Here is a 46,049-nt window from a genome sequence, read left to right on the forward strand (position 1 = left end):
AATCCGAAAAATTTGTTAGGCCGGACTTAAGTAGAACGGAGACACAGTGCGAAGGCCTTTTTGGATGGAAATGTATATTTCATAAGTATTTAACTATCAAATAATTACAAAATAACGTCAATGGTAGCCTGTCGAAGACCTTTACTGATTAAAAAACATTTGTGCTTCGACAGGCCGCAACATTCTTGCTTCTTTGGATGGAAGAGCCTTCTCCCAACAACGAAACTTTTAACCTACTTATTTACACCAAGTTTTTTACCTGCTATGTCTTCCCATCTGTAAAAATGAAAAGTTCTGTCATCGCTCATCGCCACCAGTAAACCGTGCTTAAAATCGTTATTCAAGGGAACTGAAACCACATCAATACCATCTGTTTGATTAGCTGAATATTTTATGGTAGTTAACAGCGGATGGAGATTAGCCGTATTGGCTTTAGCAACCCGATCGTATACTTTTAATTGTCTGGCACCCTGATCGGATACCAGGATATATCCTTTGTTGCCCGGAGTTTTATAGATAGCGATACCTTCATTGTCAACAGCAAAATCGCCTTGTCCAAATAGCGCCAGTTCCTTATTTCCTTTGGCAGGATCTGCATAATATTTGCGTACACCAACCTGCTCATCGCAATAGTAAACAAAGCCCAGTTCGTTATCAACAGCAATGGCCTCGATTTCTTTTTTGCCACTGTATGATCCAAATTTTCGGACTAAATCGGCTTTAACATTTCCCTTTCCGTCATCTGCCAATAAATATTGCCAAAGGTAACCTCCGTTTTTAGGCCCGGTTTTCCGCCCCACAACGGCGTAGATTTTTCCATTTGGATCGGTATACATTGAAATGCCCATCAAATCACGGTACTCTGCCCCTGTTTCGCCCTCAAAAACAGGAATTCCACCATTGTCTATTGCTTTCATGTCAGGCAGAGAAAAGATCCGCAGTTTATGGGTATAACGTTCAGTTGTTACTGCAATATCTGTCTTCTTCCCTGCCAAAGACAAACCATAAGCAATATCCACATTGTCGGGCCGCTTTAGGCCCTTAATTGTTTTTGACTTAATGATTTTGCCTTTCAGATCGAAAACATACAAACCACCGTTGCTGTCTTTATCGGTACCGATAACTAAAGACTGTGCAGGATCATTCGGGTTTACCCAAATTGCGGGATCATCGGTATCAAAATCAACAGGATCAGAAACATATAAAGGTTTTACTGCTGTATTACTTCCGTTTTGCGCACCTCCTTTACAGGATATGGCCAGGCTTAAAGCCGCAAGAGCGACAAATTTAAATAGATAACTATGCTTCATTTTTATATTTTAGTTCCGTATGCCCCGACAAATGTAGATGGTGCAGGCGATATATAGGTGATTCCGTTTTTCATTACAATACCAGCCTTGTGATGACGGTTAAAGTTAGTGATACCTTTACCTAATGCCGGCGAGTTACCCTGCAGGTGAAAATCCCATGCGGTATTGAAATCGGCGTTGGCAACTGCGGTATTTAATGGATAATTCACAAATTTTGGATCATTTGCACCGGCCACATTGCTGATCACATCATTTTTACCACCCACAATATCACCGGTTGGCTGGAACTGATTTACAGTAGTCTGATCAAAACCATAGTACCAGTTATTGCTGTAAGCAGAACGGCTGTCTTCAGGCTTTTTCGAATCTCTTTTCACCCCAAAACGAGCATTGGCAAAAAGATTATTATACAGATCGGCACGTACATTACTTTCCAGCCAGATCGATCCACCTTTAGCTGTTGGCCTTCTCCAACCTGTGTTTACCATGGTGTTGTTGTACGCAATAATATAGGTTTGCGGCGTTTTATCTCCTGTATTTGACAATTTTAAAGCATTAGTATTAGTGCTATAAACCAGGTTATAGGCGATATCTGCTAAACAGCCTGATTTAAAGTTCATGGCCTCTCCCCCTGTTACGCCTGTGGTATAAAATATATTATTGGCAAAAATAATTTTTCCGCCCTCAATGTAGGTACAATCTTCCTGCAGGTTTCTGAAGATGCTATTTTGAACAACCAATTTGCCGTTGGCATTGGCAAACCAAAGTGCAGGTAAATTTTCTCCGGCTTTGGCTTTATAAAGCCCCATTTTAACCGATGTGGAAGCATCTGAAGTGGTGGATCCGGCGTATTCGAGAATGACATGATCGAGCACCAGTTCCTCGCAGGTGGGTCCGGCCAAAATACCACCCCAAAGCTTTCCGAATTTTTTCGAGGCTGTTTTATAAAATTCATTTACCGTAAACCTGATCGGATTTTCTGCCGTTCCCAGCGCATACAGATTACCTTTTATAACAATCTCTGGCTTGGCAACGGTATCCATCAGCACCGTTACCCCTTCTTCAATAGTCAGCGTTTTCCCCTCCGGGATAACGATATCACCTTTAATTACCTGCGTACTGCCTTTTGCCCAAACTCCCGAAACTTCACCGATTGCCGAACCATCAACAGCGGTTGTATCTACATCTATATTGGCTTTTTTACATCCTGCCAGTGCCAGCACCAAAAGGATTAATAATTTAAAAATCTGATTTGATTTCATGTCGTTGTTTTTTAAAAAGCTATTAATTCAATTTATACCTGAAGCCAATAAGATAATTTTGGCCATAATAATCGCTCCTGATCAGCGTATTTCCGTTTTTAACCAAATCTTCTTTTATATTGTTGTTTGCCGGATTTGTACCTTTTATAAATAGTTTGGTTGGCGTATTCAATATGTTATTGGCTTTAACGAAAACACTTATTCCGCCTTTAAAACGCTTCTCGGCAGATGCATCTACCTGTATAAATCCTTCCTGCCACAAATCGTTATTTAAAAATTGGGAAACCGTGTTAATACGTGGACCAGTGTAAGCGCCGGCAACCTGTGCGTCCCAGCCTTTTTTGGTATCTTTAAACAATATAGACAGGTTGGCAATATGCGCCGACTGACCATAGAGCGGGCGCTCCTGGTTAACATTTGCAGGCTCCGTATCTCCTGTAGTGCTATTGATTACCCTGGTGGTTTTGGTGGTATTAATACGTGAGTGGGTGTAAGTATAATTTGCCTTTACCCCTATTTTACTGAAATACTTGATGTAATCTAACTCGGCACCAAAGTTCCTTGCGGTACCGAAGTTGCCTGGGCTGTAATAAATATCCTGACCGCGGACAGCATCGGCCTGAAAAGTATATTCAATAGGGTTTTTTATTCTTTTGTAAAAAGCACCAACCAATAACTGCTCGGAAGCGCCTGGAAAAAGTTCGTACCTTAAATCGAAGTTATCGGCCAGTGCACGTTGCAAATTAGGATTGCCGCGTTCCTGAAATTCTTCATTTACCACTTTTCCGGGTACAATTTCGTAAAAGCCGGGACGGTTAAGGGCTTTATAATAAGATGCATGTAGCTGTGCTTTTTCTGTTAAAAAGTATTTTGCAGTTAAACTCGGTAATACATCGGTATAAATCTGGTTTCCTTTCGGAAAAGATTCTCCGGCCGCAAAAAGAAGGTTGTAACCCTGATTGGTGTGTTCTACTCTTGCACCGCCGATTACCTCTAGTTTAGCTGATTGATATTTAAACATGCCATAACCGGAAGTGGTCTGCTCTGTAGCATCGTAAGTTAGCGAATTGGCTACCGCACCTGTTGGATTGCTTACTACCAGATTCAGATCGGTATAATTCTGGAAATTTACACCGTAAATATCATTTGCGCGCTCAGCTCCCGGCGCCATATTATAGTTGTTAAAGAAACTGCTTCTCTGTTTATCCCGGTATAAACCTCCAGCCATAACATCCAGTTTATGGTCGCCAGCTAAAACATGGTAGGTTAAATCCAGATATCCAGCTAAATCCTCATCAGTATTTCGCTCCCATCTGCGCGTAACCGGGTTGGTGTTGACTAAACTGGTGCGTTTGCGTTGAAAATTCTGCTCCAGGCCATTAAGGCTGATACTGGTATTTTCAGGCACATCGTTTTTGGCAGATGAATAAACACCCGACCATTGTACCTTAAATTTATCATCAAAAAATTTGTGTTCGCCATGCAGCGTAGCATTATAAATCTGCTGTTCGGTTAAACGGCTACGGGTATCAAAAACCAGCTGTGCATTCCCATCTATAGGATCATAATCCTTGTTATAAGTAGTGGTTACGGCATCCCTAAGTTGCTGGTTTTTCAGGTTGACATAAACATTATAAAAACTGATCTGGTGATCCTTGTTGAAAACATAATCAATCTTTGCATGCAAACCTGTACGCTGTTGCTGTTCTGAGAATTCACGATAGCTTTTACTGGTGATCGTGGCATAGGCATCTGTACCCACAACCGAATTATTGTAAAACGTACTGTTGCTTCCGCGGTAGGTATTCTGGTAACTACCAGCCAGCACAACACCCAGTTTATTATCTAAATAGCGTTTACTTAAAGATAAACTTCCGATTAAATTAGGTGCAGGATTTTTAAACTTATAATCAAGTGTACCTTTAGTAAAATCGTTCTGTGTAGCATTATAATTTTTTCCGTTTATTTCATAAGGTGATTTATAACTGATATCGGAAGCATTGTATCTGGTAAACTTACGATCGAAAAACAACTGGCTATAACCGGTAGAAACATTGGCATTTACCTGCAGTTGGCCTGGTGCATTTTTCATCACCATGTTGATGGCCCCGCCGATTGCATCGCCCTCTAAATTTGGTGTAAGGGTTTTGTATACCTCCAAACGATCGAGCAAATCAGCAGGAAAAAGATCGAGCGGAACATAACGGTATTTATTGTCAGGACTTGGGATTTTAACGCCATTGACCAAAGTATAATTATAGCGTTTATCCATCCCCCTTAATATGGCATACTGCCCATCGCCATTACTATTGCGCTCTATTGACACACCCGAAATGCGTTGCATTACATTTGCTACGGTTAAATCCGGTGAGATTTCAATTGCCCGGCCCGATACGATGTTCATCAGTTGCGGCGCATTTTTTTCTAAGCGCCTGGCGCCCTGATCGGTAGAACCAACTACATTTGATTTAATGGTCACATCATCCAGACTTTTGGAATCACTTTCCATATAAAACTTTAAATGATCATTGTCTTCCTTCAAAATCATGAATGTTTTCTCAATGGTTCTGTAGGTAATGTAGCTTACGCTGATTTTAGCCGTACCCACTTTAACATCCTTAAATTCGAAAGTGCCATCCAATCCGGTATTGGTTATGCGTTTTGGATTTTCTAATACCACTGTGGCACCTACAATGGCCTCGCCAGTTTGCTTATCGTAAACGTGGCCTTTCAGTTTTGTGGCATGAACTGTGCCTGCACAAAACAGAAGCAGAAATAAAATTTGTAATGGTTTATTCATTGCGTTTGGTTTTGTCTTTTTATTATCGACAGCGCAAAGATGTACACAGCACATTACACGATGAAATGTTAAGGGTTACATAAAAGCAACAGCGTTACAAAGAGCATATACCAAAAGGCAACACACAGATACAATAAACTAATAATGAACAAATTAACATTAAACAAAAACGCCGTTATGATTTTATTACCGTTACATTAACGAATTGTTAAGCCCAAAAAAGTGTTCAAAACAGACAAAATACGACGGCTGGTGTAACGGTTACAAAGCTTGGATAAATGCCGATAAATTATCACCTTGAGCCAGGTTTAGCTTTTTTCTTAATCTATATCTTGATACCCTCAAGCTATCAGTTGATATACCAAGTAAGGTGGCAATATCACCAGAATCGAGGTTCATTTTTAATAAGGCAATTAAGCGCATATCTGCTGAAGTAAGCTCATGGCTATATTTTTTAAGGGTTTCCAGAAACTGATGGTGAACCTGTTCGAAGGCTGCCGTGAATTCTTTCCAGTTGCGTTCGTGGTTGAAGCTCTGGTTAATTTCGGTGAGAATCTGGTTCATTTGCTTTTTCTGATCACGCTTGTCCTCTTTTACCATAGCTTGCAGCGTACTTCTCAGGTTTTCCAAGAACTGATTATGCTTGATTAGATTTAATGTATGTGTAGATAGTTCCCTGCTTTTAACCTCCAGCAATTGTTTCAGGTTTTGTTCTTCGAGCTGAAGATTTTTGAGCTCAAGACTGGTCATCTCGTGCGCTATCGTTTTCTGTCTGGCCAGCATCTGCTGATCTTTCAATTTTAAACGTTGCCTGCTAAACATCACAAAACCTAAAACAACCAATAATATTACTACGATGATAGAAGCACAGGCAATAATCCGGTTTACTTTTCGGTCGTTTTTCAACCTGATAATCTCATCCGATTTTTTATTGATATCGTAAAGCACCTGCAAAAATGCCGCCTGCCTGGCGCCATCTACCGAATACAGGTCAATAGTGTGTTTGTAGCCAAGTTTTACATAATGGTAAGCACTGTCCATGTTGTTCAATAGCTCGTAGGCCTTGCCCAAATCTCTACAACAGGCACTTAACTGATAAATATTCTCCATTTTTTCGGCAAGTTTAAGTGCGGTTTTGGTTTGCACAATACTTTCCTTATACCGGCCGGTTTTACGCAAAATATCGCCTAAATTGTTAATTACCTCAATACTCCCAAGCTGATGATGATCTTTCTGATAGAAATCCAGTGACTGTTTAAAGTGTACATAAGCAGAATCGTAACGCTCCAGATCTTCATAGATACTCCCCAGGTTTTCGTGTATTTTTGCAGCAGTACTTTTATCCCCCAGCTTTCCGCTTAGTTTTAATGCCTTATTTTGGTAATAAAATGCACTATCATAAAGCTGCCCTTTTTCGTATAGCTGCCCAATATTGCCTAAAACAGTTACCTGACCCTTCAAATTATTAATTTTTTTATAGATGCCTATGGCTTTCCGATAACTATGCATAGCCTTATCCTTCTGCTTCATATAATAGTAAAGCACGCCGGCATCGTTAAGATTGGCTGCCAATAACAGCGGTTGACTGGCATTTCCAAATATTTTATCTGCTTTTAAAAAGAATTCTAAAGATTGACTGAAATGGCCTTGTGTATAACAGATCTTGCCCATTTGCTGTAAACATTTACCTTCTAATAGCTCGTCGTTATTATCAATAGCTTTGGCATAAATCCTCTTTAATTGAGCCAGGGCTGTAGTCGGATCTTTCTGATCTTGTTCAATAATCGATTCAAATCTGTCATCCCGAGCCTTTACATTAGAGATAAAAAGAAGAAAAAATATAAGCAGACTACCGAGTTTTTTCATTTTAAAGGCAATTGCATCAGGCAATATGGAGCAAAGAAAAGATACCTGTGTTAAGTTAAAGTTAAGTGAAGTATCAGTTGATATCATTAAGGTGCTTTACCGAATCCATTTGGCTTTATGTTCCAAGTGATATTAACTTTTTACGTGTCAGATGGTAACATCATACACCACAATTATTTTAACTTAAACAGGCCTATGTTAATTAAACCCGACCGGCAGCGTTATCCCCGTATTGATCCCGCAGAAAACGCTGATCTACGCAGAGGTCATTCCATCATCCGTTTTACATCTTCCATGTTATCTCCCGGGTTAACTAGCCCTGATGGGAGCGGCATCCCTTTTGGCTGAGAAAAATTGTTTAAAAAATAAGGTTTCCAAAAGGATAGAGCGCACAGCAGGACAGGACCCAACCGACAGGCACAGGAAACTGCGCGCCAAAAAAATAGAATAAACATTTGGTAACTAACTATAAATCAATAGTATTTTTACCTTTATCAGATGGAAACATCTGATAACACAGCAATGGAATCTTTTTTGTTTGAGTTTTATTGCTATTAACTGCCGGATAGAAACATCAGACAGCGCAGGTGAAAAATATTCCACTTTAGTGAACTGACGATCAGTATTTAATTATCTGATGAGGTCAGCAAGCGTAATAAAAGGTTTGATTTCATTTTTTTAAATGTAACTTTGTTGCATTGAATCTTTTAGAGCATAAATACCGCAATGAAATTTTTACCCGCATATGGGCGGTTTTGATATTGGCATTATTTCTTAATGGGGCCTTGATACAAAGTTTGCACCACCATGGCGCAAAAGAAACGACATCTCATCAACCAGATTCAAAACACAGCAGGCAGCTTGACGCTGCAAAGTTAAGCTGTAAACTTTGTGAGGTACTGAAACAGCAAGCGCACTTTTTCGATATCCCTGCATGCTATTCAATTCTTTTACCAATAAGGAAACCAGGCATTAAATCCTGTGTGTACCTCATCAAACAACCTGTTGCTCATATTTTATGTTATAGCAATAAAGGTCCCCCGAGCTTAACGGCCTAGTTACTAACCAGGTTTACTTTATTTACCACGCAATTTTGTTTAATGTGCAGCTTTACCCGGCCTGCACTATATATACTATATTTTTATGCTTCAAGCTATTTCATTATCTAAAAATTACGGAGCTTATCAAGCCCTCAACCAACTAAATTTAACGGTTAACGCTGGCGAGGTATTTTGCCTTTTAGGTCAAAACGGTGCCGGAAAAACGACCACCATTAATTTATTCCTCGGTTTTATCGAACCGAGTGCAGGTCAGATTTTAATCGACGGTAAAGCGCTGGATACTTACGATAACGAGCGCCGTAAACACCTGGCCTACATCCCCGAAGTGGTGATGCTTTATGGTAACCTATCGGCCGTAGAAAACCTTGATTATTTTTCGAAACTGGCAGGTTTTAATTATGAGACTAAAAGTTTGACCAGTTTTCTAAATCAATGTGGTCTGCAAGAATCAGCTCACCACAAACATCTGTCTGGTTTTAGTAAAGGCATGCGCCAAAAAGTGGGTATTGCGATTGCCCTGGCTAAAAACGCGAAAACCATTTTAATGGACGAGCCAACCAGTGGTTTAGATCCAAAAGCGACAGCAGAGTTTACTGCACTGGTTAAACAACTGGCTACTGAGGGTAAATCCATCTTAATGGCTACGCATGATATTTTTAATGCCGTAAATGTAGGCACGCACATCGGTATCATGAAACAGGGCGAATTAATCCATACCCTTAAAGCAAGCGAAATTAACGCAAACGACCTGCAGGAATTATACTTACAGACTATATAACAAATTAAATCTATTTCATGTACCCAAAATACAAGGCACTTTCTGGTGCCGTTACAATTTCTTTGCTCTTTTTGCTCCATCTGGTAAGCGTCCAGGCCATTGCCCAGATTAAAGTAAGTGGAAAAGTAATCAATGCGGAAAGTCAGCGCATTTACAAAGCGACCATTAAATTTAAAAATGGCAGGGATCAATTGAATACCGTTACCGATTCCTCAGGAAATTTTTCCCTTATTTTACCAAAAACAGCCAATTATGCGGTCACCGTTAGTGCCGTTGGTTATAGCAGCTTTAGCCGCATGTATCCTATCAATCAAACAGGTGATTTAAATCTTGGTGCCATTGTATTGCAAGTTTCGAATGAAGAATTACAAACCGTTGAAATAGTGGGCACCAATGGCAAAAAATACTATGGTAATTACTCTTTCTCAGCCACAAAAACGGCGGCTTTGAACAAAGACATTCCACAGGCCATTTCTTCGGTATCGAAAGAATTAATTGCAGACCGGCAGGCGGCTGTGTTAGCTGATGCGATTAAAAACGTGACCAGTGTATCGCAAAGCAGTTATTATAATCAATTCTCTATCAGGGGGATCAACCAAAATGAAGAAGGTGCCATCATTAACGGCATGCGTACACGCCAATTTTATTTTAACCAACCACTAACCAACAACCTGGAGCGAATTGAGGTGATTAAAGGTCCGGCGAGTGCTACTTTTTCGAGTGTAGACCCTGGGGGGAGTATTAACCTGGTAACGAAAAAGCCGCTGGAAGAAGACCGGAAGGAGATCAGTATCTCGGCGGGAAGTTTTAGCACGATACGTGGCGCGTTAGATTTCACCGGTCCATTAAATATGGATAAAACGCTGTTATACCGGCTTAATGTGGGGTATGAAGATAGCAAAAGTTTCAGAGACCTGCAGTACAGAAAGGGTTATATGATTGCACCTTCCTTCTCCTATATCCCGAATGAGCGTACCAGCTTAAATGTAGAGGCTGTGCTGAACAACAGCCATTCGAGATTAGACCGTGGACAGGCGATTTTTGGTGCAATTGCCGGTCAAACCGATTTAAAAAGTACACCGATCAGCTTTAACATGGGCGCCAGCAACGATCGGTTTAACAGTCAGGATTTAATGCTAATGACCAATTTTTCTCATCGCTTTAACCAAGATATTGTGTTTAATGTAGCTTACATGAAGCAAAACTGGAACGAAGATCTTTTGGAACATCGTACCACCAATGCTTTTGGCGTGGACGAAAACAATCAACCGATCCCTACCCTTGCTGCTATGCGGGCAGTTCAACGTCAGCAAAAGTGGAGTACCGATAATTTAAGCACCTATTTTAGTATAAATACCAATACCTTCAGTTTAAACCATAAAATGGTTATTGGCTACGATCGGATCAATACCCGGAAACTGCGTGGCGGCGGCGAAAATGCGGCACAGGGTTACCGGTTAAAGGACGGAACCATAGCCAGCAGGTATGATCCGACCAAAAAAGAACTTTATCTGTTTAAAATGGTAAATGGGGTAAATGCGCCTGTACCTAATGTTGAGCATTTTAACCTGGCCAACCCAAGCTACACGCTTAAAAATTTAAGCGATTATATTTTTACCAAAACAGAAATACCACCGGCCTATAATTTAGTTAATGCAGCTTATTTTCAGGATCAGATTAATTACGGTAAACTCACCTTAACCCTCGGACTTAGACAGGAGTGGTATGAAGATTACAGTAATTACAAACTGCCAACTGAAAAGAGGATCGATCAGCAGAAGCTTTTGCCGAGAATCGGACTAACCTACGCGGTAACTTCGAACATTAACTTCTACGGAACTTATTTACAGGGCTACCAACCACAGGGCAATACCACTTCTCTGGTTATTGTACCTCCCCCTGCGGGCACCAATTTTAAGCCGTTAACCAGTGACTTAAAAGAGATCGGCGCAAAATCAGAATGGTTGAATAAAAGTTTAATGGTTAATGTTTCGGTTTTTGAAATTAACCAGAAAAACCTGTTGATGAATGCAAACGACCCTCTGGACGTGAACCGTTTGATTGAACGTGGCGCACAGCGCAGCCGTGGCTTCGAGTTTGAAGCTTCAGGTTTCATCAGTCACAATTGGCAGTTTAACGCTGGCTACAGTTATATTGATGCCGTTATTATGGATGATTTCAATCCGGCTCTGGTTGGTCAGCGTGTGCAGAACACACCAAAGCACAGTGCCAGTTTATGGACCCGTTACAATTTTGAAACTCAAAAGCTAAAAGGCCTTGGTATTGGTGCAGGTTTACAATATAGCGGCACTAAACTTCCTTTGTACATCAGGGATTTTATACTTCCGGCCTATACCCTTGCTGATGCCGCAATTTATTATTCGCCCGCAGGTTCAAAGGTTCAGTTAGCCTTAAACATGAACAACATCTTAAATAAAACCTATTGGGTAGGTGCGCAAAACTACCTACGCCTTTTCCCGGGCACGCCAAGAAATGTAATGTTTAACGTAACCTATAGAATATAATGTCAGGTAGAATAAGCACTATTGCAAAACAAACATTTAAAGCAGCCTTTAACAACGGCGCCACCATAGCACTAACTCTTTTGCTAGGTTTATCGCTCTGCCTGGCCACTTATATAGGCTGGCAAAATTTTAAAATGCAAAATAATCAACGGCTTCACTATAAGGCTCTGGTAAGGGCGCAATGGTTAGCCAAACCAGATAAACATCCCCACCGGATGGCACACTATGGTTATCTGGCTTTTCGCGAAAAACACGAACTCAGCTTCTTCGATTTTGGTATAGAAAGTTTTGCGGGGGTATCAATTTTTTTAGAGGCACATAAACAAAATACCGTTAATTTCAGTGAAGCTGGCTTCACAAATGGTATGCTAAGTTTCGGCGAAATCAGTGTAGCCATGGTATTACAACTGTTGGTACCCTTACTTATTATATTTTTGGGTTACAACAGTATATCAGCGGAACGTGAATCGGGTACTTTAAAAATCCTGCTGTGTCAGGACGTAAGCTGGAAACAGCTCCTTTGGGGCAAAACGATAGGTATTATCGGCATTTGCCTTTCTATATTTATCCCGCTCATCCTCCTCACCATCTTGTTATGGGCATCATTAAGCAATTGGCAGATTAGCATGGATTCGGCCTTACGCCTTTTGTTACTGGTTTTAAGTTATGCCATTTATTTTTTCGTTATATCAGCCATTACGGTTTTGGTTTCGGCCTTTGCCCGCAGTTCTAAATCGGCTTTGATTACTTTGTTGGCCTGCTGGATATTTTTCATGGTCATCATGCCGCGCATCACCCAAGCTGTTGGCGTAAAAATCTACCCTGCACCATCTAAAATAGAATTTGCCGATGCCATTGCAGCTGACGTTCATCAGCAGGGCGATAGTCATGATCCAAATGACCCACATTATGCGGCCATTAAAGATTCGCTACTAAAAGTTTACGCTGTGGATGATGTTAAAAAGCTCCCTTTTAACTATGGTGGCTATATTATGGCCGAGGGTGAAAAAATTACCTCAAAAATTTACACTAAGCATCAGGATAAACTGAACAACATTTTTGAAAAACAGAACAGTATTACTACCATTACTGGTTTTTTAAATCCTTATTTGTCGCTGAAAAACATCTCGATGGCCTTAACATCCTCTGATTTCAATACCTACGTCGATTTTCAGCAACAGGCAGAAAATTACCGTTATCAACTCGCTCAAAAGATGAATAAGCTTCAGATTGAGAAGATCAGCAACATTAAACCCGGAGATGAAGACAAACCGTTAGCCATCAGCAAGTCTAATTGGGCTGAACAACCCGATTTTAACTACCATTTTAAAAAATTAGATACTGTTTTGTCGAATGAACTATTGGCGCTAAGTGCCTTAACCTTTTGGTTACTGGTTACAGTTATTTCGCTCCATTACTCAACCAAACGGATTAAAACAATATAGCAATGCACATGAAAAAAAATAGATATCACCTCGAATTTAAATTGTTTTTTAGAAACAGTTCTTCCTGGATTGGGATCTTTATACTCCTGATAACGGGTTTTGCCGGCCAATATTTCGGCAAAACCTTCATCGCCAGGCAACAGGCTGTAATTGAAAAAGCAGCAACATTGCAAAAGAAAAATACCCTTAACAATATCGATCATTTTGGCAATGATATTGGCCTGTTATTTTTTCATAATAAGTTTACGCTGGCCAATGTGCCTGACCATTGGGCGGCTTTTGCCAACGGACAGCGCGATATCAACCCTTATTTAATTTCGGTAACCATGTTGGCCCTTGAAGGCCAGCTTTACGATACCGATATCAATAACCCTGTTAGCCTGCTTTTGGGCAATATGGATCTTAGTTTCGTGTTTATTTTTCTGTTCCCGCTGGTTATTATTGCCTTTACTTACAATCTCCTTTCAGAACAAAAGGAAAGCGGCATCTGGTCACTTTTAAAGGCCCAAACCAACCAATCCTTCCAGATTATCTGGCAAAAATTTTTGGTCAGAGTGGTGGTGATTTTTAGTGTTGCGTTGTTGTTATTAGTAATAGCCATGCTCTATCTGGCACTTCCGCCAGATCTTACCTTCCTTTCGGTTACCGTACTTGTTTTACTCTATCTTACTTTCTGGTTTGCCGTATCATTTTTCATCATTTCTTTGGGTAAATCATCTAATTTTAATGCATCGGCCCTCATAGCCGTGTGGGTTCTGCTTTGCATCGTTATTCCGGCATCGTTTAATCTTTTCCTTACACGGAAATATCCGGTACCAGAGGCGTTACAAAATGTAATCAACCAACGCGAAGGCTACCATGAAAAATGGGATATGGCCAAAGATGTGACCATGAAACCCTTTTTTAAACATTATCCCCAATTGAAGAAATATCCTTTTCCGGAGAAGAAAACCTTTAGCTGGTATTGGTATTACGCCATGCAGCAAATGGGCGATGACCAGGCAATGGCAAGTAGGTTGGCAATCGACAAGAAATTAGCCCGAAGGCAACATTTTACTAGTATTTTCGCCCTTTTTTTTCCCACTATACAAACACAGCTTGGGGTAAACAAAATAGCAGGATCAGATCTCGATACACATCTTGAATTTCAGCAGGCGGTTAGAAAATACCACGAGCAGATCCGCCTGCATTTTTATCCGGCAATCTTTCTTAACCAATCCGTTAATGATACGGATATTAAAGATTATAAAATGGAAAAATATACCCGGCAACAGATTCCGAATGTATGGACGAATATGCTTTCAATATCACTGCTCACCATGGTTATGATCGGCGCTACGGTTTTTAATTTGAAAAAGGATAGTATTTAAAGTATTAATAAAACGGTGTTTATAATATCTTCGGATTTTTCATTCATAAAAATTGTCCTTTCGACTGTAACCGGCCATTTTTCTCGGCGGCGAAATGCCCGCCTGTGCGGGCGGGGAGAAATCTATTCATTATGATTTTAGGCTGCTTTGCACCCGATTATCATTGATAGACTTCGATAGAAAATGTCGTCGTACCAACGGCCAAAGCGCAGTATAACGCTGGGCAGAGAAATCTCTTTTGATAGATTTTGCTTCGCAGAGCCTTAGGGCTCTCGACTGCGTTACACTGCGCTCGAAAGGACGATAGCTTTAAGAAGAAAACAAAGTCTATGAACTAATGACTAATGACTAATGACTAATGACTAATGAACCAACACTACAGCGGATAAGCAGTTTCACTCTTCGGTTCAGAAAGCACGAAATAACTCTGGACAGTGGTTATATTAGGCAGTGTAGCCAGTTTATTCCGTAAAAACTCGTGATAGGCATCCATATCTTTTGTAGCAATACGGAGAATAAAATCATGTGCACCAGTCATTTGCAGGCATTCCATCACTTCCACAAACTTAGAAACCTCGGTTTCAAATTCGATCAGGGTTTTAGCCGTATGCTCTTTCAACAGTACATGGGAGAAAGCGATTAAATTTCTATTGATCTTTTTCCTGTCCAGAATCGCCACCACTCGTTTTATATAACCTTGTTCCTTTAATCTTCTGATCCGTTCGTGTATCGTTGCTATCGATTTATGCAGTTTCAACGCTATCTCTTTATGGGTTAGGGCGGCATCATGCTGCAATAGTTTTAATATTTCGATATCTACCTGATCTAAATCTCCGTGTATCATGTAAGCTTGCGAATGAAAAAAAATATAATAGAGCCTAAAAAAACCAGCCTAAAATGAAATAAAAATTAATTATCGTTAAAAATAACAGAAAATTTCTGAAAAAACCAACGTGTATTGACATAAATAAGAATAATACAGAGTTTTACCGAAATTTAGTTAATTGAAAATTCACTTTAATTGATTTAAAAAAGTTTCCATGCAAGCATTAACAGCAAATGAACTAACAACTTCCAATATGGGAAAATTTGAACATTTATCACTTCTGGTTGGCAATACCCCAATGCTGGAGCTTACTTATACTTATCAAAAAAGTATAGGTAAAATTTATGTTAAATGTGAGCATTATAACCTAACTGGTAGTATCAAAGACAGAATGGCGCTTTACACGTTAAAAAAAGCTTATGCTGAAGGCAAAATCAAAGCCGGAGACCGCATTGTTGAGGCTACGAGCGGTAATACCGGGATTGCATTTGCCGCGATAGGTAAAGCCTTAGGTCATCCCGTAACCATCATCATGCCCAATTGGTTGAGTAAAGAGCGCATGGATATTATTAGAAGCTTAGGAGCTGAAATTATTTTGGTGAGTAAAGAAGAAGGCGGATTTATCGGTAGCATTAAACTTGCAGAAGAAATGGCTGCAAAAGACCCGAATATCTTTTTACCAAAACAGTTCGAAAATATTGCCAATCCGGAAGCACACGAACATACTACAGGGAAGGAAATCTGGGGGCAATTGCAATTGAAAAATATATCTCCCGATGCTTTTGTTGCCGGCGTAGGTACCGGAGGAACCATCATGGGGGTAGGTAATTTTTTGAGAAAGCAAAATGCCAATATTAAAATACACCCGCTGGAGCCTGCAGAGTCTCCAACTTTAACTACGGGTTATAAGGTAGGTAGCCACAGAATTCAGGGTATTTCTGATGAGTTCATTCCAGAAATTGTTAAGCTGGACGAACTGGACGAAGTGGTACAGGTAAACGATGGCGATGCCATCCTCATGGCGCAAAAACTGGCAGAGAAACTGGGTTTAGCAGTAGGTATATCATCAGGAGCCAATGTGATAGGTGCCATCAAACAACAACAAAAAATGGGAATGGACAGCTGCGTAGTCACCGTCTTTTCTGATAGCAACAAGAAATATTTAAGTACCGATTTAATGAAACTGGAACCTGTTAAACCAGAATACATTAGCCCCGAAGTAGATTTTCTGGATTACCAAGCCTTTAGCAGATTACACTAAACCATCACTAATAACCACAACATGAAAAAAATCATCTTTTTATTATGTGCCGTATGCCTGATTAACATTAGTGCGTATAGCCAGATTTTAAAACCCGTAACCTGGAGTTACGCTGCCAAAAAAACAGGTCCAAATACCGCTACTGTTTTTATTAAAGCTACTATAGACCAAGGCTGGCATCTTTATTCGCAATTGGTTAAAGATGGAGGCCCTGTTAAAACAACCTTTACCTTTCCGGCATCCGGAGCTTATACACTGGTTGGAAAAACAATCGAACCAAAAGCAATAACTAAGTTCGAACCTACTTTTAAAATGGAAGTAAGCTACTTCGAAAAATCGGTAGTGTTTCAGCAAAAAGTAAAGTTGAAAGGTAAAACCGCAACCGTTAAAGGCAGCGTAGAATTTATGGTATGTGATGATAAACAATGTCTGCCGCCGGAACAGGTCGATTTTAGTGTTCCTGTAAAATAATAGCGTTACAAGTATATGATATCCTTCAAAAAAATCTGCTTCGGGCTGCTGCTCTTTGGTGCCATATCTCTTAACGGATATGCACAGGACAGCACAGGTACAGATGATCTTACATTTACTGAAATTAAGCCTGAAGCGGCTGACAGCAACACCAAAGTTACTGATACCGTTGTTAACACATCAGTTGCAGTACCCGCTACGGTTAATCAAGCTGCTGCACCGTCAACAGAAGAACATAAGACCTTATGGGGCATTTTTATTGCAGGCTTTGTTGGCGGTTTAGCGGCCCTGTTAATGCCTTGCATCTTCCCCATGTTGCCGCTCACGGTCAGTTTTTTCACTAAAGGTTCAGAAAAAGGAAAAGCTTTTCAACGGGCTGCATTATATGGTTTTTTTATTATCCTCATTTACGTGGTACTTGGACTCTTGGTTACCGTGATTTTTGGGGCCGATGCCTTAAACAGTTTATCAACCAATGGAATCTTCAATTTCGTTTTCTTCTTATTGCTTGTTGCTTTTGCAGCTTCATTTTTAGGTGCTTTTGAAATTACCCTGCCCTCTTCATGGGTAAATAAAATGGATGCCAATTCAGACAAAGGTGGCCTTGCCGGATTGTTTTTTATGGCCGGAACACTGGCACTGGTATCTTTCTCCTGCACTGGCCCTATTATAGGTACCTTGTTGGTACAGGCGGCTACAACTGGTGCTTTGTTAGGCCCGGCAATTGGAATGTTTGGCTTTTCATTAGCCCTGGCAATTCCTTTCGCCCTGTTTGCGCTATTTCCTTCTGCCATGAACAAGCTGCCAAAATCAGGCGGTTGGCTAAACAGTGTGAAGGTTGTGCTTGGTTTTCTTGAGCTTGCTTTTGCCTTAAAATTCTTAAGCAATGTAGACTTGGCCTACCATTGGGAATGGTTTGACCGTGAAATATTCTTAAGCCTTTGGATAGTCATTTTTGGTATGATGGGCGTTTATCTATTGGGTAAACTGAAGTTTTCGCACGATAGCCCGTTGGCATTTATCTCCGTACCGAGGCTTTTTCTGGCTACTATCGTATTAGCCTTTACCATTTACTTAATTCCCGGCATGTGGGGTGCACCATTAAAAAGCATTTCCGCTTTTCTTCCGCCGCAGGAAACCCAGGATTTCGATCTGTATACCGCTAGCTTATTAGGCGGAAAACAATCTGCAACAACTGATGGCCCGCATAAATATGCAGACAAATTCCATGCACCGTTAAAACTGAATGTTTATTTCGATTATGATGAAGGTATCGCCGCCGCGAAAAAGCTGAACAAACCTGTAATGATCGATTTTACCGGTCATGCCTGCGTAAACTGCCGAAAAATGGAAGCCAATGTTTGGCCGGATAAAGATGTATATCGGATGCTCAATAATGATTATGTATTGATCCAGCTGTATGTAGACGATAAAACCGAGCTAGCTCCTGCTGATGTAACGGTTACACCTGAAGGGAAAAAACTTAACACTATTGGCAAAAAATGGAGCGATCTGCAGGCCAGGAAATTCCAATCCAATTCGCAGCCCTTTTATGTACTGCTCGATCCAAAAAAAGAAACATTACTGGCACCACCACAAGGTGCTGATTATGAAATAGCCAATTATAAAAAATTCTTAGTGAGTGGTTTAAACGCTTTCCACTAAACAGATAGGATAAAAGCGTTGAATTTAATTTTAGTTAATGATGTAAAAGGGCAGTACCGGATGGTCTGTCCTTTTTTCTTTTGGATGGTAAGGCCATCAAATTTAATGCCTGCGGCGATGCTTTTGAAATGGAATTGGCCCGAAAAGGAGTAACATTATTAAAACTGGATCGGTAGTATTTTGCTTTTTTGCAACGGAAACACGGAAGGCACGGAATAAAGGATCATTTTCCTTATCCAATGGACGGTGTCTCATAGACCAATGTAAATATTCATTTTTTTGTGACAACACAGGCGGAGGATAGAAAATACTTTTAATAATGGGAGCGCATGGCTTGTACAAAAAACTAAGTTTCTTCCCGTTTTACACTTATACGCTTCGCTGCCTCGTACCTCGTTGCTGCAGGGTAACGTTGCAACCGGGGCTAAATGGCCAAAACAGCATTTCATTGTTAAGGTTGCAAAGTGCACAAAACTCTGCCGTGGTCTGTGTCTCCACAGACCACTTCTAAGAAAACTACCTCACGCTCGTTTTCCAATATCTTAATCCATGTGAGAAATATAAGTGCGATATAAGCTGATATTGAGTATAATGTCTGATATGGTAAAACTAGTTGATTTTTGGAAAAAGCAGTTCTCATTTATGGTTGCATGGTGCAAAAAACCTTCGTTCCTAAACCCGATTACAATGGAAAGCCCGGAGCTTAGCGAGGACTTGTAATGGAAAGCGGGACTGAAGCACCCAAGAACCTCAAACCGTTCATTTCCAGACACCAAACAAGAAACAAACCACGAATACGCTACACGATGCGCCCACCTGATTGACTAAATTTAACTTTTTAGTGTTGCCCGTATCTCATAAAAATATTTAAATGCTTTTACCATATAATCTTTGCTGTTTAAAATTATATTCTTCAATGCGACGATTGAAAAATCGACGGAAAACGAAAAAAATAAATGTTCTCGTGACGTTTATTATTTTAAATATTTTACTTTTACCTTTAGAATCTTCCAAACATTCAAACGATATGAAATTAAATGAACCTGTAAAAAGTATCTTTTCGGCCGGCCTGGTGTATACTTCCATTGCAATTGGATGTACCACGAAAGCGTGGGCACAAGCTGCGAAAGTAATTAGAGTTAAAACAGACCAAAGCATCGCCAAGGTGCAGCCGAACATGTGGGGTGTTTTTTTCGAAGATATTAATTTTGGCGCTGATGGTGGTATATATGCCGAACTGATTAAAAACCGCTCTTTCGAATTTACAAAACCGCTGATGGGCTGGAGCATCCAGGGTAAAAAGCTAAAAGAAGGCGAGGTATTGGTGGTAAACCGTAAAGAGGTAAATACCGCCAATCCCAGATATTTACAGGTAAAAAAACAAAACGACGATTTTGAACTCATAAATGAGGGATTTAAAGGTATTGGTGTAAAAAAAGGATTACGCTACGATTTTTCGTTGATGTACCGTCAATCAGCACCAGGAGTTAAACTGGTGCTGATGTTGAAAGACGCGAACAATAAAATTATCGGACAGGGAACTTTAACACCTGACCAAACCGGTAGCGACTGGAAAAAACAATCAGCCAGTTTTACGGCCACCGAAACCGATCCAAAAGCGAAATTTTCCATTCTATTTCAGGGAAAGGGCGATATTGATCTGGATATGATCAGTCTTTTCCCTGGCGACACCTGGAAAAATCGTCCGCAAGGATTAAGAGCAGATATGGTGCAGTTGTTGGCTGATATGAAACCGGGCTTTATCCGTTTTCCGGGAGGCTGTATTGTAGAAGGTACCGATCTGGCCAACCGTTATCAATGGAAAAAAACCATTGGCCCGATTGAAAACAGACAACTGATTATCAACCGCTGGAATACCGAGTTTCCGCACCGTGCCGCACCAGATTATTTTCAGAGTTTTGGCTTAGGCTTTTTCGAATATTTCCAACTGGCTGAAGATATCGGTTCAGACGCCCTGCCGATATTAAATTGCGGTATGGCCTGCCAGTATAATTCTGCTGAAGTCGCTTCGCTTGATGAACTGGATCCTTATGTACAGGACGCTTTAGACCTGATTGAATTTGCCAACGGCGATATAACCACCAAATGGGGTAAAATGCGTGCTGATTTAGGTCACCCAAAACCTTTTAATCTAAAAATGATGGGCGTAGGGAACGAAAACTGGGGTCCTCAATATTTAGAAAGGCTTGCCATCTTTACCAAAGCCATTAAAGCAAAATACCCTGATTTCAAAATCATTAACAGCTCAGGCACGGATCCGGAGGGCGACCGTTTTAACCTGCTCAATACCGCATTACGAAATAACAATGCCGATTTTATAGATGAACATTATTACCGTCCGGCTGATTGGTTCTTAAAAAATGCAGGCCGTTATGATCATTACCCGCGAAACGGCTCGAAAGTTTTTGTGGGCGAATATGCAGTGCACGCCGATGGCAGGATTGAAGGCAGCAATAGAAATAACTGGGAAAGCGCATTGGCTGCGGCTTCGTTAATGACCGGCCTGGAACGCAATGCCGATGTGGTGCAAATGGCTTCTTATGCTCCTCTTTTTGCAAATATAGACGCCTGGCAGTGGGCACCTGATATGATCTGGGTAGATAATTTGAAATCGTATGGTACACCTGATTATTATGTGCAGAAACAGTTTTCTACCAATAAGGGAACCGATGTGGTTTCGATTACTCTTGATGATAAAAATATTATCGGCCAGGATGGACTTTATGCGTCTGCCGTAACCGATCAGGTAAAAAAAGAACTCATCATTAAAATTGCAAACAACTCCGCGCAACCGCAGCAAATCGATTTCGATCTTGAAGGTAAAATGAAACTGAAAAGTAAGGCCACCAATGAGGAAATCGCAAACAGCAACCTAAAACAGGTTAACTCATTTGAAAACCCTGAAGCGGTAAGTCCGAAAAAAAGTACCATTAACCTAAAAGGCAAAAAATTAAATATTGCGTTAAAACCATATTCATTCAACGTAATTAAAATTCCTTTTAACTCATAGAATTAACGAGATGACAATGAAGAAATTTTTCTTATCTGCAGCATTATTCTGCGGTTCTGTCTTAGTGCAGGCACAAACAGAAACACAGCTTACGATCAAGCCCGGAGGCGATCAGGTGGTGAGCAAACACATTTACGGTCATTTTTCAGAACACCTGGGCCGTTGTATTTATGATGGTTTTTGGGTAGATGAGCATTCAACCATTCCGAATAAAGGAAGGATAAGGTTAGATATTGTAGAAGCCTTGAAAAAGATCAAGGTTCCGAATCTGCGCTGGCCGGGAGGATGTTTTGCTGATGAATACCACTGGAGAGACGGTATTGGACCGAGAAACCAACGCCCGAAAATGGTCAACACCAATTGGGGCGGTGTAACAGAAGACAATAGCTTTGGCACACACGAGTTTTTGGATCTTTGCCAGATGCTTAATTGCGAGCCTTATATTGCGGGAAATGTAGGTAGCGGAACGGTTGAAGAAATGGCCAAATGGGTAGAATACCTGAACTTTGACGGCGTTAGCCCAATGACGGCCATCCGCAGCCAAAACGGAAGAGAAAAACCATGGAAAGTTTCTTTCTGGGGCGTAGGTAACGAAAGCTGGGGCTGTGGCGGCAACATGACACCTGCCTATTATTCTGATTTGTACCGTAGATATGCCACCTATGCACGCAACTATCCGGGTGCACCCTTAAAAAGAATTGCCAGTGGCGCTAACGCCGGCGATTACAACTGGACGGAAACCTGTATGAGAAATATTGGAGACCAGATGTGGGGCTTAACCTTGCATTATTATACGCTGCCAACAGGAAACTGGAATGCGAAAGGGTCTGCTACCAAATTTGATGAAGCACAATACTTCTCGACCATGAAAAATTGCCTGCACATGGAAGAACTGGTGAGTAAACACTCCGCACTAATGGATAAATACGATCCTAAAAAGAATGTTGCCCTGGTAGTTGATGAGTGGGGAATCTGGACTGATGTAGAGCCCGGAACCAATCCTGGCTTCCTGTATCAACAAAACAGTTTACGGGATGCCTTAATTGCAGGGACTACCTTAAATATCTTTAATAACCATTCAGATAGGGTTAAAATGGCCAACCTGGCACAAACCGTAAATGTTCTACAGGCTTTGATTTTAACCGAAAAAGATAAAATGATCCTTACCCCCACTTACCATGTTTTTGATCTTTACAAGGTACACCAGGATGCCAGGTACTTGCCAATTGCCTTTACCAGCCCTGATTATGTGCTAGGCGATCAGAAAATTCCGGCGCTAAATGTTTCAGCTTCACAAGATGCCAGCGGTGCAATCCATATTTCGTTGGTTAATTTAGATCCAAATAAAAAAATTGCGTTAAGTACGGTATTGGATGGCTTGAAATGGAATTCGGTTACCGGACAGATTTTGACCTCCGCTAAACTGACCGATGTAAACACCTTTAACGATTTGAACAAGGTGCATAATGCAAAATTTACAGGTGCCAAAAAAGCAGGCAATTCGTTAAAAGTAGAGTTACCGGCGCAATCTGTTGTGGTTTTGGAATTGAAATAATTTAAGAAAATTGAGATTTTGATTACCCATTAAAAAAGATGCTGAAACGAGTTCAGCATTTTTTTTTGGCTAATAATTCCACTTTGATTTGGAGAAAAGTTACTATTAACAAACTATATTTTTGCGGTCGTCATTCTCGCGAATGCGGGAATCTGAAAGCGATTGAATTAAGATTCTCAATCAAGTTGAGAATGACGATTTCTAAAGGGATATTATCAACTTAAAATTATCCTTATAACCAGTGGTCTGTGTCCGCACAGACCACAATTTAAATCACCTACCTCACCAACCTTACCTCATAAATATTTGCGATAGCCGAGCCCTGATCGGCAACGAATTTCACTTCTAAATCTGCTTTTAACAGCGTTTTTGGAATCTGATATTCTTGTGTGTAAAAGCTATTTCCCTTGCTTCCGTCTAATTTTACATTTTCAATTTTAACACCATTGATCAGGATAGCGAAACTTTTATCCTCTTCTTTTCCAAAATAGGTTAAACTGAGCTTGTTTCCAGATAAATCTTTGTTTTTCAGCACATAACTGAACCAAGCTTTTCCGTTTCTGAAATGCCTTTCCTGGTGGGTTCCGTTATCGGTTTGTTCACCTTTAAAATTGTGATCGGATTCTGGTTGTTGTTCACCAGGATTAACCAGATCAACTGTTTGCTGTTCAACCTTCATCTTTTCTTCTTCAGCCAGTTTGATCGCCTTCGCGCGCTCCGGCAAAGACTGTTCATTGCTGTAAGGAAAGTAAACCACGTACCGCTTTTCGGCAAGGGTGTAAAAAGGAACCAGTTTTAGAGATTTGTATTTGGGTTGATAAACCGCATTCCGGACACTAAACGTTAAACTGTTTTTATCAGTCAGCGTAATTTCATTGGCAAGCGTACTTTTTGGCCCGGTAACCAGGGGTGCATCACTGATCGGCAATAAAGCACCAGAGGCGATATGTCCCATCCGGCTGCCATCAGCGGTTAAATTAGGTTGATTTAAAGTATCCATTTCTGCAGCAAGAACTATCGGTCCGCGGAGAAAAGCCACCCAGTCAGAGCCATCGGGCATAAACTCCGTAGTAGTATGCATCGGTAGCGAAATGTTAACCACATCACCCGTATTCCAGGTACGATCGATACTGGCATAACCATTTGCTTCACTTATAGCGGTTACCTTTTTTCCATTTACCAGCACAGCCATTTTTCCTTTCTCTACCCAGGCAGGCCGACGGAAATGTAAGGTAAAACGCTGTTTATTTTTCAACTGAAGTTTGATAGTCGTTTGCTCAGCATCAGGAAAAAGGGTTTTTTGTGTAAGTTGAATACCTTTCTCTTTCCAGTTTAAGGTTGACGGGATAAAAAGATTTACAAATATATCATTCACACGGTGTGCATAAATCAGCTCTCCATATTTGCCATGGTTTTCCAATCCCGAACCTACACAGCACCAGAAACTTTCCTGCGGACTCGAATAGGTACGGTAATGCCCTGGTCGCATAGGGGTAAAATATACAAAACCACCTTCTGGCCTTTGCGTAGAAAGGATATGATTATAAAGTGTGCGCTCGTAATAATCAAGATAAGTATTTGAAGGGTTTGCCAAAAACAACTGTTTGGTCAGCTTCAGCATATTGTACGAATTGCAGGTTTCAGGTCCTTCACGCGATTCTGTCATTGAAGAAAAGTCATTAGCAGGATGAAAATGCTCCCTAACACTATTTCCTCCGATGGCTACTGTTCTGTGATCGACTACTGTTTTCCAAAAGAAAGCAGCGGCATCAGCCCAGGCCTGATTTTTATCCAACAGCGCAATCTGCTCAAAACCAATCACTTTCGGAATCTGCGTATTGGCGTGTAAGCCGTTCAGGGCATCTGTATTTTTCAATAGCGGATTTAAAATGGATCGATCCGAAAAGCGTTTGGCCAATTGAAGGTACTTTTTGTCGCCTGTTATCGCGTAAACATGAGCGAAAGTTTCATTTAACCCGCCATGTTCGCTCTTTAATAATTCCTGTATTTGTTCATCAGACAATTTGGAAACCATGTCCACGCACCAATCCGTTAGTTTAATGAGCATCTGCTTCGCTTTTTCATTGCCTGCAACGGCATACGCATCGTAAAGTCCGGCATAAATTTTATGGATATTATACAGGGGTACCCATTTTCCATTTAAAGAAAAACTGGATGATTTTATATCTCCGGCTTTAATCTCTTGCCAGATTTTTTTACCACCCGGAATTCCCGCCAGGTAACCATCGCCATTCTGACGCTGACATTTGTCCAGTTCGGCAATCATATAATCAATACGCTTCTTCACCTCTGCATCGCCTGTAGATGCATACATCAAAGATAGGGCCGACAGATAATGTCCACCAACATGCCCATCCAGGCCTGTATTTTCCCAGTTCCCGTACGATTCGGCTTTAGGCTTTAGTCCTGCTTCCCGTAAGTATGGTGCCAAAAGTCTATCCGCATCCAGCGATAACATATATTTTTTATCGGTTTCCTGCGCTTGTTTAAAAGGTCCCTCGAGCAAACGCACTTCTGTTAAACTAAATGTTTTTAAGGTCTTCTGCCCAAAAACAGTTCCACCCAGAGCGGTAATTAAAACAACTGTGATTATATTTTTCATTTTTAACATCTTCTTCATAGCGAGGATCATTGAACGCATTCGATAAATTTTAGGTATTCCCGTTTAACAACCTCTGAAGATAAATTAATTGTCCTATATGCTTGCTATTGATGAATAAACCCCTGATAATAAACAGCCCGTTAGATAGTTTAAATGCTCATAACATCAAAAGTATAATAAACCATTGGCTTGGGGATATAACCGGCCAAAAGCAGCACTTTATCAAATTTGGTTAAATAAACGTCTCAAAGACATTTATAAAGCTAAGATATAAAAACAATTGCAATTACGGGACGATTGAAACAAATCATTTAAACGTTTGGAAATTTTTTTATCAAAATGTTTAGTCTGTACACACGCAAAAACAAAGCACAAATTAAAATTAATAACGGTTTACAAACCCTGATATCATTCTTTAAGATGTTGCAGTTCCACTTATCATAGCTAAGCCTCCACAGGAAAACAAACTACTCCAACCAAACCATCTGTGTAAATGCACCATTGGTGGCCACATCCCAAACCTCTACTCTTACCCACTTACGGCCTTTTAAATCAACCTGCCAATTAAAATCCTTTTTACCAAATGCCTGGGTTGCATTTAAATTTAGTTTTTTACGATATACCTTTTTCCCATCGCCCGATACTATTTCTGCAAAACTTAATGGGAATGTCCAATCGAGCTGCACATTTATCTTTGCTTTTCCGCTGTTATTAACCTTCAAAGTCTCTCCTGCACCTTTGCCGTCAACATTAAAGCCTGGGATTAATACTTCACCTGTAGAAACAAAGAACTTTCCCTGCCGCATGACATCTAAAACCGGTTGCCATCCATCAGTATAGTTTGGCACTTTATCAAGTTGTAAATAATTTACATTTAAGTGTGCATACATTTCGTTTTGTTCGGTAATGGTAAAGATGTCAGCCTCGGAGATTACATGTTTTTTAAAACCCCAATTGGCCATATCGTCCATTAGATTTAATACCCTTTTACTTAGGGTGGGCAACGAAAGATCGCCCGGAATTGCTTTCCAGGCTGCTCCCATAAAGGTTTCTGATTTAAAAAAATCTTCTTCCTTATATTTATCCGGATAACCCGTTGAAGCCTTTGTACGGGCGTGGGCAGTCCAGGCCAGGCCATTTTCCTGTTCCAGTAATTTAAGCATTTCGGCCTTATTACTTACCCGGTAAACTTTTCCATATTTTGGGTCATTACTTTCAAAAGGCATGTCGCTCTTCCTCGACATGATCCAGTAAATCGGTTTAGTAAAAAATGCCAACCAATGTCCGCCATAAAAATTATTGGCCTCTTCTCCCGGTAACAAAAGAAAATTGTCGTCTGAAAGCCTTTTCGTCTGTTTAAATAAGGCATCTAACTCCCTTAAACGAATAGAATCTGGTCCCTTAGGATGACCAGGGCCATGAAATTCAGCCAGTTTCACGATATTTAACCCCGTCTTCTTGAGTACATCAACAAATTCCGGTTGCTGCGGCACGGGTTTACCACTTAGTACGACATCCGAAATAAACTCATTGTGAAAATGGCTGGCCATTGTTTTATAGCCCGGCAGAGGTACATAAGTATCATTATGGGTAAACTTTTTTACTTCGTCTAAAACCATATCTGCTTTTCCGGTACTTAGCAGGCAGAAAAAATTAAGACGTTGTTGGGTATGAGGAGGTGCATTAAACCATGGTACATAACGTTTGTCGCCCAAAGGGTCCTGACGGATGCCAATTCCAAAATCAGAAATCAGGTTTAAGTAATTACGTCCTTTCCAGGTAAATTTAAGATTAAAAGCTTCATCCAGCGGATAAAAATACTGATGTGGAGCAGGAAAAACCGCTAAACTTCCAGCACTATTTTCGCCAATAACCGTACGGTATTTTACCTCTAAGTTTTTACTTTCTTCAGTTTTAACAACCTTTTCTTCATGAAGCTTACCTTTTACGTCAGACCAGGCTACTTGTGACCAGCTCTCTTTTTTGCTTACCAATCCGGCATCATACAAAATTGCAGTCGAATCCTTTTGGGTGGATACGACAGCAGCTATATTAAACAAGGGGCTTCCGTTGTAAAGTGTTATTTCTAAGTTACCGCTAAAGTTATCACACTTTACGCCGGCTATTTTAACCACTGTTTGCGCACCATGTGTAAAAACACTTGCATCCCCTTTTTCGAATTTGACAAGACTGGTCGTGTAAGGCCGCGTGGGAACACGGTCAAAAAATACATCCCAACCCCCACTTTCCGGGCTTAAAGTACGTTTACCTACCCGCAAGATAAAAACAGGATCAAGATTTGATGCAATTAATTTTAACGCACCTTTTTTACCCATCTGCAAACTGCTAAAAAGGGGTTTTCCTTTCTCGAGATCAAGAACCAATCTGCCCATTACATTATTGCCAACCGGCCAACTTAAAACCAAGCCTTTTTGCCTGACAGAAACAGTAGCTCCATTAGGTTTAAAGGCTTTTAAATTAACCTGGGCAGACGTATCCAGAGAAAATATGCAGATAATAATGAGGAGTGAAAATATTTTTTTCATCAAGTATTTGTTTTCTGGTTAGTGTAGAATAGGCAAGATAATGATTATGAGCAGAATATGTAATCCTAAAACTTGGATTTCAATCATTCCATACATTTAATTTTAAATTTTAAAATCTCCTGGCAGGTAAAATTCGTAATAAGAAAGACCAACAAACATTTGAGCATAAAGGAATTAAAACATTAAAGAGAAAATCGAAAATCCAGACAACCTAATCCTATAGTGCATTTTGTTCATTTTTTATTTTTAGTATAAAAAAAACGTTACATTACTTAACTTGACCGAGAATTTTAAAACCAAACAATTTGCATCCCATACTCATCAGAAATAATGTAAAAATACTTGGCGAAGGCAGTCAGGTACTGGTATTTGCTCATGGCTTCGGCTGTGCACAAAATTCCTGGAAATACATCACGGATGCTTTCCTTGAGGACTACAAAGTAATCTTATTTGATTATGTAGGTTCTGGTGATTCGGACCTCAGTCAATACGACCAAAAGAAATATGCTACACTTGAAGGCTATGCCTGTGATGTAATGGATATCATACAAGCACTTGAGCTGAAGAACATTATATTTATCGGGCATTCTGTTGGCAGTATGATCGGTATGATTGCGGCGTTACAGGTACCGGAAATTTTTAAAAAATTAATATTTATAGGGGCATCACCACGCTATTTAAACGATGGTGATTATATCGGCGGATTTAATGCTGAAGACATGGAAACCATATTTACGCATATTGCCCAAGATTATGTATCCTGGAGCAAACAAATGGCACCAATAGTGATGGATAGCCCTGGTGAACCTGAATTATCTGATTTTGTACAGGAATGTTTTGAAGCCACCAATCCAAGTGTGGCGCTTGCTTTTGCAATGGCTACCTTTAAAACCGATTACAGAGACCAATTGAAAAACCTCGAAGTACCGAGCTTAACCCTGCAATGTAAAAATGACGCAATTGTTCCGTTATCAGTTGGGGAATTTATCTATAAAAATACGCCCGAGAATTTTTTAGTTGTGATGAAAGCTACCGGTCATTTCCCACACATCAGTGCGCCAGATGAAACCATCAGGGAAATAAAAGATTTTATTGAAGATGCCGGTTTGAAATCAGCATCAGACCATTTTTATACGCCAGAGGCTTCGTGCCCATCAGTGGTTAAAACTGAATGATCAGGAAAAAGTACAGATTATTGATATAAAAATTATTTGCTTCTTCCCCAACCTTTTTGCAGCATGATCAATCAACTCTATCCTACGCCAACGTTGATACTAATTAAATGATCTTGGACAAATTGCGCTGCCTTAAGAGAGATGATATAGTAGTCTAAACTATATTGAAACAACAGGTATAATGTCGTCCTCCTTTATAGACAAGCTTTAAAACCCATTGATCTATTGTAATATAACTTCCATTTTCCTACCGTTGGCATCATAGTTATAAATATGATTTAGGGATATCTTTCTCCTAACCAGTAACCAGCTTCGCCCCGGATCTTTCAGATACATTCATTTTAGGCAGCAGCCTGTATACAAAAAGCTTTTTCTGAAATTCTCAAAAGGCAATGGATATAATTTAGCATTTAATCTTTAAGACCGATTAAATACTCAACAATTAGTAACTATTAATAAACCTTAACGGCATCATCACAAAGTCAAATTGTGAACAGACATAGTAAAAATGATGTTTCCTTAAGGTAGCAATGAACAAAATGAATGAAACGTATATTTAACAACATCCGATCCAATTCTCTTCCCGTATATAAGCCTGTTTCACATTAATAATCACGCTGATTTTCCTTCAAAACCCTGTCAGAACTGATGAGATTTACATTAGCAGAAACTTAAAGAAAATTTTATCCTTATTATCCAAAAAAAATAAAATGAACAAAGTTAAAACAATTGCCCTTTGCACAGTCGCCGTGCTATTTGTCTATGCCGCTAAAGCACAAAGCTTCAAAGAACCGGTTGGTTATAAACTCAAAAACGGCATGAACATTATTATTGCTGAAAATAATAAATCGCCAAAAGCTTATTCCAGCTTCACCTTAGATGCTACCGCATTTGACAACAAAAAAGACGGCGTAGCTGAGCTATTAAATGCTGTACTAAATGAAAATGCGGGCAAAAACACGAACATCAGCTTTAAAGATAACAGTGGCAAACTGGCTATAGCCAATGCGGATTTAGAAAAAGGTTTAAGTGAAATGGCTGCTCTGATCCAGAATGCAATAATTGATCAAAAAACTTTCAACACGGCCAAAGCTAAATTAATAACCAGTATAAAGGCTCAGGATTACGATTATGATCAAACAGTAAACGAAAGTTCGATTAATGCTTTAACCCTGGCAGATGTTCAAGACTTTTACAGGCAGATTTCTCCGGAAAAAACATTTTTAACCATTGCAGGAGATGTCGATTTGAATACGGCTAAAGCGTCAGCCAAAAAAGCTTTTGGCAACTGGAACCGGATACAAGAACATGTACCAACGGTTACAAAGTAATCTTTAAAATTAAGTCTAAGCCCTTTGATTAGTTTCAGGGGGCTTTTTTATTTGCTAATTGTTACATGCCTTCTGGTTTTCGCCGTTCATATTCCAGTAATCATTTAATATCTTCGTCTAATATAAACCCATCATTTCCTAAAAAGCCTGCAAATGAAAAAAGCTTATATCCTACTCACTTTTATTGCCGTTAGTTTAACCCTAAATGCCCAGATTGTGGTTAACCGGAATCAGGATATCGATAAAATGGTTAAGGCCGTGAATTCCGACTCGCTAAAATCGTATATCAATAAAATGGTTTCTTTCGGAACCAGAAATACGCTGAGCGATATTAAAAGTAAAACCAAAGGAATTGGAGCCGCCAGGAACTGGGTAGTGACTAAGTTTAACCAGTTTGCAAAGCAAAGCGATGGTCGGGTTACCGCCTATTTGGATACCATTACACTTAAACCTGATGGCAAAAGAGTAGACCAACCTATACTGCTGGGAAATGCCGTAGCGATCTTGAAGGGTACAGATACCAGCGATAAACGAGTTTATGTGGTAAGCGGACACCTGGATAGCCGTGTAACCGACGTAATGAACAGGACCAGCGATGCGCCGGGCGCTAACGATGATGGCAGCGGCGTAGCAGGCGTGATAGAGGCTGCCAGGATTATGAGTCAGTATAAATTTCCGGCAACCATCATATTTGTAGCCGTAAGCGGTGAAGAACAATCTTTACTGGGTTCTGGTTTTATGGCCTCAAAAGCTAAAAAAGAAAACTGGAATGTAGATGCTATGCTGAACAACGATATGATTGGCAGCAATAACAGTAGCGAAACGAACATCATCGACAATACCAGGTTACGGGTATTTAGCGAGGGATTACCCAGTCTTGATTTGGATAAAAATGCAAAAAGCATCCGCCAGTTTGGTTTAGAAAATGATGGTAAAAGCCGTCAGTTGGCACGGTATGTTAAAGAAATAGGCGAACGTTATGTTGATCAGTTGGAAGTTAAATTAATTTACAGAAATGACAGGTTTCTGCGTGGCGGAGACCATACCCCGTTTGTAGAACATGGGTTTACAGCGGTACGTTTAACTGAAATGAACGAAAACTTTGATCACCAGCATCAAGACCTGAGAACAGAAAATGGTGTTCGGTATGGCGACCTGCAGGAATTTATGGATTTTGAATATTTACGCAAAAACACTGGTGTGAATATTGCGGTTCTGGCCAATCTGGCGAAAGCGCCTTCAAGCCCAACCGAAGTAAAGGTTGATGTTAAAAACCTGAGCAATTCTACTTTTTTGTACTGGAAAGCACCTGTTAATGGTACAGTAAAGGGTTACTATGTGTTAATGCGCGAAACCAGCAGCCCTGTTTGGGAAAAGAAATTTTTCACATCAGCTACCGAATTAAGATTGCCTTACAGTAAAGACAATTATTTATTTGCCGTTCAGAGTGTTGGAAATGACGGCAACGAGAGTTTACCTGTAGTACCCGGTATTGGCAGATAATAAAAACATTTAGGATTTGCCCTTGTTTAAATTCAAATTTGATGCATGAAATTCAAACCGCTGGCTTTTATTATTAATATTGCCCTCACACTCGGTGTTGGTGCGCTAGGCGGATGGGCAACTGCCCAATCTGTTAAAACCTGGTATCCAACCTTAAACAAACCATCCTTTAATCCACCAAACTGGCTTTTTGCACCTGTTTGGACTTCACTTTATATATTGATTGGCATTGCAGCTTATCTGGTTTGGATAAAACGGGATAAAATAGTTCATTTTCCGCGTACGGTTGCCATTTACCTCATCCAGCTGATCTTAAATCTCGCCTGGTCTTTCATTTTCTTTTATCTACATGAAATCGGCTTTGCTTTGGCAGAAATTATTTTACTCTTGCTGGTAATCGTTATTAATGCCATTACTTTTTATAAAATCAGCAAATGGGCAGGTTTAATATTCGTCCCCTATATTCTTTGGGTAAGTTTTGCCACATTTTTAACCTATAACATTTTTATATTGAACTGATTTTAAAAGAAAAACACTTATTTTTAGGGGTGGTAACTTTTAAAAGATATTTGCTGATCCTGTTCGTTCTGTGCTGTAGCCAATTGCAGGCGCAAAAGGTAGGTCTCGTATTTAGCGGTGGCGGTGCAAAAGGATTATCGCACATCGGCACATTAAAGGCTTTAGAAGAAAATCACATTCCTATTGATTACATTACCGGCACATCAATGGGCGGTATTGTTGGCGCCATGTATGCTTCAGGTTATAGCCCAAAACAGATTGAGGAAATAGCCCTGAGTAGCGATTTTCAGAATTGGGTAAATGGCCGTTACACGAGCGATTATACCTACTACTTCCAGAAAAATGCACCAAACGCCTCTATGCTTACTGCAAAAGTGGCTATCGATACCGGTTTCCATTTTAGTTTCCGCTCTAACCTGATTAATGATATCCCGTTAAATTTTGCTTTTCTTGAGCTTTTCTCGCAGGCCTCAGCCGTTTCTAAAGATAATTTCGACAATTTGTTCGTTCCCTACCGTTGTATGGTGGCAGATGTGCTTTCGCAAAAAAGCATCACGGTAAGTAAGGGAAGTTTGGCGGAGGCGGTAAGGGCCACGATGACAGTCCCGATTATCTACCGGCCGATTAAATTAGACGGCAAGTATGTTTTTGACGGCGGTCTCTATAATAATTTCCCCGCTGATGTAATGGAAAGGGATTTCAAGCCTGATTATATGATTGGTGCCAATGTTTCTTCCAAAACTTATAACGAATATCCTAAAAATATAGACGATCGTTTAATGAACCGCTTTCTGGTATACATGTTCCTGTCTAAATCAGACTCTACCATGATCGGTAAAAACGGCGTTTACATCCAGCCCGATTTAGCTACCTATAGCGTTACCAATTTCGCTCCGGTAGAAGAATTGATCAAAAAAGGATATGATGCAACCATGGCTGATATGCCAAGGATCAAAGCTTTGATCAGCAGAAGGGTGAGTGATGAAGAACTGGAACAGAAAAGAGCGAAATTTAATGCAAAAAAGCCAGATCTAAAATTCAGTAATATCATTGTAACGGGTGTAAACAGCCAGCAAAAAAAATACGTAGAAAGGCTTTTCAAAAGTGATAAAACTACTTTTAACCTGCAAGATGTTAAACGCGGGTATTATAAACTTGTTGCCGACCAGACTTTCGAAACGGTATATCCCAAAATTTCTTATCAGGCGGCAACAGATAGTTATACTTTTGAGGTAGTGGCCCAACCGAAAAAGAGTTTTAAACTCGAGTTGGGAGGCAATATTTCAACCAGGCCCATTAGCAATGTTTTTTTAGGCGCCCAGTACAATTACCTCAACCGCAAGTCGTACACTTTCGGAACCAGCTTTTACTCCGGTCGTTTTTACGAATCGGTACAGGTAAATGGCCGCGTAGATTACCCAACCAGGCTCCCTTTGTTTTTGGCTGCAGAGTTAACCTATAATCACTGGAACTTTTATAATACCAGCCAGATCTTTATCGAAAACCCACGCCCCATTTATATCGAACAATCAGACCGGAAAATTGATCTGATGATGGGAATGCCCTTAAATTACAATACCAAAATTGTGCTTCACGCTAACTTTATCAACAATAACGACCGTTACAGCCCAAATAATACCTTTGCAGTAGGCGATTTATTAGATCAAACCATATTTAATGGCTTCAGGGGCTCGCTAAACCTCGAAAAAAATTCGCTGAACAGAAAACAATATGCCACCAATGGCCAAAGCTTTTCGTTAAGTCTCAATTACACCACCGGTCGCGAAAATTACAATCCCGGCAACATTTTCCGTAACACTCCCGGTTTTGTGAAAGTTCCCGGCAGTAGCCAGCTACGCCACTGGGCCAGTATTAAGCTTACTCAGGAGAACTATTTTTTACATCTTAAAAAATACACTTTGGGTTATATTGTTGAAGGGGTAATTTCAAATCAGCCTTTGTTTAGCAACTATTACGCAACCCTTTTAACCGCTCCTGCCTTTTATCCCTTACAAGATAGCCGCTCACTATTTCTGGATAAGTTTAGGGCAACGACATATGCCGCAGGTGGAATAAAAAACATTTATAATGTTAAAAAAAATCTTGACTTTCGATTGGAGGGTTATTTATTTTTACCACATAAAGAGTTTGAGCTGAATAACTTCCAGGATATCAATTATGCAAAGGCCATTACAAAATTACGTTATGCAGGTACCGCTGGTCTGGTTTATCACTCGCCTTTGGGCCCCGTTAGCCTGAGTTATAATTTATATAATGATGCTATTAAAAGAAATGGTGTATTATTGCATATCGGTTATTTAATTTACAATAAACGTTCTATCGAATGAAACGAATCGTACTCTTGATTTCGCTGTGTTTAACTGGGTTTTTCAGCTTTGCACAAAACGCATCTATCAATAATTTTCTCGTAAAAGAGAATTTGCTTAAAAATAGTAAACTGGCCATCATAGCAGCCGATTCGCTCAACAACCCGAACGAAAATATAAACGGAACCTATACCTTTAGTGTAAGTGGTTTTACACAGGTCCTGAAATTTAACGACGGCATAGCGGTGCTGCCCTTACCAATCGATAAATCTACCTTCGTTTATATTAAACATCAAAACGATGCGGGTACGCATAGCAAACTCGTGTATGTTTATAAAAAAGATTCTGATTTAAGTCCTTACACCATTAATAGCTTATGGTTGTTCATCATTCCTATTGCACTTGTGATCATTGCCTTTGCTTTCCGTAAACTCATCATTTTTGTGGTAATTGTGTTTCTGGTATTCGTCTATTTCAACCATAGTAACGGGCTTAACCTTGCTACCTTTTTCGAAAGTATTTTTGACGGACTGAAGAACCTGGTCTGATCATCCATGGTTATTTGTGGTGTCGGATGTTACCATCTGACACGGAAAACAGTAATATATTAAAGTTGTGGTTCCTGATGTTACCACCTGACACGGAAAAAGTTATAATAATCATGCTCACGCTCGTTTCCAACGAGTGTGAAATAACAAATCGTTTTTTTAACGATTAACTCTATTTTTTGCACAAAAGGTCTAGTACGATTTCTATCTTTTAGAAAAGCAATACCTGTGGTGCTTCGGTTCCAGCAGTCCCGCCCTTTGCTTAACCCCGATAAATGTTCTGTAATTAAATTCCAAACAAATCGGGGTAACGCTGTCGGTCGCCCGCCTGCACTGGCAGGGGTTTATTGAACCTAATTCTGTTGCGCTATCCAATTTCTCCGTGCTCATCCGTGTATCCGTGGCAAAAATATAAATGGGTTATTTTAGTGGTGTCTGATGTTACCATCTGACACAAATCCACTAAATTAGCCAGAAAAAAGTTTATCTAAAATAAGATGGTTCGTGCAGACACGAACCATGGCATAGATGAATTAAACCGTACCCCCGCTTCATAAAACCATTTTATATTTACTAATATTTTTAGTAAATTTGTTTTATGGAAAATCTATTTTTAGTGTGTTTAATTCCGCCAACTTCTATTTCAGAAGATATAGACGAAATCAGAACATACATTTCAGATAAATTTAATGTTCATGAATCATTAAAGCGTCCGGCACACATTACCTTATATCCTCCTGTAAAACTGACGGGATATGATGCAGAAAAGCGTTTTTTTAATGCTTTGGAAGAGACGTCTTTCCACAAACCTTTTACACAGGTACTCCGGAATTTCAATTCATTTCCGGAACATACCTTTTACCTCGATGTGGAGCAAAATGAAGGATTAATGCTCCTGGAAAAACAGGTAAACAAAGCACTACAACCTTTGAAACTGATTGAGAAAAGAGAAAAATTCAATCCACATTTAACCCTGGCGTTCAGAGATATCAAACCCGTTTTCAAACAGATTTGTACTGAATTCAAAGACCGAAAATTTAAACGGGAATTTTTGGTCTCATCTTTCTCTGTTTACAAGCACATGGATAAGAGATGGCAACCCTTTAAGGAATTTTCTTTCAAAGATCCTGAAACCAAACCCAGGGCATTAAACCTTTTTGATTGATTAAAACGGCATTCCGATACCAAAGTTGTATTGTATAAAACGATAGGTATCAGGTCCGTGAGTGGCATTATAGCTATTTTTGAAATCTCTTGCTCCAGATAAAAACTTACTGATGACCCATTGATCCGAACCTGCAAACTGAGGATCTTTAAGCTTCAGGCCCACATCAAACCTAAATACAAAGTATTGAACATCATATCTTAGCCCTACACCTGTACCAACAGCAAGCTGTTGCGCTAATTTACTTAATCTGAATATGGTTTGCTCGTCAAGTGAAGGACTGGCAACAAGAATTGATTCGCCTTTTCGCAGGTTCCATACATTACCGATATCAACAAATGCCGCACCTTTTAAGGTTGCACCTAAAAACTTCTTTGCCACGGTAAAACGGTATTCAAAATTGGTTTCAATCCGCATGGTTCCAAGTTGGTCGAGCCCAAAAAATGCCCTCCTTAGCGTATCACTGCGTAAAATACCTCTATCATAGTTCCCGGGACCGATGGTTCTTGCCTGCCAGGCTCTTATGCCACTTGATCCACCAGCAAAAAACTGCTTTTCAAAAGGTATACCCGTTAATACTGAATTTCCATAAGCATAAGCTACGCCTGCATTTAAACGCGCAATAAACTGTCGCTCGCCGCCCAGGTGTTTATACCATCTTAAGTCAACCTCAGGGCGCATGTATTGGTTAAATGGCAGACCTAAAATTCTTGCCGGTTGGTTATTTGCCGGATCACCTTTTTTGCCAATTAACGCGGAAATACCCTGCAACATATTTCCCGCAATATCCATTCCTGCCCTTAAGTAAACGAAAGACCGGTATTCATTTAATTTATTGGCATTTAAGGTATAGGTATATTTCATACCAAGCGTTAAATCTTTACGACCTAATAAGGTGGAGTAATAAAGATTGTTCAATACGGTTTGCGCATCCACGTTGGGATCAAGATAGCCAAAACGGTACTCAAAATTTAAAGGCGTGAAAGAATGTAATTTAGATTTGGTTTCAAACCAATCATAAGTGATTGAATTGATAAAGATTCTTCTAACCGAAACATCTTTTTGAAGCGCATAAATATAACTGGATGCAAAAGTAGTGTGCGGCATCCCATTCCCTCCTAAAACCGGATTGTAAAAAGGAATCAACAACCGTGGCACGGTAATACTCGAACTGATTGAAAAATCGCGCTGATAAATATCACTAAAGGGTTTTGCACCATTGCCAATTCTTGATTGCAAACCGCCCTTTACCTGAAGTTCAAAACGTTCTGCGCCCCTGAAAATATTGTTATTGGTATACGTATTTCCGATGGTAAACCCAACTGTACCACCATTAAACGGCACCTCTCCTTCCACCCGGTTACTCATTACCTTTTGAGGAATGAGCTGGATTACCGTATTAATTTTATTTGATGTACTGTCTCTGCGGTAATAATCGATTTTTACATTTTTAAAGATATTGAGTTCATATAACCGATCATAGGTGAGGTTTTCATTCCGGATATCATAAAGATCGCCCTGTTTCAGAAAATCATACCTTACAATAGGATTTCTTCGGTAACGCTTTGAAAAATCGGTAAAAATAATGCCATTAACGGTGTCCTTATTAAGCTTATAACGTACCGAATCGGGAAAACCGTCCGGGTTAGGCGCAATAATCATGTGGGTATAGCCGATATTGAACTGCCTGTGTTCGCCATTTTCAGGGTTGGTCACATTTAAGTTCAGATCAATTTTATTGGTTTTAGAAGTAGGTTCTGCACCATAAACGTCGAAATTAACATAGGGTCTTAAAAAATAAAAATATCCATTTTCTTTCATAATGCGGTAAATCTGCTCCCTTTCATAGGTTAGAGAATCTTCATCGTACTGCATTCCCTGATGTAAATGAGTTATTGCAGCTTTATTTGATTCGTAAAGACTTTTAATGTTGGCATTGGGTATAGAATCAGAAATTTTATCTATTGTATAAGCAGGTCCTGGTTTTGCGGTGAATACAATTTCAGCCTTTTTTTCTGCAACTTTTATCGCTGCTTTTACTTCGGCCCGGCGGTAGCCCTTACTTTTCAAGAACTTTTGTATCTGAGTTCGTGAAATTTCGACCAGTGTACTATCCAAAATGGCTGGCGGAGTACCGAAAGGTTTTATACCACTGGTTTTATACCGGCCATCTTTGGTATTGAAGAAATTGTATATTGGCACGTTAATGCTCAGCTTCGATGCTGGCCTGATGTCTTTCTGAACATAGTTATAAGCCTGTTCTTCAAATTTAGCATCTACACTATCAATAGTTACCTTTTTCACTATCGATTGATAATCTGCAATGTATTTGGTTGACGAGCAGGCCTGAATTAAAACAATAATAAATAGTAATATTGCAGTGCTTTTCAGTTTAATATTTATTGAGTTTTGGTATGCTTTCAAAATCACAGATTAGTTTTATAAAATCGTTACATCAAAAAAAATATCGTAGAGAACATGGTTTGTTTATTGTTGAGGGAATTAAATCCATACAAGAATTTTTCCAATCAAGCTACCAGATCCACACCATATTTTATAACAGCGAGCAATACAATTTGTTACCCAAATTGCCTGCAAATATAAACTTATTTGAAGTAAAGAACGCCGAATTAGAGAAGATTAGTACACTGCAAACGCCACAGGGTTTTTTAGCGCTTGTTCATATCCCTAAAAACAGCAAACTGGAACCAACTGAATTAAAAAATCAGTTTACCTTGGTATTGGATGGGGTGCAGGATCCTGGTAATATGGGCACTATCATCCGTACGGCAGATTGGTTTGGTTTTAAAAACATCATTTGTTCTGCAGATTGTGTCGAGATATACAATCCTAAAACGGTACAGGCCACCATGGGTTCTCTGGCCAGGATCAATATTTATGAGGGAGATTTACCGGCATTGCTGGAGAAAAATACCATCCCTGTATTTGGTGCACTATTAGATGGCAACTCGATCTACGAAACACAATGGGGAACTGAAGGACTGGTGATTTTGGGTAATGAGGGAAAGGGAATATCGGCAGAGGTGGTCAAAAAAATAAATAAACCGGTTACCATTCCGAGAGTTGGGCAAGCCGAATCGTTAAATGTTGCCGTAAGTGCAGCAATCTTTTGTGCTGAATTAGTGCGAGTTCGGAATTAAATCAGATATTTATTAAAATAATGTTTGCGCACTAACTAATAATTGCTATTTTTGCAGCCTTGAATTTAAGGTCGAGTGGCCGAGTGGCTAGGCAGAGGTCTGCAAAACCTTCTACAGCGGTTCGAATCCGCTCTCGACCTCCATTTGTACAAATAAAATAATTAAAAGGTTATTACCATGGCAGTTACCAGATTAAAAAGAAAAGACAGAAGAAATAAAAATACAGCTCACCAAGAGGTAGCATTTTTGAAAAGAGCAACTAACATCGAGTTAGGAAGCCGCTCTGCTCAACCTAAAAACGATCAATTAGCTAAAAACAACGCTGTTTTAGCTGCTTTGGCAAAATAGTTTTTAGAAATTTTTCTCAAAGATTTTAAAGCATCCTTCTGATCAAAGGATGCTTTTTTTATGCATTAGAATTTTTGATACCAGATAGCTATTTCGTGGCCAGCATCTTTCCTTCACGCTACCATTGACGGATCCAATAGAAGAATCGTCCTTTCGACTGGAGCGAGCCGGTTTTTCGCCGGCAGCGAAATGGAGAAATCTATAGAGACAGATTTCTCGACTGCGTTGCACTCCGCTCGAAATGACGAACCTTAGAAACGGTTGTCAATCATATTGATTTTTATACAATAAATCATCCCTCAGGATTGGCAATTTTATACTGATATGAGGTATTCAAAAAAATAATTGTAAAAACCCCAAACCCCGGTTAAATAAACCCGATTTAGCGTAAAACCCGAAGGCGAGGAACGAGCCAAGGCTTTGAAGCGATAGCGGGACTGAGATAGCCAATGAAATGCTGACGTTCATTTCCAAAATGTGAAAACTACCATATTTCGGCTATAATTTAGCAAGCTCATCATACTAAACTTATTTCAAGACCCGGAAGTAAATCCGACAGCTACTGGATCAGGGTTACAACTCCTTTAAACCAACGCTTTACAGATACTTTTGATCAATCCCGGTCCTTCGTAAATAAAACCGGTATACAACTGAATCAGACTGGCGCCTGCATCCAGTTTCTCTTGCGCATCTTTGGCCGAATGTATACCACCTACCCCGATAATCGGAAAAGCCTTATTCGATTTTTCTGAAAGATAACGGATTACCTCAGTTGAGCGTTCTTTAACAGGCTTTCCACTTAATCCACCGGTTTCGGCTTTTAAATGCTGCTCTGTAGCCAGGTTCTCCCTGCTGATGGTGGTATTGGTGGCAATAATGCCCGCTATTTTCGTTTCTGCCACAATTTCGATAATATCATCTAATTGCGCATCCGTTAAATCAGGTGCAATTTTCAATAAAATCGGACGAGAAATATTATTTTTTCGGTTGCGCTGCTGTAAGGTATTAAGAATTTTCTTAAGGGGCTCTTTTTCCTGCAGTTCACGTAAACCTGGGGTATTCGGCGAACTTACATTCACCACAAAATAATCTACCACATCAAACAAACGGTCGAAACATTTAATATAATCGCGTACCGCATCTTCATTTGGGGTAGCCTTGTTTTTACCGATATTTCCACCAACCACGATATCAGGATGTTTATCCTTTAACAATCGCAAGCGTTCTGCCATTACATCCACACCCTTATTGTTAAAGCCCATGCGGTTAATCAGTGCTTCATCGTTGGGTAATCTGAACATACGGGGCTTATCATTTCCGGGTTGCGGCATGGGTGTTACCGTACCTACCTCGATAAAACCAAAGCCTAAATTGCTGAGTGGCTCTACGTATTCGCCGTTTTTGTCAAATCCTGCGGCCAAACCAACAGGATTTCTAAATTTGATGCCAAAAACTTCGCGTTCCAAACCTTTGATATGCACATCAAAACTGCTACGGATAATGGTTTTACCGAGTGGAAAATTATCATTAAACCATTTTAAGCGTTTGACTACAAAATAATGTACATTTTCAGGGTCAAATTTGAAGAATATTGGTTTAATCAGGCGATACATGCCACGAAGATAAGAACTTATAGGTAAATATGGAAAAGGTTAATTGGTTCAGTAGCCATTTGTTCATTAGTCCAGGCGATAGTTCATAGTTGATGGTTTGATAGCCATGAGGGATAACCCAGCCTGCTATTGACCATAAAATAAAAACATTAACACTTATCTATAAACCGTTCCGCCAAAAACCATGAACCAGCAAACCCTAAACCAACCAACCAATAATCCTAATCCGCCTACCTGTAAACCAATAACCAGTGAACTAACGACGAGCTAGTACGCTGCCGTAAACTGCTCCTGGTGGTGTGCGTTATTTTCCAGCTCATCAGCAATCACAATCGCCAAATCTTCTACTGATAATATAGAACGGCCTTCGTCATTAAAAACCGGACTGGTTTTGCCCAATCGATATTTCCCTGTACGGCCGATGGTGATCCCCTGATGCATTTCAATTGCCGGACTAAAAAACAACCAGTCTAATTCTTTTTCCTCTTTCAGCGTGTTAAAATAATCCCTTACTGCGGTTGCGCCTGGTTTGATCTCGGCAGGAAAATCAGGTCCATCTACAATCTGGTGACCGTCAATCTGCAATGTACCTGCTCCACCTATGAAAATATAACGTTTAACGCCAGATGCTTTTACCCCAGCCTGAATGGCATTTGCGCCTTCAATCGTATCGTTATACAAGTTTGGATTGGTCCACCCGGCATTAAAGGCACTGATTACCGCATCAGCACCTTTTAAAGCATTAGCCAGTTCCTCTGTGTTCAGAACATCTACTGCTACTTTATCTACTTTGGCATCGCTGCTGTCAATTTTGGCGATATCGCGCGCAATGGCAATCACTTCGTTTCCACGGCTTACCAGTTCATTTAAAATCGCTTTACCTACAAATCCCGAGGCGCCTATTAATGCTACTTTCATCTGATTTAATTTTTAATTGATGTATCTATTTAAATTGTAATGTTTTTTATTACAGTTATATTTAAAAAAAATTATTCAAATCTGGCGGCAAAATCTGCCAATGTTTGTTTAGCCAAATTGTTCATCAGTGCTTGCTCTGCAGCGCTGTACAACGCATCCAAATGCTGATTGATCTGCCTGCCTATCGGACATTTGGGATTAGGTTCATTTTTATGTTGCCCTAAAATTTTGCTGCCGCTTACTGATTGATAAACTTCGCCCAGGTTAATATCTTTGGCATCTTTTGCCAGAAATGAGCCTCCCCCCTTACCTTCTTTACTCTCCACAAAACCATGTTTACGTAAATTCATGATTTCCTTGCGCACTAAAACAGGGTTGACATTGATGCTTCCGGCCAGGTAAGCCGAACTCACTACAGTACCTTTGGCCTCATTTAATAAGGTTAAAATGTGTAAGGCAATCGGAAACCTGCTTGTACTCATTCTGTAATTATTTTTATTACAGTACAAAGGTAAGAAGGTTTTATAGAAATCAAAATATATTTTAAAATTCCATAACAACAGCTTCTCCACTTCCCTACCGTTGAATGATTTTAAAAATCTCCTTCATTTCGACTGTAGCGCAGCGAAATGCCTGCCCGTACAGGCGGGGAGAAATCTTTGAACTATGTAGAAAGATTTCACCACTGCGGTCGAAATGACGACTTTTCGAGGCTTATCATTTCGCTAGGATTCTTCTGTCACTGATATTGATCAGAATAACAGTTTTCCCTATTTAACTTTCCCCCTGAGAAAAGCCTTTAAATTTCGTACTTTTGCAGCCGAAATGATTTCAATAAACAATTTAACTTTCCTGATTGGCTCAAGGGCCTTATACGATGACGCAAACTGGCACATCAAACCTGGCGACAGAGCCGGTTTAATTGGTGCCAATGGAACAGGAAAATCAACACTTTTAAAAATAATTGTCGGCGAGTATGCACCGAGTTCGGGTACGGTTTCCATGTCTAAAGACCTGAAAATTGGTTACTTAAACCAGGATCTGCTTTCTTACGATTCGCACCATAGCATTTTGCACGTGGCCATGGAAGCTTTTGAGCGCCAGAACCAGTTGCATGATGAAATTGAAGAACTGCTTAAAAAAATTGAGACTGATTACAGCGAAGAGGTTTTATTTAAGTTAAGTGATAAACAACAAGAATTTGAAGCCCTTGACGGTTACAACATTGAGTACAGGGCCAACGAAATTTTGGCTGGTTTAGGCTTTAGTACGGCAGACCAATTACGCCCCTTAAATACCTTTTCCGGAGGTTGGCGGATGCGGGTAATGCTGGCTAAAATCTTATTGCAAACACCTGATATCTTATTGCTCGATGAGCCGACCAACCACATGGATTTACCTTCCATCAAATGGCTGGAAAACTATTTAATGAGTTTTGAAGGTGCCATCGTAATTGTATCTCACGATCGGTATTTCCTGGACAAGATTGTAAACCGTACGGTAGAATCGCGCAAAGGCAAATTGACCGTATATGCGGGTAACTACAGTTTTTATGTAGAAGAAAAAGCCATGCGCAGCGAAATCCAAAAGGGAGAATTTAAGAACCAGCAGGCTAAAATTAAACAGGAAGAGCGTTTAATTGAGCGTTTCAAAGCCAAGGCGAGTAAGGCTAAAATGGCCCAGTCGCGGATGAAAGCTTTAGACAGGATGGAGCGTATTGATGATGTGGATGATGAAAACCCTACCGTAAATTTTGCTTTTAAATTTTCTAAACCATCGGGCAGGCATGTGGTACGTATCGAGCATGCCCATAAAAGTTATCCAAATGTGCATATTCTGGATGATGCCGAAGGTGTGATCGAAAAAGGAGATAAAATTGCCCTGATCGGTGCTAACGGAAAAGGTAAATCTACTTTATTGAGGATGATTGCCGGAGCTGAAAAATTTGAAGGTTTCTGCGAAACCGGTCATAATGTAACCACTACTTTCTTTGCGCAGCACCAGTTAGAATCGCTGCATCTGGAGAATTCAATTTTGGAAGAACTACAGGCCTTTGCACCCAAACATACTGATACCGAATTGCGCAGCATTTTAGGTTGTTTCCTGTTTACCGGCGATGATGTTTTCAAAAAGATCAAGGTACTTTCGGGAGGGGAAAAATCGCGTGTGGCCCTGGCGAAATCTTTAACTACAGATTCAAATTTCCTGATCCTGGATGAGCCAACCAACCACCTGGATATCCAATCGGTAAACATCCTGATCCAGGCCTTGCAACAATTTGAAGGTACTTTCATTACAGTTTCCCACGATAGGTATTTTCTGGATAATGTAGCCAATAAAATCTGGTTTATCGAAAATGGCAAGATCAAACAATATCCCGGCACTTATGCCGAATATGAAGAATGGAATAGCAAAAGGGTTATCCCTGCAGCTAAACCTATTCCGGTTAAAATGCCCGAAAAACCAAAGGAACAGCCAAAACCGGCTACCCCTAACACGGCTAATCAGTTAAAAAAGCTGAACGACGAATTGCAAAAAACAGAAAAACTGATTACCGAACTGGAGCAAAATGTAAAAAACATTGAAGCAGAACTGGCCGACGAGAATGTTTACGCCAAAGCCGATAAACTGGCTGAAGCCAACAAACGTTACCTGGCAACGAAACAGGAGTTAGATCACAGCCAAACTAAATGGGAAACACTGGCAGCTGAGATCATGGAGCTTGAAGGTTAGTTTAAGCGCAAGTTGGTAAGATATAGCCGCTCCGATTTACATCAGGACGGCTTTTTTTTGCCATGGAAACTCAGAACCACAGAGAAAATTTTTTCTGTCATGCTGAGGCACGAAGCATCTTTTTATAGGTTGCAGATGCTTCGTACCTACCATTGACGTTATTTTGCAATTGCCTATTAATGAGTAACTTGCGAAACCTATGCATTTCGGCGTAGCTAGGCCGTAGCACCGTATCTCCGTTCCGCTTAAATCCGGCCTAACAAATTTTTCGGGCTCCACTGACAAAGCCATCCCACTGGCTTCGAAAGAAAAA

Annotated in this window: 30 protein-coding genes and 1 tRNA gene; 20 read left to right on the forward strand and 11 right to left on the reverse strand. The window is 40.1% G+C overall.

Translation table 11 applies throughout. The features are described 5' to 3' along the window. Window positions 1-233: 233 nt before the first annotated feature. The 4 genes from QZ738_RS05845 to QZ738_RS05860 all read right to left on the reverse strand — a co-directional run bounded on the left by QZ738_RS05845 (window position 234) and on the right by QZ738_RS05860 (window position 7,238). Entirely contained in the window at window positions 234-1,310 is a 1,077-nt protein-coding gene (locus QZ738_RS05845) for a phytase (protein WP_293785604.1), read from the reverse strand. Window positions 1,311-1,312: 2 nt separating this feature from the next. Further along, entirely contained in the window at window positions 1,313-2,572 is a 1,260-nt protein-coding gene (locus tag QZ738_RS05850; RefSeq protein WP_293785606.1) for a right-handed parallel beta-helix repeat-containing protein, read from the reverse strand. Window positions 2,573-2,594: 22 nt separating this feature from the next. Beyond that, complete coding sequence (locus QZ738_RS05855; RefSeq protein WP_293785608.1) at window positions 2,595-5,372, reverse strand: TonB-dependent receptor; 2,778 nt, start codon at window positions 5,370-5,372, stop codon at window positions 2,595-2,597. 261 nt (window positions 5,373-5,633) lie between these two features. After that, entirely contained in the window at window positions 5,634-7,238 is a 1,605-nt protein-coding gene (locus tag QZ738_RS05860; protein WP_293785610.1) for a tetratricopeptide repeat protein, read from the reverse strand. A 1,143-nt stretch (window positions 7,239-8,381) separates the two neighbouring features. Between QZ738_RS05860 and QZ738_RS05865 the strand changes: the two genes are divergently transcribed. From QZ738_RS05865 to QZ738_RS05880, 4 genes are read left to right on the forward strand one after another with little or no spacing between them, the layout of a single operon-like run. Then, window positions 8,382-9,077, forward strand: coding sequence for an ATP-binding cassette domain-containing protein (locus tag QZ738_RS05865; RefSeq protein WP_293785612.1), 696 nt, complete (start codon window positions 8,382-8,384; stop codon window positions 9,075-9,077). A 17-nt stretch (window positions 9,078-9,094) separates the two neighbouring features. After that, window positions 9,095-11,602 (forward strand): TonB-dependent siderophore receptor, encoded by a 2,508-nt coding sequence (locus tag QZ738_RS05870; protein WP_293785614.1) that lies wholly within the window; start codon window positions 9,095-9,097, stop codon window positions 11,600-11,602. Further along, window positions 11,602-13,047, forward strand: a complete 1,446-nt coding sequence (locus QZ738_RS05875) for a DUF3526 domain-containing protein (RefSeq protein WP_293785616.1) — start codon at window positions 11,602-11,604, stop codon at window positions 13,045-13,047. Before QZ738_RS05870 ends, QZ738_RS05875 begins: the two co-directional genes overlap by 1 nt. Before the next feature lie 8 nt (window positions 13,048-13,055). Further along, window positions 13,056-14,417: a DUF3526 domain-containing protein gene (locus QZ738_RS05880; RefSeq protein ID WP_293785619.1), complete on the forward strand. Its 1,362-nt coding sequence runs from the start codon at window positions 13,056-13,058 to the stop codon at window positions 14,415-14,417. Between the two features lie 376 nt (window positions 14,418-14,793). Here QZ738_RS05880 and QZ738_RS05885 read toward each other — a convergent pair whose 3' ends face one another. Next, window positions 14,794-15,261 carry an Lrp/AsnC family transcriptional regulator gene (locus QZ738_RS05885; RefSeq protein ID WP_293785621.1) on the reverse strand — a complete coding sequence of 156 codons (468 nt, stop codon included), beginning with the start codon at window positions 15,259-15,261 and terminating at the stop codon, window positions 14,794-14,796. A gap of 196 nt (window positions 15,262-15,457) precedes the next feature. Between QZ738_RS05885 and QZ738_RS05890 the strand changes: the two genes are divergently transcribed. The 5 genes from QZ738_RS05890 (at window position 15,458) to QZ738_RS05910 (ending at window position 23,226) form a co-directional block, all read left to right on the forward strand. After that, complete coding sequence (locus QZ738_RS05890; protein ID WP_293785623.1) at window positions 15,458-16,504, forward strand: PLP-dependent cysteine synthase family protein; 1,047 nt, start codon at window positions 15,458-15,460, stop codon at window positions 16,502-16,504. A gap of 21 nt (window positions 16,505-16,525) precedes the next feature. Continuing rightward, window positions 16,526-16,975: a protein-disulfide reductase DsbD domain-containing protein gene (locus QZ738_RS05895; protein WP_293785625.1), complete on the forward strand. Its 450-nt coding sequence runs from the start codon at window positions 16,526-16,528 to the stop codon at window positions 16,973-16,975. A 15-nt stretch (window positions 16,976-16,990) separates the two neighbouring features. Then, window positions 16,991-18,640 carry a protein-disulfide reductase DsbD gene (locus tag QZ738_RS05900; RefSeq protein WP_293785627.1) on the forward strand — a complete coding sequence of 550 codons (1,650 nt, stop codon included), beginning with the start codon at window positions 16,991-16,993 and terminating at the stop codon, window positions 18,638-18,640. A gap of 1,027 nt (window positions 18,641-19,667) precedes the next feature. Next, a complete protein-coding gene (locus QZ738_RS05905; RefSeq protein WP_293785629.1) occupies window positions 19,668-21,671 on the forward strand; it encodes an alpha-L-arabinofuranosidase C-terminal domain-containing protein in 2,004 nt (667 codons plus the stop codon). Between the two features lie 16 nt (window positions 21,672-21,687). After that, window positions 21,688-23,226: an alpha-L-arabinofuranosidase C-terminal domain-containing protein gene (locus QZ738_RS05910; protein ID WP_293785631.1), complete on the forward strand. Its 1,539-nt coding sequence runs from the start codon at window positions 21,688-21,690 to the stop codon at window positions 23,224-23,226. A gap of 277 nt (window positions 23,227-23,503) precedes the next feature. On the opposite strand, the gene QZ738_RS05915 is transcribed toward QZ738_RS05910, so the two are convergent. After that, window positions 23,504-25,849: a glycoside hydrolase family 127 protein gene (locus QZ738_RS05915; protein WP_293785633.1), complete on the reverse strand. Its 2,346-nt coding sequence runs from the start codon at window positions 25,847-25,849 to the stop codon at window positions 23,504-23,506. A 467-nt stretch (window positions 25,850-26,316) separates the two neighbouring features. Further along, window positions 26,317-28,395, reverse strand: a complete 2,079-nt coding sequence (locus QZ738_RS05920) for a hypothetical protein (protein WP_293785635.1) — start codon at window positions 28,393-28,395, stop codon at window positions 26,317-26,319. A gap of 305 nt (window positions 28,396-28,700) precedes the next feature. Between QZ738_RS05920 and QZ738_RS05925 the strand changes: the two genes are divergently transcribed. The 7 genes from QZ738_RS05925 to QZ738_RS05955 all read left to right on the forward strand — a co-directional run bounded on the left by QZ738_RS05925 (window position 28,701) and on the right by QZ738_RS05955 (window position 36,963). Further along, a complete protein-coding gene (locus QZ738_RS05925; RefSeq protein ID WP_293785636.1) occupies window positions 28,701-29,570 on the forward strand; it encodes an alpha/beta hydrolase in 870 nt (289 codons plus the stop codon). 710 nt (window positions 29,571-30,280) lie between these two features. Next, window positions 30,281-30,901 carry an insulinase family protein gene (locus QZ738_RS05930; protein ID WP_293785637.1) on the forward strand — a complete coding sequence of 207 codons (621 nt, stop codon included), beginning with the start codon at window positions 30,281-30,283 and terminating at the stop codon, window positions 30,899-30,901. Window positions 30,902-31,054: 153 nt separating this feature from the next. Then, complete coding sequence (locus QZ738_RS05935) at window positions 31,055-32,404, forward strand: M28 family metallopeptidase (protein ID WP_293785638.1); 1,350 nt, start codon at window positions 31,055-31,057, stop codon at window positions 32,402-32,404. Window positions 32,405-32,449: 45 nt separating this feature from the next. Further along, window positions 32,450-32,923: a TspO/MBR family protein gene (locus QZ738_RS05940; protein WP_293785639.1), complete on the forward strand. Its 474-nt coding sequence runs from the start codon at window positions 32,450-32,452 to the stop codon at window positions 32,921-32,923. Window positions 32,924-32,973: 50 nt separating this feature from the next. Beyond that, the gene (locus QZ738_RS05945) at window positions 32,974-35,271 is read left to right on the forward strand and encodes a patatin-like phospholipase family protein (protein WP_293785640.1); all 2,298 of its coding nucleotides are present in this window, start codon (window positions 32,974-32,976) and stop codon (window positions 35,269-35,271) included. Next, complete coding sequence (locus QZ738_RS05950; protein WP_293785641.1) at window positions 35,268-35,798, forward strand: hypothetical protein; 531 nt, start codon at window positions 35,268-35,270, stop codon at window positions 35,796-35,798. Before QZ738_RS05945 ends, QZ738_RS05950 begins: the two co-directional genes overlap by 4 nt. A 598-nt stretch (window positions 35,799-36,396) precedes the next feature. Continuing rightward, entirely contained in the window at window positions 36,397-36,963 is a 567-nt protein-coding gene (locus QZ738_RS05955) for a 2'-5' RNA ligase family protein (RefSeq protein ID WP_293785642.1), read from the forward strand. Here the strand turns inward: QZ738_RS05955 and QZ738_RS05960 are convergent, their stop codons facing one another. Next, window positions 36,964-39,387: a BamA/TamA family outer membrane protein gene (locus QZ738_RS05960; protein WP_293785643.1), complete on the reverse strand. Its 2,424-nt coding sequence runs from the start codon at window positions 39,385-39,387 to the stop codon at window positions 36,964-36,966. On the opposite strand from QZ738_RS05960, the gene QZ738_RS05965 reads away from it, so the two are divergent. From QZ738_RS05965 to QZ738_RS05975, 3 genes are all read left to right on the forward strand, one after another. Next, window positions 39,378-40,124, forward strand: coding sequence for an RNA methyltransferase (locus QZ738_RS05965; protein ID WP_293785644.1), 747 nt, complete (start codon window positions 39,378-39,380; stop codon window positions 40,122-40,124). The genes QZ738_RS05960 and QZ738_RS05965 overlap by 10 nt on opposite strands. Before the next feature lie 69 nt (window positions 40,125-40,193). After that, window positions 40,194-40,267 (forward strand) — tRNA-Cys (locus QZ738_RS05970). A 34-nt stretch (window positions 40,268-40,301) separates the two neighbouring features. Then, the gene (locus QZ738_RS05975) at window positions 40,302-40,472 is read left to right on the forward strand and encodes a hypothetical protein (RefSeq protein ID WP_029275070.1); all 171 of its coding nucleotides are present in this window, start codon (window positions 40,302-40,304) and stop codon (window positions 40,470-40,472) included. Window positions 40,473-41,056: 584 nt separating this feature from the next. On the opposite strand, the gene QZ738_RS05980 is transcribed toward QZ738_RS05975, so the two are convergent. The 3 genes from QZ738_RS05980 to QZ738_RS05990 form a co-directional block, all read right to left on the reverse strand. Next, window positions 41,057-42,085 carry a quinone-dependent dihydroorotate dehydrogenase gene (locus QZ738_RS05980; RefSeq protein ID WP_293785645.1) on the reverse strand — a complete coding sequence of 343 codons (1,029 nt, stop codon included), beginning with the start codon at window positions 42,083-42,085 and terminating at the stop codon, window positions 41,057-41,059. Window positions 42,086-42,352: 267 nt separating this feature from the next. Continuing rightward, the gene (locus QZ738_RS05985; RefSeq protein WP_293785646.1) at window positions 42,353-43,003 is read right to left on the reverse strand and encodes an NAD(P)-dependent oxidoreductase; all 651 of its coding nucleotides are present in this window, start codon (window positions 43,001-43,003) and stop codon (window positions 42,353-42,355) included. Window positions 43,004-43,074: 71 nt separating this feature from the next. Beyond that, a complete protein-coding gene (locus QZ738_RS05990) occupies window positions 43,075-43,485 on the reverse strand; it encodes an Rrf2 family transcriptional regulator (RefSeq protein ID WP_293785647.1) in 411 nt (136 codons plus the stop codon). Window positions 43,486-43,828: 343 nt separating this feature from the next. On the opposite strand from QZ738_RS05990, the gene QZ738_RS05995 reads away from it, so the two are divergent. Next, window positions 43,829-45,736, forward strand: coding sequence for an ABC-F family ATP-binding cassette domain-containing protein (locus QZ738_RS05995; protein ID WP_293785648.1), 1,908 nt, complete (start codon window positions 43,829-43,831; stop codon window positions 45,734-45,736). Window positions 45,737-46,049 lie beyond the last annotated feature (313 nt).

Origin of the sequence: uncultured Pedobacter sp. (genome assembly GCF_913776295.1) — a bacterium.
Classification (GTDB): Bacteria; Bacteroidota; Bacteroidia; order Sphingobacteriales; family Sphingobacteriaceae; genus Pedobacter.

Coding starts and splice junctions, on each gene's coding strand:
- QZ738_RS05995 (WP_293785648.1), top strand. CDS start 43,829: ATGATTTCAATAAACAATTTAACTTTCCTGATTGGCTCAAGGGCCTTA.
- QZ738_RS05885 (WP_293785621.1), bottom strand. CDS start 15,261: ATGATACACGGAGATTTAGATCAGGTAGATATCGAAATATTAAAACTA.
- QZ738_RS05845 (WP_293785604.1), bottom strand. CDS start 1,310: ATGAAGCATAGTTATCTATTTAAATTTGTCGCTCTTGCGGCTTTAAGC.
- QZ738_RS05860 (WP_293785610.1), bottom strand. CDS start 7,238: ATGAAAAAACTCGGTAGTCTGCTTATATTTTTTCTTCTTTTTATCTCT.
- QZ738_RS05850 (WP_293785606.1), bottom strand. CDS start 2,572: ATGAAATCAAATCAGATTTTTAAATTATTAATCCTTTTGGTGCTGGCA.
- QZ738_RS05980 (WP_293785645.1), bottom strand. CDS start 42,085: ATGTATCGCCTGATTAAACCAATATTCTTCAAATTTGACCCTGAAAAT.
- QZ738_RS05900 (WP_293785627.1), top strand. CDS start 16,991: ATGATATCCTTCAAAAAAATCTGCTTCGGGCTGCTGCTCTTTGGTGCC.
- QZ738_RS05870 (WP_293785614.1), top strand. CDS start 9,095: ATGTACCCAAAATACAAGGCACTTTCTGGTGCCGTTACAATTTCTTTG.
- QZ738_RS05950 (WP_293785641.1), top strand. CDS start 35,268: ATGAAACGAATCGTACTCTTGATTTCGCTGTGTTTAACTGGGTTTTTC.
- QZ738_RS05940 (WP_293785639.1), top strand. CDS start 32,450: ATGAAATTCAAACCGCTGGCTTTTATTATTAATATTGCCCTCACACTC.
- QZ738_RS05890 (WP_293785623.1), top strand. CDS start 15,458: ATGCAAGCATTAACAGCAAATGAACTAACAACTTCCAATATGGGAAAA.
- QZ738_RS05875 (WP_293785616.1), top strand. CDS start 11,602: ATGTCAGGTAGAATAAGCACTATTGCAAAACAAACATTTAAAGCAGCC.
- QZ738_RS05915 (WP_293785633.1), bottom strand. CDS start 25,849: ATGAAAAATATAATCACAGTTGTTTTAATTACCGCTCTGGGTGGAACT.
- QZ738_RS05880 (WP_293785619.1), top strand. CDS start 13,056: ATGAAAAAAAATAGATATCACCTCGAATTTAAATTGTTTTTTAGAAAC.
- QZ738_RS05955 (WP_293785642.1), top strand. CDS start 36,397: ATGGAAAATCTATTTTTAGTGTGTTTAATTCCGCCAACTTCTATTTCA.
- QZ738_RS05855 (WP_293785608.1), bottom strand. CDS start 5,372: ATGAATAAACCATTACAAATTTTATTTCTGCTTCTGTTTTGTGCAGGC.
- QZ738_RS05930 (WP_293785637.1), top strand. CDS start 30,281: ATGAACAAAGTTAAAACAATTGCCCTTTGCACAGTCGCCGTGCTATTT.
- QZ738_RS05920 (WP_293785635.1), bottom strand. CDS start 28,395: ATGAAAAAAATATTTTCACTCCTCATTATTATCTGCATATTTTCTCTG.
- QZ738_RS05975 (WP_029275070.1), top strand. CDS start 40,302: ATGGCAGTTACCAGATTAAAAAGAAAAGACAGAAGAAATAAAAATACA.
- QZ738_RS05905 (WP_293785629.1), top strand. CDS start 19,668: ATGAAATTAAATGAACCTGTAAAAAGTATCTTTTCGGCCGGCCTGGTG.
- QZ738_RS05990 (WP_293785647.1), bottom strand. CDS start 43,485: ATGAGTACAAGCAGGTTTCCGATTGCCTTACACATTTTAACCTTATTA.
- QZ738_RS05865 (WP_293785612.1), top strand. CDS start 8,382: ATGCTTCAAGCTATTTCATTATCTAAAAATTACGGAGCTTATCAAGCC.
- QZ738_RS05965 (WP_293785644.1), top strand. CDS start 39,378: ATGCTTTCAAAATCACAGATTAGTTTTATAAAATCGTTACATCAAAAA.
- QZ738_RS05985 (WP_293785646.1), bottom strand. CDS start 43,003: ATGAAAGTAGCATTAATAGGCGCCTCGGGATTTGTAGGTAAAGCGATT.
- QZ738_RS05910 (WP_293785631.1), top strand. CDS start 21,688: ATGAAGAAATTTTTCTTATCTGCAGCATTATTCTGCGGTTCTGTCTTA.
- QZ738_RS05895 (WP_293785625.1), top strand. CDS start 16,526: ATGAAAAAAATCATCTTTTTATTATGTGCCGTATGCCTGATTAACATT.
- QZ738_RS05935 (WP_293785638.1), top strand. CDS start 31,055: ATGAAAAAAGCTTATATCCTACTCACTTTTATTGCCGTTAGTTTAACC.